This window comes from Micromonospora sp. DT47, assembly GCF_049844475.1.
In the GTDB taxonomy this organism is placed as follows: domain Bacteria; phylum Actinomycetota; class Actinomycetes; order Mycobacteriales; family Micromonosporaceae; genus Micromonospora.
In genome coordinates this window covers 1-56,538 of sequence record NZ_JBNCLC010000028.1, presented here as the reverse complement: position 1 = coordinate 56,538, position 56,538 = coordinate 1, and the positions used below count along the sequence as shown (strand labels likewise).

The following is a 56,538-nucleotide window of genomic DNA, read 5'->3' as shown; positions in this document are numbered from 1 at the left end:
CTCGCCGGCTACGCGCTGGCGCAGCTCAGCTTCCGGGGCCGGGGCGCGCTCTTCGGCCTGGTGCTGCTGGTCCAGGTGGTGCCGTTCCAGCTCCTGCTGATCCCGCTCTACGTGCTGATCGTGCGCGGCTACGGGCTGGCCGACTCCTACCTCGGCATGATCCTGCCGTACGCGATCAACACCACGGCGGTCTTCGTCTTCCGGCAGTTCTTCCTGCAACTGCCGGCCGACCTCTTCGCCGCCGCCCGCGTGGACGGCGCGAGCGAACTTCGCATCCTCTGGTCGGTCGCGCTGCCCCTGGTCCGTCCGGCACTGCTCACCGTGGTGCTGCTGACCTTCATCGGCCCGTGGAACGAGTTCCTCTGGCCGTTCCTGATCACCAAACAGACCGACATGCAGCCGCTGGCTGTCTCGCTCGCCAACTACCTGAGCAACGTCGCCGCGCGCGCCGCCAACCCGTACGGCGCGATCCTCGCCGGCGCCTGTGTCCTCGCCGCCCCGGCCGTGGCGCTCTTCGTCGCCTTCCAAAGGCACTTCACCTCCACCAACATCGGATCTGGCGTAAAGGGTTGAACCGTTGACTGTCTCCACCGTCGTCCCGTACACCCTCACCCGACTCGGCGTAGTCATGGCGCCCGAAGCGGGGGAGCCGCTGGAGGCCGAGGGGGTGTTCAACCCGGCCAGCGGACGTACCCCGGACGGGAAGCTGCACCTGCTGCCCCGGCTGGTCGCCGAGGGGAACGTCTCCCGGGTCGGGCTCGCCGAGGTCGAGTTCCACGACGGGGTACCGGCCGGGGTGATTCGGCGCGGCGTCGTCCTCGCCCCCGACGAGGGGTGGGAGCGCGGGCTGAACAACGCCGGGGTAGAGGATCCGCGCACCACCTGGGTGCCGGGCCTCGGCACCCACCTGATGACGTACGTCGCCTACGGGCCACTCGGCCCGCGCCTGGCCCTGGCCGTCTCCACCGACCTGCGCACCTGGCGCCGGCTCGGCCCAGTGCAGTTCGCGTACCAACCGGACCTGGACACCGACCTGAACCTCTTCCCGAACAAGGACGCGGTCTTCTTCCCCGAGCCGGTGCCCGGCCCGGACGGCCGCCCCTGCTACGCCATGCTGCACCGGCCGATGTGGGACCTGGGCTGGTTCCGTCCCGGTGAGGGGGTGCACCTGCCGGCCGGGATCACCGACGAGCGGCCCGGCATCTGGATCTCCTACGTCCCCGCGGAAGAGGTGCACTCCGACATCACCGCCCTGGTCCGGCTCCGCGACCACCGCTGCGTCGCCCTGTCCGAGTTCCCCTACGAGGAGTTGAAGATCGGCGCCGGCCCGCCACCGGTCCGGGTGGAGGAGGGCTGGCTGCTCATCCACCACGGGGTGACCGGCCACATTCCCGACGCCTTCGACCCCAGCACTCAGAAGGTCGAGTACGCGGCCGGGGCGATACTGCTCGACCCTTCCAACCCGGGCCGGGTGCTGGCCCGCACCGCCGAGCCGATCCTGATGCCCGAGACCGAGGACGAGCGCTTCGGCGCCGTGCCGAACGTGGTCTTCCCGACCGCGATCGAGGAGATCGACGGGATCCGGTACGTCTTCTACGGGATGGCCGACGCCAAGATCGGCGTCGCCCGGCTGGACCGTGTCCGGTGAGCGGCGCGGCCGGGCCCGGCCGGCCATCGTGACCGGGCCGGTGCCCACGACCAAGGCGGCTGCCGCGACGGGGCGGGCCCGGTGACCGGCCCGGCCGCGCTGCGCCTCGGCGTCGTCGGGGCCGGCGGCTTCGCCACCTTCCTCACCGGCGCCCTGCGTGACCTGCCGGACGTGACGGTGACCATGGTCGCCGACCCGGACACCGACCGGGCCGGGCAGCTGGCCAGGACGCTGGCCGCCCGGGCGGTGCCGGACTGGCAGGCGCTGGTCGCCGCCGACGACGTGGACGTCGTGGTGGTCGCCACCCCGCCGGCCGGCCACGCGGAGACCACCCTCGCGGCGCTGCGCGCCGGCCGGCATGTCTTCTCCGAGAAACCCCTGGCCACCGGCGAGGACGACGCCATCGCCGTCCGGGACGCGGTCGCCGCCACCGGTCGTGTCCTGGTGGTCGACCACGTGCTGCGCTACAACCCCGTGCTACGGGCGCTGGCCCGGCTGCGTGACCCGAGGTTCGGCACGCCGCCCGGTTCCCCGTCCGGCCCGCCGCCCGACCCGCTGCTCGGCCCGGTCCGGCGGCTCGCCTTCGAGAACGACGCCAGCGACGAGGACCTCGGCCCGGAGCACTGGTTCTGGGACGAGCGGGTCAGCGGCGGGATCTTCGTCGAGCACGGCGTGCACTTCTTCGACGCGGCCGACGCCCTGGTCGGCTCGACCCCCGAGTCGGTGCAGGGCATGCTCGGCCATCGCCCCGGCAGCGACCTGGTCGACCTGGCGGTCGCCACCACCCGATACCCGGACGGCGCGGTGGCGACCTTTGCGCACGGCTTCAGCCACGCCCACCGCTGTGAGCGGCAACTGATGCGGATCGACTTCGGCACCGCCGAGGCCCGGGTGACCGGCTGGATCCCGGTGCACGCCACCGTCGACCTCTGGACCGACGACGCCGGAGCCGCGCTAGTCGAGAGCCTGCCGGCCCGGGTCGGGGAGCTGCTCGCCGTCGATGGCCACAGGTTGAGTGACCGAGCCGCCGTCAAGGTGGCGGCACGCCGGCACGCCGGCCCGGCACACGCCCGGGAGCGGGGCCACGAGCGCCGGCTGCCGCATCGCTGCCGGATCATCGTCGACCTCGGCGGCGAGGCCGCCAAACCCTACGTCTACGCCGAGAGCGTGCGGGCCGCCATGCACGACCTGGTGCGCTGCGTCCGTACCGGCGACCGGCCCGTCGCCGGTGTCACCGAGGGCGCGACGGCGGTGACCGTCGCCGCCGCGGCCCGCCGCTCCGCCCGCGAGGAACACACCGTCCACCTCGGACGACGGTCGTCGGAACACCCGACGGCTTCCCCCACCACCGCTCACCCGTCCTGACCGAGGAGACCCCCGTGAAACGCCGATCACTGCTGCTGGGCGGCCTCGCCCTCACCACCCCGCTGCTGACCCCCACCCCGGCCGGAGCCGCCGCCCCCGCCTCCGCCCCGCCGAGCACGGCCGGGCTGGATGGCCCGCTGACCAACCTCGCCCACCTGGACTTCCTCCGGCAGGACGTCACGCCGCCGGATCAGCACGGGCACTCCACCTACCGGCTCGCCGACACCCCCGCGATTGGGATGCTCTGGACCTACGCCGAACCCGGGCCGGACGGCGAGTTCCGCCGGGTCGGCGGCGGAGCATACGACCCGGAAACCGACACCTGGGGGCAGGGCGCCTACAACGCCGACGACATCTCCCGGGCCGCGGTGGTCTACCTGCGGCACTGGCGGCAGACCGGGGCCACCACCAGCCGGGACGCGGCGTATCAACTCCTGCGCGGCCTGACCTACCTGCAGACCGCCGACGGTCCGCACGCCGGCAACGTGGTGCTCTGGGTGCAGCCAGACGGCACGCTCAACCCGAGCGCCGAGCCGAAGGAACTGCCGGACCCGTCCGACAGCGACGCGTCGTACTGGCTGGCCCGGACCATCTGGGCTCTCGGCGAAGGGTACGCCGCGTTCCGCGCCACCGACCCGGACTTCGCCGGCTTCCTACGGAACCGCCTCGACCTGGCGATCGCCGCCGTGCAGCGCCAGGTGCTCGTCCGCTACAACCAGTGGCAGATCATCGACGGGGAACGTACCCCGGCCTGGCTGATCGTGGACGGCGCGGACGCCACCGCCGAAGCGGTCCTCGGTCTCGGCGCCTACGTCGAAGCCGGCGGCGGCACCACCGCCCGCCGGGCGCTGCGCCAACTCGCCCGGGGCATCACCGCCCTCGCCGACGGCGACGTGCGGGAATGGCCGTTCGGCGCGGTACGCCCCTGGGCGCTCTCCCGCTCGGTCTGGCACGGCTGGGGCGCCCAGATGCCGGCCGCGCTCGCCCGGGCCGCGCAGGCACTCGGCGACCGGACCCTGCTCGGCCCGGCCGTCACCGACTCGGCCGTCTTCACCCCCTGGCTGCTCACCTCCGGAGGCCCGGACAACGGCCGGCTGCCCACCCGCACCGACCGGACCCAGATCGCCTACGGCGTCGACTCCCGGGTGCAGTCGCTGCTCGCCGTCGCCGACGCCAGCGGACGCTCCGGATTCGCGCAGCTCGCCGCCGTCACCGCCGCCTGGTACTTCGGCGCGAACCCGGCCGGGACGCCCGGCTACGACCCGAACACCGGCCGGGCCATCGACGGCATCAACGGAGACGGGCACGTCAACCGGAACTCCGGTGCCGAGTCCACCATCCACGCGCTGCTCAGCATGCTCGCCCTGGACGCCCGGCCTGAACTGGCCGCACTCGCCCGCCGGACCGAGATCGTCGAACGGATCGGCGCAGTGACCCTCGAAGCCGAGAATGCCTCCCGCCTGGGCGGCGCGACCGTGGTCACCCCACCGTCCGCGTGGACCGGCGAATCGCTGATCAGCGGGGCGTACGTCGACCTGCCCGCCGGGGCCGGGCTGCGCTGGCAGTTCCCGCCAGCCGACCAACCCCGGCTGGTGCTGCCCGTGGTGAACCTGCGCCCCGGCGTACCCGCCCGGACCGTCTGGCGCAGCGACGCCGGACCGCTCGGCGAGGTCGACCACGCCCGGGTCGGCACCCAGGGCAACTCCCCGGCGCCGGGCGCGCTGCTCCCGGTCACCCTGCCCCGCGAACTCGCCGCCCACGCCACCGAACTTGCCGCCCAGGCGACGGCCGGGGAGCCTGCGACCGTCGACGCGGTCGTGCTGGAGCCGCTGGTCTCCCGGCTCACCCTGGCCGGCGACGGGCGGAGCACGACGCTGCTGCGCAGCGCCGCCCGGACCGCCCGGACGGCGGAGGTCACCCCCGGCGGCACCGGACCGGCCACCGTCGAGGTGTACGACGCGGCGGGTGTGCTCCGCGCGCAACGCACCGGCACCGCCACCACGCTGCGGGTCACCGTGCTGCCCGGCGGCTTCACCCTGGTCCGCCGGTGACCCCGGTCCGCGCCGGGGGAGCCGTGGTGGCGCGGCGGGGTCTGCTACCAGGTGTACGTCCGCAGCTTCGCCGACTCGGACGGGGACGGGACCGGTGACTTGCCCGGGGTGACCGCCCGCCTGCCCCACCTGGTCTCCCTCGGCGTGGACGCCGCCTGGCTGACCCCGTTCTACCCGTCACCGATGGCCGACGGCGGATCCAACGTCGCCGATCATCGCGACGTCGACCCGGTCCTCGGCACCCTCGCCGACTTCGACGCGCTCGTCGCCGAGGCGCACCGGCTCGGCCTGCGGATCGTCTGCGACCTTGGTGCCCAACCACACCTCGGACCGGCGCCCATGGTTCCGGGCGGCGCTCGCCGCACCGCCGGGCAGTGCCGGCCGCCGCCGGTACGTCTTACGCCCGGTCGATGACGACCACCCGGACCGGCCACCCAACGGCTGGCGGTCGGCGTTCGGCGGGAGCGCCTGGCGGCGGGCCCGACGAGTGGTACCTGCACCTGTTCAGCCCCGAGCAGCCCGACCTGAACTGGGACAACCCGGAGGTGCCGGCGGAGTTCCGGGAGATCATCCGGTGGTGGCTCGACCGGGGTGTGGACGGGCTGCGCCGCGACATGGCGCACGCCGCTGTTCAAGCACCCCGACCTGGTCGACGCCGGCCCCGGAGACCAGATGTGGATCACCGTGAAGTACAGCTGGGGCCTGACCCTGCAGTCGTCGGAGAAGTCCGTGCCGCAGACCATGCTCAACAGCTGCAGCTCCTGACCGCGCAGTTCCGGCCGGCGGCGCCGCCGTCTCGGATGCGACCGCCGGCCGGCCCTGAGCCGTCACTGGGGCGGGGACGAGACGGCGTCGCCGGCTTGCACCCTGCCGCCGCTGTTACGTCTCGCGTCCGATTACCGATCCCTAGATGAAGCGCTGTCGCATCCTGAGGAGAGGTCTCATGTCGATCGCCCGGTTACTCGCCGGCACCGCGGTGGCCACCGCCCTCGTGGCCGCCGCCGCCACGCCCGCAGAGGCGGCTGTCAACGATCCGTTGTACGACAAGCAGTGGGGCCTGCGGCAGATCCATGCCGCACAGGCCTGGGCGACCACCACGGGAACCGGTGTGGTGATCGCCGTCGTGGACACCGGCGTCGACCTCAGCCACCCGGACCTGAAGTCCAAGCTCGTGCCCGGCGCCACCTTCGTCGACTGCGGCCCGACCTCCTGCGGCAACGGCGACTGGCGGGGGCCCAACGGCAAGCCTGACGCCAGCGATGAGCACGGCAGCCACGTAGCGGGCATCGCGGCCGCGGCGACCGGCAACGGTGTCGGTGTCGCGGGAGTCGCCCCCGACGCGCAGATCATGCCGATCAAGGTGCTGGAGGCGGGCAGTGGCAGCTTCGCCGACATCGCCGCGGGCATCCGCTACGCGGCCGACCACGGTGCGAAGGTGGTCAACCTCAGCCTCGGCGCGCTGCCGGGCTCCCAGGCCCTCACCCTCACCGGGCTCGAGTCCGACGCGACCGAGGCGATCGCGTACGCGCAGGCGAGAGGCGTCGCCGTCATCGCCGCCGCCGGCAACGAGACCGCACCTCTGTGCGGCACCCCGGCCTGGGAATCCGGCGCCCTCTGCGTCGCCGCGACCGACCGGAACGAGGTGAAGGCGTGGTACTCCAACCTGGGCGTGAAAGCTGACCTGAAGGCGGTCGCCGCTCCCGGTGGGGCTGGTCTCGTCAACTGCGACGACGACGTGTGGTCCAGCGTCCCGGTGGGCACCGGCTCGGCCACCTGCGGGCAGGGCGACCACGACGCCTACGCCGGTACGTCGATGGCGACGCCCTACGTGTCGGGAGTCGCGGCCCTGCTCTTCGCCCAGGGGCGCAGCCTTGACAACGTGTACTCGGTGCTGATGTCGACGGCCCGCACCCCGGTCGTCGGCCTGCGAGGGGTCTACTCGCCGACGTACGGCTGGGGCATCGTCGACGCCCAGGCCGCCGTGGCCGCGCCCCGCACCTGACGCCAACCGGGACGTTCCGGCTGCGGAGCCGACAACGTGTGAAGCCCCAGCTCGGGAAGACATCCTGAACTGGGGCTCCTCGCTGGAGGGGACGGTAGTCGAACCCGCACTGTCGGCATGGGAATCGGGTTATCTGGATCGCGCGTACTGGCTGACCCTTTCTCCTGAAGTTGTCCCTGCCGCCGGTCGGGTGGTTGGCTGCTGGATGCCCGGTATCCGGCCGCCCGTGATGACCAGGTCGGGGCGGGGATGCCGCCTCACTCTTCGCCCCGGCCCGGTCCTGCGCCGAAACCGAATGGCTACCCCACTTTCAGGAGCAGTCCCGATGACGACACCTACGCCGTCCCACGGCCGCCCGCACGAGGTACCGCTGGACGACACCGCAGTCCTGCCGATGTATCCCGCGCCTCCGGCTCCGACCAAGAGGAGGGCATTGCCATGGCTGATCGCCGCCGCCGCCCTCGTCGGGCTGTCTTGCTGCGGCGCAGTGATCAACGCAGCGAACGATGACTCCGACACGGCGCAGCCCTCTGCCGGTAACACGATGCCCGGCAACCGCTTCGTTGACGTCGATGCCAGTCCGACCCCGTCCCTGGTGGAACCGACCGCGCCGGATCCCCTCACGGGGGGAAGCACCGCCAAACCCATGACCGCGGGGCCGAAGGTCTCCGCCAAGCCGACGGCCACGCGCACCAGCAGTCCACGACCGGCCCCGACCACCACCAGGCCGAAGCCGCCACCGATGCCGGTGACCGACCCTCGCTTCGGCACCTGCAAGGAGGCGAACGCAGCCGGCTACGGCCCGTACCGCAGGGGCATCGATCCGGAGTATGCCTGGTACCGCGACCGGAACGGCGACGGCCTGGTGTGCGAACGGGGGTAACGCCTACATGATCAGCGCGTCGATGGGAGATGAGCCGCTCCATGTCAAGCCGTCGCCTGTTGGGGCCCGTTGAAGGCGGCCTTGAGGCCCGGGGGAGGCGCACAGGGCGGAGGTGGTCGGCATCGGCGTGCTCGACGTCGGCATGGAGCTGACCGAGTACACCGACCGGGACAACGCCTACATGCTCACCCTGCCCGACGGCATCCCGGCATGGAGCGGCATGTTCCTGTGGGAGCCGATCAACGACACCTTCGAGGGGCCGTACTCGGACGGCAACTTCGACGCGTCCGTCATCGAGCACGAGTACGCGCACGGGCTGTCCAACCGGGCCCACCAGCACGCCGCCGGGCACAGAAAAAGGGGAACTGCAGAAGGAACCGCCCGGCGGTGTTGCCACCGAGCCGGACGACCACGGCCTTCCCGTAGGTTCGGTCCGTCTGGGTCGCGTCAAGACCCGCCCGATCTGCGCTCGTTGGCCGACCCCGTCATTGAGCTGGCGACAACCGCAATTGGCCCGTTACGCTCAGTCGTGCCGATGGCAGATGACCCACAGGAGACTCGGATGGCGCCCTTCTCGGCGAACCAGGACCTGCTCCGCGGAACTGGGGGCGGCATTCCAGCGGCTGACGTCGACAGTGGCATGCGCTGGCTCCGCGACGGTGGGCCGCCGCCGAGCCCTCTCTCGGTCCACCTCGACGTCACCTTTCGCTGCACGGCGCGCTGCGCGCACTGCGCACAGTGGACCTGGAAAGAGAGGCCCGACCTTGAAGTCGCACGGATCGACACGCTGGTCGAGACGCTCGGCAGGTGGCGGGTCCGCACGGTGACGCTCGGCGGGGGCAACCCGCTGCTGCATCCGCACCTCGGCCGGATCGCATACCGCCTGCGCGCGGCCGGCATCCGCGTGGGCCTCATCAGCGAGGGTGGTGTGGAAATCGCGCCGGAGACGGTTCGCATGGTCGACGAATGCTTGTCCTGGATCCGCTTTTCGATCGACGGCGCTTCGCGGGAAATCCACGACCGCATCCGCGGCACTGACGGGCTGTTCGACACGACCACCGCCGGGATTCGCAGGCTGCGGGAAGCCGGGATCAACGCCCCCGTCGGCATCAACTTCGTCGTGCAACGTCGCAACATGCATCAGATCGGCCCGATGGTGGCGCTCGCGCAGCAGCTCGACGTCGACGTGCTCCTGTTCAAGCTGCCGCACGGCTCGGATCCGCGCAACCGCTACGTGCCGACGGCCGCGGAGTGGGCCGGGATACGTGACCAGGTGACCGAGCTGGACCGGGCGTCGCCCGGTCGGATGCGCACCAATCTGTCGCAGTTCGCCGCAATGCTCGACGAGCTGGACCCGACCGATGTCGCCGCGGGGCGACCGGTGCGCGGACACTACGCCGGTCGCGGAGCCCGCTGCTTCGTGCCGCTGTTCTTTCTAGTCATTGATGCCGCGGGCGATGTCTATCCCTGCGACTACCTCCAGGCCGACACGCGCACCGAGGCGGACGCATCGTGGCGTTCACGGTCGGCCTACTGCGCCGGCAACGTGTTCGACGACGGCGACGCAGTGCTCGACCGGCTCAGCGATCTCTTCCGCACGACGGTCCATGAGCTGCCGGGCTCCGGCCACCACGAGTGCGGCAGCTGCACCCGCTTCTTCCAGATGAACACCGCATTGACCGCCGGCCATACAGACGGCCGCGCTCTCGGCAACGGCGTAGCGCCGTTCCTATAGCGTGATCGCACGAGAACTCCGTGCGTGCCAGGAAGGGGCTATCCATGGCAGCCAGCGATGGGCTGGTGTTCATCAGTTACGCGCGCGTCGACGAGGACCTTGCCCGTTCGCTCCGGGACCGGCTCGCGCACGCCAACGTCAACTCGTTCCTCGACACCGGCGAGATCCGCGTCGGTGACGAGTGGCGTCGCGTGATCACGGGGGCGCTGGATAAGGCATCACTCGCAGTCGTTGTCTGCACCGGCCGGTCGGTCGCGTCGGTGGAGGTAACGTTCGAGTGGGCATACGCGCTGGCCCTCGGGGTGCCGGTGGTACCCGTCCTCTACGAGTCGGGGCTGGCCCTCCCGGGAGCACTGGCTCCTCTCGACCGGCTGAGCTTCGTGGATCCGGCCCACCGGCCGTGGGACCGGCTGATCACACGGGCGGTCGAGGCCAGCCGGATGGACCAGATAACCCTCGGCCGTCTGCGACGGCTCGGAGTCGAGCGGATCTTCACCGGGCGCACGAGCATCGCCCGTCAGAGCGTCCGCGACCTGCTCGACCGCGTCCTTCCGCAGACCGACCTGCTGGTCGTCGGGCGCAGTCTCGAAAGCTGGGCCCGCGAGTTCCAGGCGATCCAGGACTGCGTGACCGCCAAGGGCGTGCGGGCCCGGTTCGCGCTGGTCGACCCCAGTGTCACACCCGCCGAGTGGATGGTACCCGCCGACTACGCCCACCTCGATGTCGGCGCGGCGATCGAGAAGTTCCGTAAGGTCGCCCCCGCGCCCAACTCCGCAGGCTCGTTCGAGGTCTATTTCTTACCTAACGCACCGACATTCTCGTTCGTGCACCTGCACGACGCCACCGGCGCATACGGCTTTCTCGAGTTCGGAGCCAGTTTGAGCTTCGACGAGCGTTTCGCCATCGAGCTGCGTGCCGGAGACGGTGACGGCCTGCTGGGAAGCGTGCTCAAGGTTCATGACGCGATGCTGCGCACACGTCAGCCCGTGATTTCGTCCGCCGAGCCGAAGTGAGGAACGATGGGGTCCATGCAGCAAGCGGCCGACGAGATCGACCTCGCGGTCGGCAACGCCGCCGAGGCGGGTCGGGCCGGATGGTTCGTCGGACCTTTCCTGCCGGACGGCACCGGCATCCGGCGCACCGACCGGGTCGAGCTCAAATGGGGCGTGCACCGCGCCGGCGAGCGACGGGAGGAGGTTAGCGACTGCGCTGGGTTCGGCAGCGCCGCCGTCCTGGTCACCGGCTCGTTCGTAATGGAGTTTCCGACGAAGAGTCGACATGTGCTGCTGAGCCGCACCGGCGACTACGTGATATACGGCCCGGGAGTCTCGCACAGCTGGCACGCCCTCACCGGCTCCACGGTGCTGACCGTCAGGTGGCCGGCAGACGGATGACGTCCGGCCGTAGACATGGTGCCCCCGTCCCTAGTGCTCTGAGCAGGAACGTTCGCGGGGTTGGTCAGGCCGCTCGTGCGGTGGTCGGGAGCCCCGTCGGCGTTGACGTTCGCTGCGGATGCGGGCCCGTTCGCGTCGTTGGGCGGCCAGGACGTCGGGGTGGCCCCGCTGCCCGCTCACCCTCCGCCCGGACGCGGTCAGGGCCTCGACACCCGTACGCGAGACGTCCGCGGCCTGACGACGGCGGCTCAACCGGTGTGGCTCCGAGCAGCCGGATTCCCGTGCCCGGTTTGTGGCCGATGCGGCGCGTCCGTCCGTGCGCCATGAAGTTCACCCTCCGCGGGTGATGCCGGTACCTACCGGTCCGAGCGAGGCTGCACCTCGAGTGGGGGTGGTCAGGACGGATCCGGTAGCAGAGTTCTTCGACGGGCTCGGCCGGCGCGGGCACGAACGTCTGCTGGAGAAGCTCACCGGCACCCTGCGTTTCGACCTCGTGTGCGGCGAGCACGTCGATCACTGGTTGCTGGCGATCGACGGCGGGGACCTGAGCGTGTCCCGGGAGGAGCGCGAGGCCGACTGCGTCCTCTACGCCGATCGCGCCTTCTTCGCCCGGGTCGTGGCCGGCGAGGCCAAGCCGTTGACGGCGATGGTACGCAACGACATCAGGGTCGAGGGACGGCTCCAGTTGTTCATCGAGTTTGAGCGGCTGCTACCCGGGCCGCCGGGGGCGCGTGATCCGCGGGCGGTAGCCCGCGAACGGAGGCGTGAGCCATGAAAGGCGGCCTCATCAAGATCCTGGACGGGAACATCTTCCTGGTCAGCGACGACCGGGGCGACCTGGACTCCTCGATCTCGGCGCTACACGGGCTGTTTTCCTTCGACACCCGATTCCTGTCCAGATGGCAGTTGAGCGTCAACGGTGAACGGCTGCAGGCGCTGGCGGTCGACGACAGCAAGTACTTCGAGGCACGCCTCCTGCTGGTGCCCGGCGCCCCGACGCACTACGTAGAGGCGAAGGTTTCGGTCATCCGTGAGCGCTCCGTGGGGCGCAGCATGGACGAGCGGTTGACCGTTCTCAACTACGACCACAAGGCGATCGACCTCAGCATCCGGTTTGAGGTCGGCAGCGACTTCGCGGACGCGGTCGAGATCATCGATCTGCATGAGCGCGGCGACGGGGCACGGAAGGGACAGCACTACGCGCGGGTCGAAGAGGGGAGCCTGCGGCTCGGCTACAGGCGGGAGAACTTCCGCCGCGAGACGGTCGTCTCGACGAGCGTGCCGGCTCGGATCGACGAGCACGGACTGACGTACTGCGTCCGCATCGAACCCCAGGGGCAGTGGGTCGCCGACCTGCATGTCGACGCGGTGGTGATCGGGCCGCACCAGCGTGACTTCCGACAGAGTGTCCAGGGCTACCATCCGCGGGACAAGGCGCAGATCCAGCAGGACCTCGACCAGTGGCTTGCCCGGATGCCCCGCCTGACCTGCGACTGGGCACCGATGTCGACGACGTACCGGCGCAGCCTGGTGGACCTCGCCGCGCTACGACATTCACCCATGACGTTCCCTACGGGATTTCTGCCCGCGGGTGGCGTGCCCTGGTCCATGACGATCGTCGGCCGCGAGAGCCTTCTCACGAGTCTGCAGGCGCTGCCGTTCGCACCAGAGCTCGCCGCCACGACGCTGCGCATGCTCGGGGCGCTGCAGGGCACCCGGCTGGACGACTTCCGTGACGAGGAGCCGGGCAAGATCATGCGCGAGTTCCGCTACGGCGAGACAGCCGCGTTCGAGGAGCGACCCCATTCGCCGTACTACGGCAGCGCCGACACCACGCCCCTGTACGTGATCCTGCTCGACGAGTACGAGCGCTGGACCGGCGACGCCACCCTGGTGCGCCTGCTCGAGCGCGAGGCGCGGGCGGCCCTGGACTGGATCGACGGGTACGGCAACGTGCTGGACGACGGCTATCTGTGGTACCTCAGCCGGAACGAGACGACCGGCCTGGCCAACCAGTCGTGGAAGCAATCCCGGGAGGCGATCTCCTATCGTGACGGGCGACTGCCCGGCCTGCCTCGCGCGACCTGCGAGCTGCAGGGCTACGCGTACGACGCGAAGCTGCGGGGCGCCCGCCTCGCTCGTCACTTCTGGGGTGACCCGGAGTTCGCCGACCGGTTGGAGCGGGACGCGGCCGAATTCAAGCGGCGTTTCAACCGTGACTACTGGATAGCGGACGGGGAATATTACGCGCTCGCGCTCGATGCCGACGGCGGGCGGGTCGACGCCCTGTCGTCCAACATGGGCCACCTGCTGTGGAGCGGCATCATCGACGAAGACCGGGCCGGAAAGGTGGCGCAGCACTTACTGGGACCGCGCCTGTACTCCGGCTGGGGCGTGCGCACGCTGGCCGTGGGCGAGGCACGGTACAACCCGATCGGGTACCAGGTGGGCACGATCTGGCCGTTCGACAACTCGTTCATCGCCTGGGGACTCATGCGGTACAACCTGCAGACGGAGGCGGCGCGGATCGCCGAGGGCATCCTCGACGCCGCACAGTTCTTCGACGGTCGGCTGCCAGAGGCCTTCGGCGGCTACGAACGGCGGCTGACCAAGTACCCCGTCCCGTACCCGGCGTCGTCCAGCCCACAGGCCTACTCCACCGGCGCCCCGCTGCTGCTGCTGCGGACGATGCTCGGCCTGGAGCCGCACGGTGACCGGCTGACGGTCAGTCCGGTGCTACCGCCCAAGATCGGTTGGCTCGGACTGCTGGACATCCCGGGGCGTTGGGGCCGAACCGACGTCTGCGGACACGGGCAGACGTCCGTGTCGCCACCTGGCGAACGCATCGCCTAGCACAGTCGCCCCGCCGCGATCACCCTCGTCGGACCATCATCACCGCCACCAAACCCACGCCTGCAGATCCCGGCATAGCCCGAGCTGTGGCCGGCGGCAGCGTTCCGTATATCGCTGGCGGAGGATCGACCCGACCTCAGCCGGATGGCCGAAGCGCATCATGATCCGGTAATCGGCCGCCCTCACTGAGGCCGAGGCCGGTTGGCCAGGCCCGGCCACCCGACCACGTCGCCGACGCCGACGTGGTCGTGACCGGTTGGGGCTGCGCGCCGCTGGAAGCTGCAGCCCCCGGTGGCGGGCGGTGGTCGACAGGCGCCATCAGGAGAAGTGCGTCTTCGGCCGGGTGAGCCGCTCCCCGTCGATGATCAGGTCGACCTTCTCGTTGTAGAAGGCGATCAGCCCGGCGATCGGCAGGAGCGGGCCCGTGGGGAAGTCGTACGACCAGGCCAAGTCCGAGTGGACCCTGCCGTCGATACGCACGGACCAGTAGCGGCCGGTCCGGCCCTTGTACGGGCAGGAGGTCGTCGTCTCTGACGGCACGAGGTGCCCGAAGTCCACCTCAGTCCGGTTGAGGTAGTAGCGAGTCGGCAGACCGGTCTCGAAGACCAGCACCGGCGACGCCGACTCGGCCAGCACGACCCCGTCGAGTTCCACCCGCACGCGGCGGGTGGACCGCAGTGCGTCCACCCGCGCATACGGATTCCGGGGGTGCACGAAGACCTCTTCGTCCTCTTCAAACCAGCTGTCCATGGCGGCCCAGTCGAACCGGACGGTGTCCGCCAACCCGGGCAGCGCGTCGTCTCCGTACCACCGGGCGGACGAAGGATGGGAAGCCTCGCCGACGCGCAGCCCGTGCACCCGCCCGGTCCCACACCGGATCCGCTCTGTGCGGTGCTCATCGATTAGGAGGCTGCGGTTCACGTCGGCGACCGGGATGTAGTACTGGGGGTAGAAGGGCCACTCCCACACGTACTGCGCCCGCCTGGTGTCCAGCACCAGTTCGCCGGCGAGGTAGGCGCGGATCCGGCGGGGCACCGGCTCAACGCGGTCGTCCGGGGCGATCGCCTTCGGATAGTCCGGCACCTTGTCCTCCAGTTCAGCAGCAGCCTCGGTTCGGGGGTATTGGCTCAACGATCAGGAGGGCCTGGGTGTCTCGCCGGTTCGGTGAGGCGCCGACCTGCACGAGTTCGTACAGCGTCAGCGTCTACCCATGAGAACGCTCGGCCGGAGGCTCACTGGAGGAGCGTTCTCATGAGTAAGATCCGGCCCACGAGAAAGGTCCCTGCGGGGGCCTTTCGTCGTTTCCACGAACCGGCGCCGTCTACACGGCGCGGAAGGAGTTGAGCGATGGGCTTCCACCTGATGCTCCGGACCGACACCGCCAGGGGTGAGCCCTCAGCAGCCGGTACGCCTCCGCCCCGGGGCGCCCGGCGAAGGCGGGCACCGCCAAGGCCAAGGCCCCGGCCGCCGCGATCCATGCGGATGCACACCGATCGGTTTGGCCAGCGCGAACCCCGCGAGGGTGCCGCCCAAGACGGCGAACACGTACCGCGGCGGGCGGGAAGGGGGTGCCAATGGCGGTGCCTGCGCCGGGGTGGCCAAGGTCGACCGCGAACACCCGCCGGAAGATCGCATACTCGGTGGCGATCACCGCCAGCCACGGCAGGGCCATCAGCGCTGCGAACCGGGTGAAGCTCAACCCTCTGACGGCGAAGGCGCGCAGGCTGCTCAGATTGGAGATCGGCAGCAGCAGCGACGCGGAGTTGTCCAGGCGCCCGCAGGCGTACAGGTGCGGTTTCGGCCGCACCCCCACCCGAAGGGCGGTGGCCAGCACCGCCGGGGTCAGCAGCACCACCGTGGCGTCGAGGCTCAACACGGCGGTCCCGATCGAGGCGAGTACGAAGAGCAGCCGCAGCAGCCGCCGTGGTGAGCCCCGGCTGGCACGGCTGACGACCGCTCCGGCGTAGCCGACACCGTGCTCGTCGGCGAGGTGCCCAGGACCAGTACGGCGGCCAGGAACCCCACCGTCGGCCCAAGCGCCACCAGTTCGCCGTGCACCTGTGGCCGGGAGACCAGCCCCAACGCGACCAGCAGCCCGGCGCCGGGCACCGCGGACACCGCCTCCGGCAGCCCGCGCGGCCGGGCTACCGCGAAACCGAGCACCGCGGCCAACACCAGCAGACCGACGGCGGCGTTCACCACGCCAACCCGAACCGGTCGCCGGCCCACTCGAGCCGATCAGGACGCTACCCCGCCCGTCCGGGTCAGCCGTCCCGCTGCGATGGGATCGGACGGAACATCTCACTCGGCGGCGGGAGTTGTCTGGCGGTGCGTCACACCGGAGTGACCGCAGGCCGCCGTCACCGCGGACAAGCTCAAGCCGTACGGCCGAAGACGATCTCGGAGGGTTTCCTCCGCTGCGGGGACGGCACGCGGTGTATGGCCCTCGTAGTCACCATTGGGGTGGAGGCTCCATAGCGCCGTTGCGAATATCCTGCGACTTTTCAAGGCGCACATGGCGGGTACCCGCGGGACAGAGAAGGGACAGTTGAAGGGAGCAGACGATGACCGCTAGCGCCACTGCAACTCATGACGTCCACTACAACATGATCAGCCTCTTGTACCACACCTTGCAGGAAGCCGACACGCTACAGCAGTACATCGACGACGCTCAACGTAGTGGTGATCCGACGGCTGCGCAGTTCTTCAAGGAGGTGCAGTCGCATGACCGGGACCGGGCGCAGCGAGCGAAGGAACTCCTGCGTTCGCAATTGGCAAGCTGACGCGAACGCCGGGCTGACGCCATCGGAAGGTTGAGGCGGCAGCCCCCGCGCCGTTTTCCTCGTTCCTCAGGCGCCCCGGAACGGGGAGTAACCCAGTGATTCGCCGGTCTACATCAGCTGAGGCCGCTGAGTACGAACATGCGTCGTGCCGGTGGAACCTCGACGGCGATCTCGTAGTGGCCGCGTCGCAGGTTCTGCACGAACGTGGTGCCATGCCTGCGGAATCAGGTGGTTTGCGGCGCTTGTCGAACTCGTTGGCGGTGCCGCCCTGGTTGCCGGTCTCGCGGTACCCCGTGTCTGGACTGCTCCTCGCGCTCGACATGCTCGGTGCCTTCCTCATCGTCCACGTCGGCAACGGGGTCTTCGTGAGCGCCAGCGGGTTCGAGCTCGTACTCGCGCTCGGCGCAGCCGCGCTCGTGCTCGCCGCGGTCGGCGCAGGACGTTTCAGCCTGGACCGGCTCATCGCGCCCCGGCTGTCCCGCGGCGCGGGCCGTCGGGCGTCCGAGCCCACCGCAGTCTGAGGCGATCATCGTGGCCCGGCTCAACGGCCCTAACGGCAGTACAGAACTCCGATGACAGCACCTGACCCTCGAACACCCCGAACTCGCGCTGCCCGTGGAATCGGGCTTGGACGTTGCGCGGAACCGGCCTCACCCAGCCGCCTACCCGGCCGGCTCCGACGCCGGGTGGGCCGGTTCCCATAGGCTGGCCGGACCGGATCGGCGGTCGGCGCCGTCCACCTGCCAAAGGAGTCCGCGATGACCGGGGGCGTCCGTCGGGCGGGCCCGGCCGGCACCCACTCCGACGACGCGTGGCTCGCCGCGGTCGCCCGCGCCGCCAGCGCCGACGCCGGTGGTGTGCCGGTGGAGCTGCTCGGCGACTACCTGCGGCTGCTCGCCGACGCGGCGGCGACCGGGCGCCGCCCGCGGCGCGGCGAACTCGACGCGGTGGGTGTGCTCGGCCGGCGTGCCGCCGAGCAGGGCGTGTCCGCGGGGAGGGCGGTCAGGCTCTACCTGTCCGCGGCCCGCCGCCTCTGGCAGCAGCTGCCGGAGCTGGTGCGGTCCACCGACAGCGAGGTGGTGCGCGCGGCGGCGGAGGCCGTGCTGCACGTCGTCGACGCCGCGGTGGCCACCCTCGCCGAGGGGTACGCCGTGGCGCGCCGGGAACTGGTCCGCCGGGAGGAAGCGCTGCGTCGGGAACTCGTCGACGACCTGTTGCGGGGCGACTCGGACCTGGGTGGGCTGGTGGAACGCGCGGAGCCGTTCGGACTGGACCTGGCGCGGGTGCACCAGGTGGCGCTGGCGTCGCCGAGCCGGCGCCTGCCGGACACCGACGCCGCGATCAGTGCCCTGGAGGCGGTCATCTTCGACCGGCTGGGCGACCGCGACGTGCTGGTGGCCACGAAGGAGGGGCTCCTCGTGGTAATCGCCCCGGCGGACACGGTGACGCCCGACCGGGGCTCCGGCGAGGGCGCGTCGCTGGGCGACCTCGGCCGGCTGATGCACGCGGAGCTGGACCGGCTGCCGCGTGGCCGACCGTGGCAGGTGGCGGTCGGCCGCCCGCACCCCGGCCTGTACGGCATCGCCCGCTCCTACGAGGAGGCCCGCGAGGCGCTGACCATGGCACAGCGGCTGCACGCCGACACCGCCGTCATCGACGCCCACGACCTGCTCATCTACCGTGTCCTGCTGCGTGACCAGCCGGCCATGGTCGACCTCGTGCAGGCGGTCCTCAGCCCGCTGCGCCGTTCCCGCGGCGGGGCCGAGCCGCTCCTGGACACCCTGGACGCGTACTTCGCCAGCGGCGGGGTCGCCACCGAGGCGGCCCGCCGGCTGCACGTGTCGGTCCGTACGGTCACCTACCGGCTGGACCGGATCAGGACGCTGAGCGGCTACGACCCCGCTGACCCACGCGACCGGTTCACCCTGCACGCCGCCGTCCTCGGCGCGCGAGCGTTGGACTGGCCGCACCAGCCGCGACCCGGGCCGATGTCGTAGGCCCTCAACCCGATTCGGCCATCGTGGCCGTGGCCACCAGGTCGGGGAAGCCCAACAGGTTGGCGAGCGCGATCGCCTCGGCACGGGTGAGTCGGAGGCTGACCACCCAGTCCGGATCGTCCGGGTCGTCATGGATGACGTCCCGGCGGTCGCCCGCGCGGTACTCGACGATGCCGATCCGGCGGCCCTGTTCGGTGGTGAAGGTGTGCCGTACGCCGATGCCGGGCAGGGGCGTGCGTTCGATGTTCATGCGTGCTCCATCCGGAAGCAGCTGTTCCCGTCGACGCGCCGGTCTGCTGCCGGCGGACCGGGAGCCTGTCGTCGGTCCGGGCAGCGGTGGGTGGTCGGGCGACGGCCGTCAGGTGAGGGACGGCGTGCCCGGCGGCGCCCGGTCGGCGGACCAGGCGGGAACACAGCCCGGGATGGCGCCGGCCAGCCGGACCACGATGCACATCCCCAGCGCGCGACCGGCACGGACAGCCGCGACGAGCACCGCCAGCACGACGAATATCGACAGCGCGAGATGCTGGTCGATGTCACCCGGGTGCTGCCGGTTCCGCATCGGCCCACCATAGCCGTACGGCGGACGCTCGTGCCGGATCGCGGTCGACGCCGCCGGGCGACGGGCGCGAGGCAGCCGGCGCGGCAGGCCGGGTCGTTACCCGAGGGTCACGATCACCGGACAAGGAGCAGCCGAGATGTCCGACGGCCGGCAACCAGGCCGGCGGTTGTTGGCCGACCGCGTGCAATGTCAGGCCGAGGTTTCCGGCCCACGCTGGAGGTCCGACGCGTACCCGACCAGCGAGGAGGCGGTGATGACGACCCGCACGCCGGTGGCTTCGCCACCCCTGCCGGCAGCTTGTCCGCCGACCCCGCGGTCGGCGTCCGCCGGCCCGGTCGCGAGGTCACCCCGCGGCTCCGCGACCTGACGGTCCACCAGCGCCCAGCCGGCCGGCTCAAGCGAATCGATCTCCCGCGTCGCCCCGACGTACGGCGGCGCCATCGTCGTATCCACCCGTGAAAGAGGTTGGTATGCCCGTCCACGTCACTTCCGGTCACGCATCGGGCAGCGCCGAGGCTGTCCCCAGCCCTTCCCGCGCCCCGCGCCCGACGGGCACCGCCGAACCCGACCCGATAGCCGTGGACCTCGGCAGCGCCCAGCTGCGGATCTGGCTCCGCGCGCGGGGCATGTTGAGCGCCCCCGTCGGTAGCGGGTCGCGGACGCCGGTGATGCGGCGCGGTCGGATCGTGGACGGCCCCGCCTGCGTCGCCGAGTTGGCGCGGCTGCTGCACGATCACCGCACCGAGGTGCCGGCGGGAGCGCTCGTCGTCGCCTGCCGTCCGGTACTGGCCACCACGGCCGACCAGGATGCGATGCGTTGCGTGCTCACCGCCGTGCTCGCGCCCGCGCGGCTGCTCTTCGTCGATACCATACGCGCGGGTGCCATCGGTGCCGGCGCCGCTGCCGGCACGCTGCTGCTCGCCGACATCGGCGCCCAGCTCAGCGAGGTGGCCGTGCTACAGGACGGTCGGGTCGTCGCCGCCCGGCGCGCCGAACTCGGCACCCGTGACCTGAACCATGGGGCCACCCCGGCCATGCTCGCCGACACCGTCACCCGACTGGTGCGCGAGTTGAGGCGACCGCCGGCCGTGCGGCCGTTGGTCGCCGCGGCCCTGGCCCGCGGCATGGTTGTGGTCGGGGACGGTGCCACCCGACCCGACCTGACCGCCCGGCTGGTCGCCGCCCTGGGAGCTCCCGTACACCGCGCCGCGGCCCCACGTACCGCCGCATTGACCGGTGCCAGCCTGGCCGCCGTGGCGGCGAGCCAGCACCCGGCCGGGAGCTGAGACCGCCCCCGGCCCCACGCAGACATCCCCCAAAGCCTCTCCGGAAGGATTCACGAGACCATGACGCACACCGTGAACGACCGTGCCGAAGCACTGCGCGACCTCCTGGAACGCCAGTTCCAGGAGCACACCGACCAGCTCACCGAGCTGACGGTGCACAGCCGACAGCCCGACCGTGACGGCTACGACCCGGACACCCTGCGCCGGCTGATGGACGCCGCCCGGCAGGGCGTCGCGGACACCGCCCAGGCGCTGCGGCGGATGTCCGAAGGCAGCTACGGCAGCTGCGAGGGCTGCGGTGGCGATATTCCGCTGGCCCGCCTCGAAGTCCTGCCCTGGGCCCAGTACTGCGTCCCGTGCCAGCAACGCCGCTGACGTCGACGAACGCCGACGCCGCCGGTCCGTTGTCTCCCGGGCCCGGCCGCGTCGGCATGGTTCGCCGGCCCGCGGTAGGTCGAGGGCCGACGCTGAATCATCGCCATGCGGGAAGCCATCACCGCGCGGATGGCCACGATGCCCGACCAGCTACGGCGTTCGTTGACCTGGGATCGCGGCAAGGAGTTCGCCCAGCACGCCCAGCTGAAGATCGAAACCGGCATCGCGGTCTACTTCGCCGACCCCCACAGCCCCTGGCAGCGCGGCACGAACGAGAACACGAACGGGCTGCTGCGCCAGTACTTTCCCAAGGGCACCGACCTGTCCCGGTGGAGCGCCGAGGACATCGAGGCCGTCGCAGCCACGCTGAACGCTCGGCCCCGCAAGACACTCGGATGGAAGACGCCCGCCGAGGCGTTCAACGAGCAGCTAACCTCGATCGAACAAGCCGGTGTTGCATCCACCGGTTGAGTCCGGTCTAGTTCCGGTCCCGGAAGTTCGTGAAAGCGTTACGGCACAACGGTTTGATCGGATCCATGGGGCGGGTCGGGGCCTGCGGCGACAACGCGGCGATGGAGTCGTTCTTCGCGCTGCTGCAAAAGAACGTCCTGGACCGGCAACGCTGGGCGACCCGGCAGGAACTGCGCCTGGCGATCGTGACCTGGATCGAACGGACCTACCACCGCCGACGACGCCAACGACGCCTCGGACGGCTCACACCCATCGAGTTTGAGACAATTAACAGGCCCGCACACGCGGCCTGAACCACTTCAACCGCGCGAGTCAACCAAACCCGGGCAGTCCCGGGTCAGCGTGGGCGGACCTGATTGAGTATCGGGGAATCCGAATCTGCCTCAGTGTGCCGCGAGGACAAAGGGTAGGGCCTTCGGGTACGGCTGTGGTTGTCGACTCCAAGCCATCCCGAAGGCCCTACATTGCGTTTCCACCTGGTCCGCGGCCAGGCCGATGCCGCGCCCCCGACTCCCGCGTCCGAGCACCTGCCCACCGCCCGTCCGCGCCGCTACCCATCAGACACCAGCGACATCGAATGGCAACTGATCGCCGCGTACCTGCCCGCCGGCGGCACCGGTCAACAGGGCGGCCGCCCGGTGACCTACCCGCGCCGCGACGTCGTCGACGCCATCCGCTACCTCGACCACAACAGCTGCGTGGGGCGGGCAATGCCCGCCGACTTCCCGCCCTGGCCGATCGTTTACCACTACTTCCGCACCTGGACCCGCGACGGCACCCTCACCCGCCTGCACGCCGGGCTGCGGGAACAAGTCCGCCTCGCCGAAGGCCGCAATGCCGAACCGACGGCGGCGATCGTGGATTCCCGGTCAGTGCGCGGCCGAGACCGTCGCCAAAGCCAGCCGAACCGCACCATGGCCGGGTCAGCCGGTCAGCCGGTCAGCCGGTCAGCCGGTGCGGCGGGAGCGGGCCAGGGCCAGCCCACCGAGGACCATGGCGATCAGCCCCACCACCAGGGCTACGTAGGCCCCGCCTCGCCCGTTGCCGGTGCCGATGCCGCTGTCGGAGGTGGCCACAACCAGCCCGCCGAGGGCCATGCCGATCAGCCCCACCGCCAGGGCCATGGTGGCTCCGCCTCGCCCGTTGCCGGTGCCGATACGACTGGTGGGGCGGCCCAGAGCCAGCCCGCCGATGATCACGCCGGTCAGCCCCAGCACGGCGGCCACGGTTGCCCCGAGTCGCCCGGCGCTCATGGTGTAAACACTGGCGGCGGCCGGCTGGGCCGAGACGTGCGCGGCCGCCGGTGCGGCAAGCCCGAACCCCCCGAGCAGGGCGGCTGCGGCGGCGGCAAGCACCAGTCGGACTGACTTCAGGGTTCCTGATGAGCTCATGTCCCTCTCCTCTTTCGTGCGTCTCGTTTCCGAGGTTTGGATGTCGCCTGATCATGTCGCCGGGCGCACCGCCGGTCGTCCTGCAGGCGGATGCAATTCGCGCTGCCGCAGGTGGCGCATCCGGCTGCTGCGGACGCCGCATGCGCCGGGAAGGTACTGCGTGTGCGGTAGGCGGCCGCTCGTCTGCGAGGAGGAGTCGTCCGCGGCAAGATCCGGCTAGGGTGCGCGTATGCGCACAGGACGGTCCGGCGTTCCGGCCGGTGTCAGAGATTGGGCGATCGCCGTTGGCGTGGCAGCGACGCTGCTGGTCGCCGGGCTGTCCGGGAACCACTCCGCCACGGATATTGACCTACTCGGCTACGCGCTGTTGGTGGCCGGTGGCCTGGCGCTGGCCGCGCGCCGCCGGGCTCCGGTTTCCGTCCTGGCCGTCACCGGGCTGTGCGCGGTGGGTTACCAGGCGGTCGGTTTTGACGTGCCCGCCGTCGCGTTCCTGTTCGCCGTGTACGCCGCCGTGCGTGCGGGCCACCGCATCATCACGGTCGTGGTGGCTGTGATGATGCTGGCCGCTCTCCCGCTCGCGGCCCTCGCCCTGCCACAAGACATGTCCGTGGGCGAGGCGCTCGCACGGGCCCGGGGCGCCCTTGAGCTGGCTTGGCTGGTCGCTGCCGGTGCCGCGGGTGAAGCGCTGCGGCAGGCCGAGCGGAGGGCGGACGAAGCCGAGCGCACCAGGGAGGAGACCGCGTTGCGCCGCGCCAACGAGGAGCGGCTGCACATCGCGCGAGAGTTGCACGATTCCCTCACCCACCAGATCTCGGTCATCAAGGTGCAGGCCGGAGTCGCCGTCCACCTGGCCCGCAAGCGTGGTGAACAGGTGCCGGAGGCCCTGCTGGCGATCCAGGAGGCCGGTCGTGAGGCGACCCGGGAGCTGCGAGCGACCCTGGAGGCGCTGCGCGATGACGGCAGGACCCCGCCGCATGGGCTCGCCCACGTCCCGGAACTGGTGGAACGGGCCCGTATGATCGGCCTGGACGCGACGCTGACGATCGAAGGACAACGACACGACGTGCCGGCCGCGGTGGACCGCACCGCCTACCGGATCGTTCAGGAGTCGCTCACCAACATCGCCCGTCACGCCGCCGCCGCTACGGCGTCGGTCCGGATCGACGTCCGTCCGGACGCCCTCGCCATCCGAGTCGATGACGACGGCAAGGCCACGCCGGCCACCGCCGCGATGCCCGGCGTCGGGCTGCTCGGGATGCGCGAACGAGTCACCGCCCTCGGCGGTCGCCTGCGCGCGGAACCACGCAACGAGGGCGGCTTCACCGTCCATGCTGAACTCCCCGTGGACCGGACGTCATGATCCGCGTCCTGCTGGTCGACGACCAGCCGCTCCTTCGCAGCGGATTCCGCGCGCTCCTCGACGTCGAAGACGACATCGAGGTGGTGGCCGAGGCCGCCGACGGGAAGGAGGGTCTGGCGCTCGCCAAGGAACACCTGCCCGACATCGCGCTCATCGACATCCAGATGCCGGTCATGGACGGTATCGAGGCGACCCGGCGCATCGCCGCAGACCCGACCCTGGCCCGGGTGCACGTCGTCATCCTGACCAACTACGGCCTCGATGAACACGTGTTCAACGCGCTGCGCGCCGGCGCGGCCGGTTTTCTCGTCAAGGACATCGAGCCGGAAGACTTTTTGCACGCCGTACGGGTCGCCGCGCGCGGCGACGCGCTGCTCGCACCGTCGATCACCCGCAAGTTGATCGACCGGTACGTCACCGAGCCGCTCCACATGGGTGCCGACACGGGCCTGAAAGGGCTGACAAACCGCGAACGCGAGGCTGTCGTCCTGGTTGCGCAGGGCCTGTCCAACGACGACATCGCCGAGCGCATGGTGATCAGCCCACTGACCGCGAAGACCCACGTCAACCGGGCCATGGCCAAGCTCCATGCCCGTGACCGCGCCCAACTCGTGGTCCTCGCCTACGAATCCGGCCTGGTAGCCCCACGCAACCGCTGACATCGACGGCCCGCAGGAGGCCAAGGCGCTTGCTCGTGCCGGCGATGCACGACGCGTCACCGATGCGCTCGACACCGGCCGGCGCCTGCTAGCTCGCTTCTCGGTCCCAGTCGACCGGACCACCATAGGAACGCGATGGCCCTGATGGCGGCCGGGAGGCAACCTTCGACGGGCCAGTCCCATGCCGGTCAATCCGGCTCGAAAGTCATATCCGAGCCGGATTCGCAGTCTGGTGTAACGATCGTCCCCGTCGGCGGTGCGATTTCAGGGCAACCGCAGGTCGGTTGCCGTCGTGACGCAATGGCTGCCTTCGTCGCGGCAATGTCAGCTCCCGACCTCAAGTACACGATCTTCTATGCGGCTTCAGCGAACGAACGGGGATGGTGGGACCATGAGCCCGGCCGCGTCCTCGGCTACCACCCGAGCGGCAGCGCCGAGCGCCACCTGCCTGGGTCGACCTGGGAGCCGGCCACCGACGGCGTCCAAGGCGGCGTCCTCGCGACGGCGGCCTACACCCTCGACAGACAGCACCCCATCCGCACTAGGTCCACGCGATCGTGAGGATTTCGGACAGTACGAGGGGCGGTGGGGCTGCGGACCCGCCCCTCTGACACGGCCCATAGGCCCACGGTGCGCGCTGAGATCAGCTTCAGCGTGCACCGTTTGCGTTTCCGGTGGTAGGTCAGCCGCAGGCCGAGCTGGCGGTAGACCTCGGCCTTGTCCGCGGGGTCGGCGTCGCGGAGCACAGTGAGGATTTCCCCGAGCGCCCGGACCAGGACCCGGTCGTTGCGCGGACGTCGACGTTGTCGACCGTCCATGAAGCCGTGTCTTCGATGGCCTGGTCAAGTTGCTTGTCCGGTGCCGCGGCCGTTGCCGGGTCGGCTGCGTCGCTGATGTTGGTGATTGGGCGAAAGCGTCATGCGGCTCCGTCCGGCGGTTGGCTCGGGCAAGACAGGCGTCGGTCTGCTTGCATCGTCCGCCTGTCGGCTTCTCCTACCCCCGCAGAAAAGGAGGCGGACCGGAGGGCGGCGCCGGCATGGGCGTTGTGGGCGGGCTGGGTGGTGGCGCGATAGCTCCGTGCGTCGGGCCGGTAAACCGGGGGAGGCTCACCTCGGCTATCTCGTCGACGTCCAGCCCGGCCTCGTTCTGCTCCCAGCTTGCCTCGGTGCTGATTCCTTTGATCGAAAGCCGGCATAACCCCTTGTCCACATCCCGGGGGGCACCTCACAGGTCGCGCGGTCTCCCGCCGAGTCATTCGCCCCGATGCTGGTTGGCTGCAACAGCGAAGCCGCCGGTAGCTGTGTAACAACACCATCGGATGAGCGACGGAAGCGGCCTACGTTGTCTGCCAAGCAGCCACGAGTAAAAGGGGTCGCCGCATGAAGGTCAGCGCCGCAGTCCTGACGACGACGGGGAGGCCCGCGCCATACCGCAGCAGTCGCCCGCTGGTCGTCGAGGAGTTGGAACTCGACCCGCCCGGGCCGGGGGAGGCCCTCGTCCGGATCGGCGCTGCGGGGTTGTGTCACTCGGACTTGTCGGTGATCAACGGTGTGCGACCGCGACCGACTCCGATGGTACTTGGCCACGAGGCTGCCGGCGTGGTCGAGGAGGTAGGTCCTGAAGTTACCACGGTTCGCCCTGGCGACCACGTCGTCTTCTCGTTCGTGCCGGTCTGCGGGACCTGCGTGTCCTGCCAGTCTGGCCGACCGGCGCTGTGTGAGCAGGGCGCCGCGGCAAACGGGGCGGGGACGCTGCTGTCCGGAGCGCGGCCATTCCGTCGCAGCAATGGACAACCGATCCACCACCACCTCGGGGTGTCGGGCTTCGCCGAGCGGACCGTGTCCTCAGCCGCCTCGTTGGTCCTGGTGCCGGACGACGTCCCGTTCGAGACGGCGGCGCTGTTCGGCTGCGCGCTGGTCACCGGTGTCGGAGCCGTGATCAATACGGCCCGCGCCGAGCCGGGCTCCTCGGCGGTGGTGTTCGGCCTTGGTGGCGTCGGCCTCAGCGTTGTGATGGGCGCGCGGCTCGCCGGTTGCCATCCCATCATCGCTGTCGACACGGCGCCGACCAAGTTCGAGGTGGCGAAACGACTCGGCGCGACGGAGGTGATCCGGGCCGGCGATCAAGCGGTCGAGGCGATCCGGGATATCACCCGGGGCGGCGCTCATTACGCGTTCGAGGCGGTCGGCGATGCCGACGTTCTCGCTGCGGCCTATGCGGCCACCCGTCGCGGCGGCACGACAGTCTCGATCGGGCTGCCGCATCCGGACCAGCGGCTGACCCTTCCGGCTTTGGGCATTGTGGCCGAGGAGCGTCGTCTGATCGGCTCGTATATGGGCTCGGCGGTGCCCCGCCGTGACGTGCCGCGCTACCTCGCGCTGTACCAGGCGGGTCTGTTGCCCGTGGACGAGCTGCATAGCCGCGACGTCCGGCTCGCGGAGCTGAACGCCGCCTTTGACGCGCTGGCGAGCGGGGACGTCGTTCGTCAGACCCTCCTCTTCGAGCGATCGACCACGATCCGCCCTTAACCCCCGAATTACCCCCAACCCCCAGAGCCCGTACGGAGGACACGTCATGTCTAGTACCGCAAGCGTCGAGCGTTCATCCATCCGGAAGGTGGTGGCAGCGAGCCTGGTCGGCACCACGATCGAGTGGTACGACTTCTTCGTCTTCGGATCCGCCGCCGCGCTCGTCTTCAATACCCTGTTCTTTCCGAAGTTCGACCCGCTCGTCGGGACGATCCTGGCATTCGCCACCTACGCCGTGGGCTTTGTCGCCCGGCCAATCGGTGGCATTGTGTTCGGTCACTTCGGTGACCGGGTCGGGCGCAAGCGCATGCTCGTGCTGAGCCTGCTGATCATGGGCGTGGCGACGTTCGCGATCGGGCTGCTGCCGACCTACGCCTCCATCGGCGTGTGGGCGCCGATCCTCTTGGTCATCTGCCGCCTGCTGCAGGGATTCGCCGTCGGCGGTGAGTGGGGCGGCGCGGTACTGATGGTCGCCGAGCACGGCGACCCGGCGCGGCGCGGATTCTGGGCCAGCTGGCCACAGGCCGGCGTGCCCGCGGGTAACCTGCTCGCCGTCGCTGTGCTGGCCATCATGACCGCCACGACCTCCGAGGCCGCCTTCGCCTCTTGGGGCTGGCGGGTGCCGTTCCTGCTCAGTGCCGCTCTGGTCGCCATCGGCCTCTATGTCCGCGTGTCGTTGAGCGAGTCACCGGTCTTCCAGCGGGCCCAAGCGGAGATGGAGCGCGCGCAGGAACGCCGTAGGGCGCCGATGCTGGAGGTCGTACAGCGGTACCGGCGCCCGGTCCTCGTGGCGATGGGCGCCCGGGTCGTGGAGAATGTCTCGTACTACATCTTCACCGTGTTCGTCCTGACATATGTCACGACCGAACTCGGCATGCGCAGGGCGATGGCCCTGAATGCGGTACTGATCGCTTCGGCCGTTCATTTCGCCGCCATCCCGCTCTGGGGCGCCCTCTCCGACCGGGTCGGTCGGCGGCCGATCTACCTGCTCGGCGCGGGCGGGGTCCTCGTCTGGGCGTTCCTGTTCTTCGTGCTGGTGGACACCAGGTCGTTCGGCGCCATCACCGCCGCCATCACTGGCGGTCTGATCTTCCACGCCGCGATGTACGGTCCTCAGGCGGCGTTCTTCTCCGAGCTGTTCGGCACGGGCGTGCGCTACAGCGGCGCCTCCATCGGCTACCAGCTCGCCTCGGTGTTCGCCGGCAGCCTCGCCCCGATCATCGCGGTGGCCCTGCTCGCCGAGTTCAACTCGACTGTGCCGATCTCGCTCTATGTCGCGGCCATGGCGGTGATCACCATCGCCGCTCTGATCGCTTCGCGGGAGACCGTGCGGGCTGACCTTGCGGACGAGCCCGGTTTCGCACCCGCCGCGGCCGTTCCCGCCCGCGCCGCCGTCGACGAGACCGCATGACAGACCGTCACGCCGTGCTGGATCGCCGGGCAGCCGCAGCTGGGTGACACACCGCCCTGCGCGTCATCCACCCCTACGACGGCAGGCATGTGGGTACCGTGTCGATCCCCACGGCACATCAGGTCGAGGCGGCGGTCGCCGCCGCGTACGCCATCTAGTACGCGGCGGCGGCGCTGCCGGCGCACACGCGGGCCGGCGCGCTGGCGCACGTGTCGGCGCGGCTCGCCGAGCGCGCCGACGAGGTGTCCACCTTCCGGTTCGCCGCTGAGGAGGCGCGCCGGTGGTCAGGGGAGCTGCAACGGCTCGACACCGAAGTGCCTGGTGCCGGCCGCGTCGCGGTGACCCGTCGTTACCCCAGAGGGAACGGTGCTGGCGATCACGCCGTTCAACTTCCCGCTGAATCTCGTGGCCCACAAGGTTGCGCCCGCGATCGCCGTTGGTGCGCCGGTCATCATCAAGCCGGCGCCGAGAGCCCCGCTGTCCGCCCTGCTCCTCGGCGAACTCCTCGCGGAGACGGAGCTGCCGCTCGGCGTGTTCTCCGTGCTTCCCGTCGGCGACGACATCGCCATGGGGCTGGTCCACGACGCCAGGCTGCCAGCGGTGTTGTTCACCGGCTCAGCCGCTATGGGCTGGTCCATCGAAGACGCGGTCCCGGGCAAGCACGTCGACCTCGAACTCGGTGGCAACGCTGCGGCGCTGGTTTGCGGCGACTGGTCGAGTGCGGCGGATCTGGACTGGGCGGCCCGACGGATCGCGACGTTCACCACCTACCAGGCCAGTCAGTCCTGCATCTCGATGCAGCGGGTCATCGCTGACCGGCTGGTGTACGACAAGCTCTGCGGGCGGATTGTCGCCGCGACGAAGGCGCTGCACACCGGGGATCCGTGGGATAAGCGCCGTCGGCCCGCTCATCAACGACGAGGCTGCGCAGCGGGTCGCTGCCTGGGTCGACGAAGCCGTCGCGGTGGGCGCCAAGGTCCTCACCGGCGGGTTCCGGGACCGAACCAGCTACGCGCCCACCATTTTGGAAGGTGTGCCGCGGGACGCGAAGGTCTGGAGTGAGGAGCTGTTCGATCCCGTGGTCAGCGTGGCGGCCGCCGCCGGCCTCGAAGCCCTCCGGATGGCCGATGAGTCGCGGTACGGGCTCCAGGCCGGCATCTTCATCCACGATATCCAGACCGCATTCCGGGCCCATGCAAGACTGAACGTCGGCGGTGTCTTCATCGGAGACGTCCCCTCCTTCCGCGCCGACCATATGCCGAACGGCGGGATGAGGGCCTCGGGCGCCGGGCGGGAAGGGATCCGCGCGGCCATGGAGGACTACACCGACGTACGGGTCCTGGTATTCACCGGAGTGGACCTATAGCCCGGCGGCCAAGAGCTTGAGCGGCTGCCTGCGGTTCGTACCCACGCATGGAAGACATAACCTCTTGTCATGGCGCGTTCGTTCGTTAAGCTCCTCAACGAGGAGGCCCCACCCGAAGCATTCGAGGAGCAGCTCCGTCTCGCATGCGAAGAAGGCGCGAGCGAGACGGAGCTCGAGCGGCTGCGGGGGGAGATCGAGGTCTCGCTGCGGGTGCGTACCAAGATGACGCAGCAACGCCGGCGCGAGGCGGAGCTGCGTGCCCTGTACGAGACGGCGACCGACCTGGCCGCCATCCGCGACGTCGATGCCGTGCTACGCGCCATCGTCCGCCGCGCCCGCAACCTCCTCGGCGTCGACCTCGCCTACCTCAGCCTCATCGACGACGAACGGCGCGACGTCTACATCCGGGTCACCGACGGGTCGGTGTCGGCCCGGTTCCGGGCGATCCAGTTGCCGCTCGGAGTGGGTCTCGGCGGGCTCGTGGTGCATACCGCCACCCCATACGCCACCGGCGACTACCAGTCGGACCACCGTTTCGTGCACATCGCCGCAGTCGACGTCGCCGTCAGGGACGAGGGGATCCACGCCCTGCTCGGTGTGCCGCTGCTGCTTGCCGGCAGAGTCATCGGCGCGTTGCTCGCCGGAAACCGTTCACCCCGCCCATTCCCCCCCGAGGAGGTGGCGTTAGCCACCAGCCTCGCAGCGCACGCCGTCGTCGCGCTCGAGAACGCCCGACTGTTCTCCGAGACTCAGGCTGCGTTGCGTGAGCTAGATCAGGCGACCGCCTTGGTACGGCGCCATGCACACGAAGTCGAACTCGCCGCCGACGCGCACGACCGACTTACCGAGGTGCTGCTCCACGGCGGTGGCGCCGTCGACGTCGCCACGGTACTCGCCGAGGTCCTCGGCGGCAGCGTAGCGGTGCTTGATCCCGACGGCATCGTGCTTGCCGCCGTCGGGGGAGGGCCACCACTGGTCGACGAACCGCTGCTCGCCGCCGTACACGACGCCCGGCGGACCGGAGGCACCATCGAACTGGACCTGGCGACCGGCCGCTGCTGGCTGGCGGCCGCGGTGGCCGGCACCGACCACCTGGGCACCCTCGTTTTGTCCGACCCCGACCAGCTGGCCCAGCCAGCTCGGCGGATCTTCGAACGCGCGGCGGTTGTCACAGCCCTGCTGCTGCTGTTTCAACGGTCGGTCGCCGAGGCCGAGCACCGCGTACGAGGCGAACTTCTCAACGACGTACTGCTGCATTCGGACCGAGACTCCGCGACGCTGCGCGAGCGGGCCCGCCACCACCGCACCAACCTCGACGTCCAACACGCGGTCGTCGTCGCCACAACGGACTACGGCGACCGGGACCGGGCGGTGGCCGTGGCCGCCCGGCTGGCGGCGGAGCACCGAGGCCTCGCGGGACACCACGACGGGCGCGTCGTCGTGATCCTTCCAGGTCAGGTGCCGGCCGAGGCGGCACAGCTCGTCTCGGCTCGGCTACGCGAGGCACTCGGCTGCGTCGTCACGGCGGGCGCCGACGGACCCGCCGCCGGACCCGCGGCGATCCGCGACGCCTATCACGAAGCTCGCCGCTGCTTGTCCGCCCTGCTCGCGCTCGGCCGCCACGGAAATTGTTGCGACGTCGCCGAGCTCGGGTTCGCCGGGATGATCCTCGGCTCTCCCGGGCCCGACGACGTCGACGATTTCGTACGGACGAACTTGGCACCGCTGCTCGACTACGACGCACGTCGGGGCACTGATCTCGTCGGCACGCTGGAGGCATACTTCGCCGCCGGGGGAAACCTCAAGGCCACCCGTTCGATACTGAAGGTACACACCAACACCGTCGCGCTGCGACTCGAACGCATAGCGACCCTGCTCGGCGTCGGCTGGAAGCAGCCACAACAAGCGCTGGAACTGCAACTCGCGTTGCACCTGCGCCGGCTTCGGCCCACCATGACCGACTCGGCAAAATCGCATCCGTCTTGACCCAGCGGCGCTACCGGCGATACCGCCTCGATTCGGGCGGCGGAATCGAGGGCGTTGGCTTCGTGTACGACGGTGATCAGGTCGTCGATGATGTCGGTGAGGTCGAAATCCTTCGGGGTGTAGATCCGGGCCACCCCCGGCCGAGCGCAGCTCGTCAGCGCCGACCTTGACGCCCAACGACTCCGGGCCGTGTTCGGCGAGATCGCCAAGACCACGAACCGCAAGGGTCTGCCGCAATCCGCCTCGGCGATGCAGCACCTGCGCACCACCCTGCGAGCGGCGCTGAACCTCGCCGTCCGAGGGTCTGATCGAGTCGAACCCCGGCCCGGCACATCGAGGTCACCGGCTACCGCAAACCGCAGGCCCAGGTTTGGACCGACGCCCGGGTCCAGGAGTGGCCACCGGTCAGCGTCCGGCGGTGGCCGTCTGGATCGCCGAGCACCTCGCCGGGCTCCTCGCCGTCACCGCCGACGACTCCCTGTTCGCCCTGTGGTGGCTCATCGGCTTGCGCGGGCTACGCCGCGGTGAGGCGTACGGGCGGCGCTGGAGCGAGGTCGACCGCGACCACGGGCTGCTGTTCATCTGCCGCAACCGCACCACCGCCGGCTACCAGGTCATCGAAGGCGAATTTCAAGACCCCGGCCGACGCCCGCGCCGTCGCCCTCGACAAGCACACCGTGACGATCCCTCGCCAGCACCGCCGCCGCCAGACCCAACAACGCGAGCGGCGGCTTGGCCTACCAGATGTCATTCCCCTCGAAATCGAAGGGACCAGCGTCCAGTCTCAGGGTGTCCACGTCTCAGGCGGGAGCCCAATCTCAGGAGGAAAGCCACTCGGCCGAATTCTCGGCACCCACAGTCCTCGTGTGGCAAGGCACGGCCCTCCGCTCGCACCTGCTCGCGGTCTCCGTGTTCGTGTGATGGCGGCCGTGGCGTCGTTGCCTCCGCCAGCTGGTTCGGGTGGCAGACCCGATAGTCGAGCCGGAAGGGCGGTCGGCTGTCAACTCACTAACCGGAGCCTCCTTGCCGAGGTCGTGGCAAACGCCCGTCACCCTCGCGTCCGTAGTCGACAACGGTAGTGGGTAGCACGATCCGGCGCGGCGGAAGGCCATCCGTAGAGTTGCCGGCCGCGTCGATTCTGCTCAGCAGCAGGCTGGCCGACTCTCGTCCGATGGCAGCCGGATCGTAGGCCACGACGCTCAGGGACAGTCCGAGCATGTCCGCGAGTTCGAAGTTGTCAAAGCAGGACAACGCTATGTCCTTGTTGGTGCCTCTGGCTGCTCGGTATGCCCCGATGGCGTTGCGGCTGTTGGCGCAGAAGAATGCGCTCGGCGCTTGTGGCAGGGCGAGGAGTTCCTGCGCTGCCCGCTCGGCCGCGGTGACGTCGCGCTGCTCACAACGAACGAATCGCTCATCGAGGTCGATCCCGGCGGTCTCCATCACAGACCGGAACCCGCGGAGACGCTCGGCGCTGTTCCACACGGCGGGGGGGCTGAGGAAGCCGATCCGCCGGTGCCCGGACGCCAGCAGACGGGCGGTCGCCTCTTTTGCCCCGCCGTAGTCGTCGAGGAGGACACAGTCCACGGCGATGTCCGCAGGCGGACGGGCTGCCAGAACGATTGGGATGCCGTTGAGTCGTGCCGGGTCCAGGTGGGACTGCTCCTCGCCCGCCGGGACCACGATCATGCCTTCGACTCGCCACGCTGCCAGGTCACTGACGATCTGGCGCTCGCGCTCCACATCGTCGCCAGTGTTGCTCAGGACGACCTTCATCCCTCGCGCAGCCGCCAAGGTTTCCACACCGAGTGCCAGTTGGGAGTAGAAGGGGTTGGCGAGGTTGGTGACGACCAGCCCTAGCATGCCGCTCGGGCGGCCGAGTCGCAGGCTCCGGGCCAGCTCATTGCGCCGATACCTCAGCTCCTCTGCGGCGGTGAGTACACGCGCCCGGGTCTGTGCCGAGACCCTCGGGTCGCCGTGCAGGGCGCGCGAAACGGTCATCACGCTGACCCCGGCGTGGGCGGCGACCTCCCGCATTGTGGGCGGCGAGCTCTCGGAGGCTGACATCGCATCGTCTCCTTGGATTTGATTAGTACGAGCGCTGCGGATGCACCATGCCGTCGTCAACCCCGGCCCGTCGTGTCTGACCTTGCCTGAGGGCGGCGTGTCGGACCAGTCGTGTTCCGATCAATGTGGGGATCAGAGTGGGCGTCTGGTGGTGAGCGCTTGCGCGGGCGACGCGGTCAAGTCCAATTCTGACAGGTCACCAGCGGCGTACCAGGCCGCTCCGAGTAGTGCCGCGTCCTCGGGCTGCCGGGCCTGGGTGAGGACTAGCCGCGAGAGCAGCTCCGTTTCCATTCGCAACAGCCCCTCTTGCATCGGTCGGGCGATCAAGTCCCAGGAGGCAGCCATCGAGCCACCGACGACCAGGACGGTGGCGTGGAAGCGCGTCAACCACGGTCCGACGGTCCGTCCGAGCGCTGAGAAGGCGTCGTCCATGACTCGACGGGCGACAAGGTCGCCGGTCCGGGCCCTGCCGGCGATCTCCCGGACGTCCAGGATCACGTCCGCCGGTGCAGGCTTCGCGATATCGGCGTATCGGTTCATGATGGCCCGCCGAGAGATGCTGTGTTCCAGCGGGTGCCCGGCGAACTTCAGCAGGTGCACCCAGCCCTGCGGCGGGACGTCCGGGCCATCGTCCACCAGTGAGCCCTGGCTTAGGAAGGCGGAGCCTACGCCGGTGCCGAGGGTGATGCCGACGGCGCGGTCGTGGCCCCTGGCGGCGCCCGCCGCCCACTCGCCGAGCGCAAAAGCGCTCGCATCGTTGAGGAAGCTGACCTTCGACGGCCGCCCCGGGAGTCGCTCGATCAGGATCTTGCCGAGGTCGACGCCGTAGAGGGCATCGAACTTCGCGACGCCCTCGAAGAGGGCGATGCCGCGGGCATAGTCGAACGGGCCCGGGATTGCGATGCCCCATCGTGATTTGGGGGGGGCTTCGAGCCGGCTGGCACACCCAAGGACTCGGTCGACTATTTCCTCGGCCGAGGCGCCGGCGCGCATGGGCTGGCGGCACTTGGTGCCGGGTAGAACGCGGCGAGCGCGGACGTCGACCAACGCGGCGGTTACGTGTGTGCCACCGATCTCCAGCACGGGCGCGGGCTGCCGCGTTCGGCGAATCTCGACGGAGTCGGTCATGGGACCAGGGACTTGACCAGAAGGACGCGGGCCGAGCCGAGCCGATGCAGGGTGTAGGTCCCCACCGCGGCTGGGACGACGAGCGTCTCTGCGTAGGCCAAGCTGTGCCGATGGCCGCTGGCGGTCTCAACCAGCACGCCGTCGCCTTCCACTACGTTGAGAATGTGGAATCGGCCGGCCGTGTCGTCCTCTGCCGGTTCGTCGCAGTCGATGACCACCCGACGCACTTCGAAGAACATTTCCGGCAACGCCCCCAGCAGTTCCTCACGCCAGCCGCGGCGGTCCTCCCGCACGATGCGCGGCGGCTGCACCAGGTCAGTCCTGACCTTGTCGCCGGTCCGATCCGTCCCGAGGTTGTTAAAGGCATGGTCGACGTGAACCGGCCGCTGGCCGTTTTGAGGATCGCGACGCAGCCAGTCGTAGAAGCGCAGCGAGTAGAGGTACGGGGTCGCACTGACCTCCAGCACCACGTTCCCTTCGCCGCTGCCATGCGGCGTACCGGCCGGGATGACGAAGAGTTGGTGCGCAACGGCGGGAAACGTCTGCACGTACTGTTCGATGTCGAAGGGAAGGCCGTGCCGGTCGGCGGCGCGCGCCTCCTGAGCGAACGCATCGACGTCGACACCGTCGCGCAAACCCAGATAGACCTTGCGGCCCTCGCCGCCAACCATCATGTAGTAGGTCTCATGCTGCGTGTATGGCCAGCCGAACACCTCCCGCATATATTCCGGTCGGGGATGACAGTGCACGGACAGGTTTCCGCCGTCGACGGTGTCCAGATAGTCGAACCGGATGGGGAACAAAGTGCCGAAGGTGGCATGGACCTGCTCGCCAAGCACCTGCTGCGGATGCAGGGCGACGACGAGCTGGAAGGGGACCTCGACCTGGACGCCGGGCCTGCCGATGAGCACGCCGCTCTCTGGTGCGATGAGTTCGTAGCCGAGCGCGGTGTTTGAAGCCTCTCGATTGATGCCGAGCTCGCGCTGGGCCCAATGCCCGCCCCAGGAGGTCGTGTTGAACGTCGGCCGCGTGCGGAACGGCCGTTGCGCCAGGTGCGCGATCGTACGGCGCAGGGTGAGCCCGTCGACGGATACGGGGCCGGTGGCGTCCTGCACATCGATCCAGCGATCGATGTGAGGCGCGACGGCGTCCCGGTGGCGGTCTAGCAGCGGCCAGTCGATGTAGAACAGCCGCTTTGTCGTGGGTCTCCCGTCGCCCTCCCGCTGTCCCAGGTTGCGGCCGTCGCCGGAGACGATGGCGGCCTCGGCGTAGCGCTTGGGTAGGTCGACGTACCAGAGAACGTCGTGCTCGACGAGAGCGGCACCTGGACCGAAGACGATGACGACGCCCTCGGACTGCGAGGGCGGCTCTGGAACCGCGTCGAAGAGGTCGGCGAGACTGCCCGCTGCCAGCCTTTCAAAGTCTGGATCCTGAGACAGCCCGGCGGAGGCGGTGCGTTCGACGATGCCAGGCCATGGTGCCAGCTGTGCGCTCAGGTCGAGGTGCTCGACGGGGGTCCCGCGTTCGGCAAGAGCCTTGGAGAGATTGCCCACGACGGCGGCCCAGTCCATGGTGGCCGGCCCATCGACCGCGAGCACCGTCGGTCCGGCAGGAAGTGTCGTCACCGCCGGGTCCCATCCGGACACTGCCTCACCGCCGACCGTGCGGTACCAGGGCTGGGCGCCGTAGGGGCGGGGGTAGCGGGTTGAGCGCAAATCTGTTCCCTTCCAACTGTTGACCGAATGTTATCGTCACCATAGCCTCCTTGACACATGCGTGGCCTCCTCGATGCGCCAGTGCATACGCCGCCACCCGTTACCCAGGAGGACCCTCAATGGACATCCCGCGCTCACCCGCGTTTGCTCAGTTATCCCGTCGCGACCTGCTGCGATGGGGACTCGCCCTCGGCGCCACAGCGCCTCTGCTTTCCGCCTGCGGTGGCGTCTCCACCTCTGGCGGTGGCGGCGACGGTGCCCTGACCTTCCTCTCGACCCAGTTCACGCCGGTCGAGGAGGCGGAGCGGGTCCGCGCAATCCTGAAGAACGCGTACCCGGGGCACGTCAGCTATGTCGTGGGCGACTCGTCGCAGGCGGGCACCCAGGTGCGGTCGCAGGTCTCCAGCGGCGACGTGCGGATCAACCTGCTCGGGGGGCTGCATGGCGACTTCACGCCGCTGGCCGGCGACAATCTGGAAGACCTCAGCGACCTGATGCGCGAGCTCAGCGACAAGGGTTATTCCTCGAACCTCCTGGAGTTGGCCAAGGCCGGCACGGACCGGACCTGGTACATCCCGTGGGCGCAGGCGACCTATCTCCTCGCGGTGAAGAAATCCGCTCTCGAACACCTGCCCTCGGGCGCCAATGTCAGCGCCTTGACCTACGACCAATACCTCGACTGGGCAATTGCCGCGCGCCGAGCCAACGCCGGGAAAGCACAGTTCGGTCTCCCTGCCGGGCCGAAGGGCTTGCTACACCGCTTCCTCCAGGGACACCTGTACCCCTCCTACACGGGTGCGCTCGTGACGACGTTCCGCAGTGACGATGCCGTGACGATGTGGAATTACCTCAAGGAGTTGTGGGCTAACACGACTCCCGCGAGCACCAACTTCGACTTCATGCAGGAGCCGCTCGCCGCGGGCCAGGTGACGGTCGCGTGGGATCACGCCGCGCGGCTGGTGGACGCTCCGCGCGCGGCGCCCGACGACTGGGTGATGGTGCCGGCTCCGGCCGGCCCCAAGGGGCGCGGATACATGACAGTGCTGCTTGGTCTCGGGATTCCCAAGGGCGCCCCGCAGGTCGACAAGGCCAAGGACGTAATCAGGGCACTGTCCCAGTCCAAGGTGCAGATCGAGCTACTGCGGCAGAACGCCTTCTTCCCAACGGTGAAGGCCGAGATTCCCGACGACCTCCCACCGGCGATCCGCCTCGAGGCCGACGCGGTGCGAGCTCAGCAACAGGCGCCCAACGGGATCCTGTCCCTGCCTCCGGTCGGACTAGGAAAACGCGACGGCGAAATGTCCAAGATATTCCGCGACGCCTTCACGGCAATCGTCCTCGAGGGTGCCGACGTTCGCAGGACGCTCGACAGTCAGGCCAAGAACATGAAGACCATTCTGGACGAGGTCAAGGTCCCCTGCTGGGCGCCGGACCCCGTAGAGCCTGGTCAACCCTGCGCCGTCGGATGATGAGCGCGACCGCAGCATCAGTACGGCGTGGGAAGCGGCTGCCCACGCCGTACCTGCTCATCCTGCCGTCGGTCATCCTCATGGCCATGCTGTTCGGCTGGCCGGTCGCGACCGGCATCATCGAGGCGTTCCGCGGACCCGACGGATTCACGCTCGCAAACTGGGAGCGGATGACCGGCGAGCCGAACTTCTGGGACTCGATCCGCAACACTCTGCTGCTCATCGTCGTCGTGATACCGGTCCAGTTCGTCCTCGCCTTCGCGATGGCCCTACTCCTGCAGGCCAAGCTTCGATTCTCCGGGCTCTACTTCTACCTCTGGGCGGTTCCGCTGGCGGTGAGCGACCTGGCTGCTGGCTTGGTGTGGCTGGCCGTCTTTTCCGACCGCGGATACCTGAACTCCGTCCTGGTCACGCTGGGCCTCGGCGACGGATTCGCGTGGCTGTCCTACCAGAACGAGTCCACGATGCTGCTGGCCGTCTTCATGGCAGAGCTTTGGCGTTCCACGTCGCTGGTCCTGCTCATCGTCGTCGCCGGGCTGCAGGTCGTTCCGAAGGAGTACGACGAGGCGGCACAAATCTTCGGTGCCACCTCCTGGCAGCGTCTTCGTCATGTAACCCTGCCGCTGGTCAAGCCGAGCATGCAGGTTGCGCTGATCCTGCGGACCATCCTCGCCTTCCAGGCTTTCGCCGTCGCCCAGGCCCTGACGGGTCGCGACTTCCCGCTGCTCGTCGGCGAAACGTACGAATGGTTCGTCGCACTCCAGAATCCGGCCGTGGCCAGCGCTGTGGCGCTTGTCGTCCTCGGAATGTCGCTGCTCACGTCCGTGATCTACCTTCGGGCGCTACGACAGCCTGAGGCTGCGAGGGGGCTTCGATGACGGCACCGGCACGCACCGCACCGCCCTCGACCCCGGCAGCGCCGGTCGGGGACTTGCCGCCGATCGACCGGGCGCCGCTGCGCCGCCTGCGTCGACGCCGAGCGCTCCAGCACCTGGCTGCCGTGGTGATCACGCTTTTCATGGGCGTGCCGATCTACCTCATCGCGCTGGCCGCATTCTCATCCCGGGAGTCGCTGAACGACTTTCCCAAGTCGTTGCTGCCCACGGATGTGTCGGCGGAGACCATCACCGCATTCCTGGGCTCCGCCGGAGTGCTGCCCGCCACGCTGAACTCGCTGCTCGTCGGTCTCTTCACCGTGCTGCTCGCCCTCCTCGTCGGAGCGCCCGGAGGTTATGCACTGGCGCGCCACGGCTTCCGTGGACGCGATACATATCAGCTGTTCCTGTTGTTGACCAGGGCGTTGCCCATCGTCGTGCTGTCCATCCCGTTGGCGCAGCTGTTCCTCACCGCGGGTGTCTACGACAGCGTCTTGGCGGTCGTGGTTGTCCACACCGCACTGGCGTTGCCGACGACCATCCTCATCACCGCGAGCATCTTCGTCTCGGTGCCCCGCGACGTCGAGGAGGCCGCCCTGCTGTTTGGCTGCAGCCGGATCGGCGCCTTCCTGCGCGTCGTCATGCCGCTCGCACTGCCCGGCATCGCCGCATCCAGCATCTTCACCTTCGTCCTGTCGTGGAACGAGGTGCTGGCTGCCTCGGTGCTCACGCTGGACAACCGCACCCTGCCGGCACAGGTGCTCACGTCTCTGCGCGAGTCACCGCTCGCCTACCGGTTCGCCGGCGGCTTCGCGCTTGTTGTCCCTGCGTTGGTGTTCATTTTCCTGATGCGCCGATACCTGCTGAACATGTGGGGATCTGCCCTGCGTTGACCACCCGATCCGGGTGCCGCCTGAACCGATGGGGATCCGATGTCCGAAGTGAACCTCCGCAACCTAGTAAAGACATATCCCGGCGGCACCGCGCGGGCTACTGACGACATCTCCCTCGACATCGCCGACGGCGAGTTCATGGTGCTCCTCGGGCCATCCGGCTGCGGCAAGACGACACTGCTCCGGATGCTGGCTGGTCTGGAACTGCCAGATGCTGGGCAGGTGGTCGTCGGCGGCCGCGACGTGACCTACCTACCGCCGCGCGAGCGGAATCTGTCAATGGTCTTCCAGTCTTACGCCGTCTTCCCGCATCGCAGAGTCCGAGACAACATCGGGTTCGGGCTGGCGATGCGGGGAGTCGCGTCGGAGGAGATCCGACGCAAGGTTGCCTGGGCGGCGGACCTGCTGCAGCTCACGCCGTATCTCGACCGGTACCCCTCGCAGCTGTCCGGCGGCCAACGCCAACGGGTCGCGGTTGCCCGCGCCATCGTGGTCGACGCCGACGTCCTGCTCATGGACGAGCCATTGTCGAACCTCGACGCCCTGCTGCGGCTGTCCTTCCGTTCCGAGCTGAAGAAGCTCGTCCAGGAACTCGGTACGACGACGCTCTACGTGACCCACGACCAAGCCGAGGCGCTCTCACTCGGTGATCGGGTGGCGGTCATGCGGGAGGGCGTCGTGGTCCAGTGTGACGACCCCATTGCCGTCTACGACCGTCCGGCGAGCCGGTTTGTCGGCGGCTTCCTCGGCAGCCCGCCGATGAACTTCCTCGTCGGCGGCGTGGACGGCGCTGATCGTGAGTCCGCCCACGTCACCGTCGACCTCGGCGGCCAGGTCCTCCGCGGCCCTGACGCATTGCGACCCCTCCACGGCGTCGAGGTGCATCTCGGCGTGCGGGCCGAGAGCATCGGCGTCTCCGATTGCGAACTGCCGGACGCGCTGCGCGCCACTGTCCAGGTCTTCGAGCCCCTCGGCTCGGCAGTGCTGATCACCGCAGATCTCGCCGGGCAGCAGATCAAGGTGCAGGCACCGAACACCTTCCGCGTCGGACCTGGAGACGCCGTGTGGTTGAGCTTTAGCTCGGAACACCTGCGCTGGTACGACTCGGAGACCCAACTATCGCTGGAGACCGTATGACGATGACGGACGCCGGACCGGTTGCGGCCCTCCGGGCTCAGGGGCGCCTGAGCGACGAGGCCCTGACCGCACGTGCCGCCTATATCCTGCGCAACAATGACCTCGGCACGATGACAGCGGCCGCACCGCAACTCTATCCGCACATGTGGAGCTGGGACGCGGCCTTCATCGCAATCGGTCTGGCGCAGGTCAGTGTGGACCGGGCCATCACGGAGATCGAGGCGCTCCTCGCCGCGCAGTGGCGCACGGGGATGATTCCACACATCGTCTTTTCGCCCGACGAGCCGGACTACTTCCCCGGCGCTGACCGGTGGGGTTGTGCCGCGCTCGCGGAGGCCGCGCCACGCACACCGGCGACGTCGGGAATCTGCCAGCCGCCAGTACACGCGATCGCCGTCCAGCGGATCCTTGAGGCCGCGCGCCGGGAGGGGCCACGCGAACGCAGAACGGCGGAGGCCTTCCTCGATCGGGCCTGGGACCCACTTATGCGATGGCACCGTTGGCTGATGCAGCAGCGCGACCCGGATCAGGTTGGCCGAATCACGGTGCACCATGGCTGGGAATCGGGTATGGACAACTCGCCGCGGTGGGACGGTCCGTACGCCCGTGTCGAGGTCGGCCCCGATCTGCCGCCGTACCGGCGTCGCGACACGCAGATCGTCCAGGACATGAGCCAGCGTCCCAGCGACCGCGAGTACGACCGCTACCTGTGGCTCGTCGAGGAGATGCGTCGGGCTCGTTATGATGACGCGGAAATCCGCCGCACAGTCAGCTTCGCCGTCGAAGACGTTTTTCTGAGCGCCATCCTCGCCGTAGCCTGCGACGTGCTCGCGGACCTTGGTGAGGACGCCCCGCGGCGTGCCGACGATGTCGCCGAGCTACGTAGGTGGGCCGGCCAGTTGCGCGCTGGTGTCGCGGCTTCGGTCGATGTCGATAGCGGCCTGGCTCGCGACCGCGATATCCGTACCGGGGAGTGGCTCACCACCGAGACCATCGCCGGCTTCGCGCCGCTGTTGTGCGGCGGTTTGGACCGGACCGCTGAGCGGCGGCTTCTCAATCTGCTCGAGTCCGAGCGATGGAGTGGGCACCCGTCCTTCATTGCCGCTGTGCCGCCGTCCACGTCGCCGCAATCAGCGGACTTCCGGCCCCGCGAGTACTGGCGGGGGCCGCAGTGGCCGGTCATGGCTTGGCTCTTCGGGTGGGCGTTCGGCTATCGCGGATGGCCCGAGCGGTCGGCGCTCATGCGCGAGGAGGGGTTGCGGCTGATCGGGGACGGGAGCTTCGCGGAGTACTACAACGCGTTCACCGGCGAGCCGCTCGGCAGTCTGCACCAGTCTTGGACCTCTGCCGTGGCGCTCGACTGGCTCTGCTGAACTCTAGCCGGCTGGGTCAGGCGGCCGCCGCGTGGAGCGGTCGTCCGCAATCCGTACCCCCGTCGCGAATAGAAAGGCGTACCTGGTGGAAGAAGGCGCGTCCATCGACGATCTGCGGGCGGAGGCGCGACAGCTGCTCGAGCGTCACTGGGACGAAGAACGTGGCTATTGCGTCCCTAATCCAACGGTATACCCGCACCTGTGGCTGTGGGATTCCTGCTTCCACGCGATCACTTGGGCTCGCCTCGGTGACGTGCGCGCGGCGCGGGAGTTTGACGCCGTCCTGCTCGGCCAGCTTCCCGGCGGGCTCGTTCCCCACATGCGGTACGGGGGGGCGCCGCCCGATGCCTGGTTGGGACCGCTCCCCGCGACGTCCTCACTGGCGCAACCTCCCATGTTCGGCCACGCGGCGAAGGTGCTCATCGAAGAGGGCCTGCACCCGTCCCCGGAGGCGCTCGCCCGAGCAAGGCGGGGTGTCAACTGGCTCTGGGACAACCGCCGGACCGACCTCGATCTCATCTACGTCGTTCATCCCTGGGAGGCCGGCAACGACCACTCTCCGCGGTGGGATGACTGGGGCGCGCCCGGCCGCACTGCGCAGGACTACGACCGGGGCCTCCGGTCAGCATGGAACAAGCAGCGCATGGACGAGGTCAGCTACCACCCAGACGGCGCTGCGGCCTGGTCGTCGAGCTTCGTTGCGTGTCCCGCGGGTTTCAACGCCTACGTCGCGTTCAACATGGCCGAGCTCGCAGAGGTGCTCGATGACCCGGTGCTGGCCGAGCGAGCTGGACGCGTCAGCACCGCGATGGACACTCACCTGTGGGATCCCACGCAGCGACTCTGGCGGGACCTCGCGGTTGTCGGCGGTGGCCCGTCGGTCACCGTTCCGATCAGCGACGGGGTGATGGGTGCTTTGGTCACCGCGGACCGTTCCCGCGCGATCCCGGCTTTGCAGCAACTTATCGACCCCGATCGCTTTGAGGCCATCTGGGGACCGACGAACGTCGCTCGCACCCATCCGGCATACGACCCTCAGATGTACTGGCGCGGAGCCGCGTGGCCGCACCTGAACTATCTCCTGTGGCTGGCCCTGAACAGGTGGGACCTCGCTGATGAGGCCGGGCAACTTGCGGCAAGATCGCAAGACGCGGCGAGGGCCAGCGGGTGGGCCGAGTACTGGAATCCCGAGACGGGCCAGGGCCTCGGCGCCATCCCGCAGTCGTGGACAACGTTGGTCGCGACGATGACAGCACGAGGAATGACCGAGGCCTAGCGCTCTCTGCAAATCCCCGGGCGTGATCGCTGGTGGTCTTAGCGACTGGGGAGCACGCCCGCGGCGTGGCAGACCGCGTCCGCTATCGCGCGGTGTCCCAGGTCGTTCGGATGGACGGTGTCGGCGGCAACCATCAGCGTCTTGTCCCATGCCCCAACCGGTGTCAGGGCAACACGTGGGTATTGTGCGGCGACCTCGCGGAGCCGCTGGTTATAGACGTCGACGAGCGCGTCGGAGCCCTTGTCGTAGGGAGCGTGCTGCGAGTAGTCGGAGAGGCTAGGTTGTTCAACAGCGATCACCCGGGCTAGGGGATTCGCTTCGCCGAAGGCGTCGAAGATGGTCTCCAGCGCGGAAGTGTATTGGGCCAGAGCCTCCATTCGCCAACCATGCAGCCTCGCGTCGTTGACCCCGGTCATGAGGACGTAGATGTCCGCCACCGCTGGTGGGTTCACGCGAACCAAAGCGGCGGTTTGGGTGCTGAAGGATCCGCCGACACCGTTGTTCTTGAGCACGCAGCCCAATTTTGCGGCGGCCAGATCGACGAACCGCCGGGACGCAGCAGATGCGCCGTCCCCCTGCACGTACGAATGGCCGTATGCGATGAGGGTCGACACGTGGACATCCTCTCGAGGATGGGCAGGGCGAAAGCGGACTGCCCCGTGAAGGGGCAGACTATCGCGCCAGGTTGTGTCGTCAATGCTGGTCCCGCTACCAGGACAGGAACTGCGCGAGCGCGCTGAGGTCGTGCTGGCCCAGGCCGGCGGCGATCGCCGCGTAGCACTCGGCGTTGGTGTAGGTCTGCCGGAGCCGGGCGCCCACCCGATCGCCCACCCAACACGGCGTCCGCCTCGGACCGAACGACGCCGCCCGCTTCTGCCGGCACTCACCAGGCGACAGGTGGCACGTTGATGAGACGTACATCAAGGTCAACGGGATGTGGCGGTACGTGTACCGGGCGGTCGACCAGTACGGGCAGGTCATCGACGTCCGTACGCCCGACCCGGCGGCTGGTCGATCCAGCGCCGGACCGTGGGGGCACGGCGTCTGGGACCGTGGGGCTCAGCCCCCCGACGGGTGGTCCGCGTCGACTGCCCGGCCCATGCGGGTGACGGCGTCGGTGAGGATCGCGGGTGAGGTGGCGAAGTTGAGTCGTACGAAGCCTGCACCGCCGGTGCCGAAGACGTGCCCGGAGCTGAGGGCGACCCGCGCGCGGTCCAGGAACATCTTCGCGGGACCGGCAACATCGCTGACCACGCCGGGTTCGCCGTCCGACTGTCCCGTGTCGATGCCCAGCGCCGTGCAGTCCAGCCAGGCGAGGTAGGTGCCCTCGGGCCGGCGGTACCGGACGGACGGCATGTGCTTCGCCAGCAGCGTTTCCAGCAGCGTGCGGTTGGTGTCGAGGCCGTCGAGGACGAGGTCGAGCCACGGTCCGCCGGCGCGGAACGCGGCGGTGTGCGCGATGACGCCCAGGTGGCTGGGCCCGTGGCTGACCTCTTCCGGCATGCGGTTGAGGTCGGCGGCGGCCTGCGGCCCGGCGACCGCGAGCGCCGCCTTGAGCCCGGCGAGGTTCCACGCCTTCGAGGCGGAGATCAGGGCGAACGCGTTCTCGGCGCCGGCCACCGTGAGGTACGGGGTGAAGTGCGTCCCGGGGAGCACCAGGGGGGCGTGGATCTCGTCGGAGATCACGCGCAGGCCGTGCCGGCCGGCCAGTTCGGCGACGGCCTCGAGCTCGTCGCGGCGGTGGACGACGCCGGTCGGGTTGTGCGGGTTGCAGATCAGGAACGCCGGCCGCCGGCCATACTCCCGCGCGCGGCGGAAGGCCTCGTCGAGAGCGGCGAGGTCAATGCGCTGGTCGGGTCCGAGCGGGGCCTCGATCACCTGCCGGTCGGCGTGGCTGACGAAGGCGTAGAAGGGCGGGTAGACGGGGGAGCAGACCACCACCGCGTCTCCGGGGTCGGTCACGAGCCGAAGCACCTCGACGATGCCCATCATCACGTCGGGTACGACCGTGGTGCGGTCGACGCGGAAGTCGTTCCAGCCCCAGCGCCGGGCGGCGAAGTCGCCGAGCGCCTCGGCGTACGCCGTCCCGTACGCGTATCCGGTGTCACCGAGGTCGATCGCGCTGCGGAGCGCGTCGGTCACGGCGGGAGCGAGGAATACGTCCATCTCCGCCACCCAGAGGGGAAGCACGTCCGGCGCGTACCTGCGCCACTTCACGCTGGTGCGCTGCCGGAGTTCGGGCAGAGTCAGCCGGGTGAGCGGATTCTGCGCCGTGAAGCCGTTGGCGGAGGGGACAGGGCCTGCCATGCCGCCCACCCTAGGCCGTACGTCGACGTCGTCGCCCGGTCGGGCGCCGACGAGCGAGAGGCCCGGTGCTGTTCCGCTATCGCTGCGACCGCCACTGACCCTCCGGTCAGCGGTGCCGGAACGGTAGGAGACGTAGCCGGCGCGCTGATCGTTAAGCTGCGTCCGTACCGGCGGCCGTCATGTTGACCGCGCTCCCGGCTGTAGGCCCGGACGAGGTGGCCAGCGCGCCAGGCAGCCATGACGACCTCCACGGCGAGGCGGGAAGGAACCGGGCGAGCGCGGCGGCGACCGGTCGCCGCGTTTGCTCCGAGGAGGGGTGCATTCGATGGCCGATGCGCCGATCTTGGTGTTGGGGCGATCGGCGGTCAGGGCGGCGCCGCCACCGAGGCGTGCGGCCATGAAAGCCTGCGATCAGCTCGGCGGGGTCGGGCAGGAGCGCGGTCGGAGCGGCAGGGCGGTTTGCACCTACCATGAACCGGCGGTAGAGCACCGCCATCTGCTGCTGTGCGTCGCGGTTGCCAGGCTCAGGCCGGCCGGTTGCGCGCCGGCGCACGTCCCGCTTGATCCGGGAGGCGACGTCGGCGCGCTGCAGGTACTTGTGGTTGCGCCGGTTGTACCGCTCGATCGCCGCGATCCCGCTCGGGCCGCCCGTCGTTCTCATTTTGCCAAGTTCGGTCCACCTCCGAGGCCGTGCTCCATCAGGAACATGGCGGGCGGGCAGTGCCCTGTCTGGCACCGCCCGCTCCTCAAGGCAAGGCCTTCTACAGGTCTTCGGGCACCGGCATTCCGCAAGCCGTGTACGCATCCGGAATCGCAGCGTCGAGCGCCTCGAAGTTCAGGTGAGAGATCGACGGGGTCCCGGCGTCCGCACCCTTCCGCAGAGTGCCTCCAGCCATCGTGCCGTGCGTGTTGATCAGCGTGTCGGTCGTGACCCCACCGGCCCTGGCGAGCAGCTGGATTCCCTCCTCGCAGAGACCGGGCAGGAACGACTCCGCCACGTCACCGAAAGACACCCAGTTGGCCGATCCGGCCATGCCCTTCGCCGCCATCTCGTTCAGATTGGTCTTGAAACAGAAGTGCGCGGAGGCCGGGCTGGCGGCGAAGACGAGACTTGCAGCCGTAGCGACGGCAACGATGGTCCCCCGTCGCAGTCCCTTTCTCATAAGATTCCCCCTCACATCGCAGGCGCGGACCGCCCGTACGCACGGACGGTACCAACGGCGGGACATCGTGGACCTTTCCAGAGTCGTTCTTCGGACAGTCGCCGTTTGTTTAGACGGAGCCCTTCGGTCAACAGCTAAGTGCTTGCTTATCGGGCAGAGCGTTGCGACTGAGGACTGGGTCGAGCCGGCACTTGTGCCAGAGAATGAGGTCGGAACATGCGTCGAAGATTGATCGACGTAGGCGTTTCGCGGACCGTGTTGCAGGGGTCGATTGATGGCATGGCCGGGGTGTGAAGGCTGTATACGTGCCTGTGTGCCCTTTCTGGCACCCACAACCCAGGACGAGGGCCGCCGAGTTCCCCGCGAAACGATGGCCATGGCCCGCCCGGTGCGTCCGGGCTCGGCGAGCGCCGCGGCGTATCCGGCAACGATCGACCAGAACACCCCGTGCGCGGTGCCGCACAGGAAACGTGCCACGACCAACATTGGGTAGTTCACCGCGAGCCCGGACAGCACCGCACCCAGGGTGAACACCGCGCACACCACGACGAAGAGCCGCTTGCGCGGCCACCCCGATGTCCGCGCCGTGAGCGGAGCCGCCGTCAGTCCCACGGTGAAGGCGCAGACCGTGACCAGCAGGCCGACCCGCGACTGCTCGACACGCAGGGCGTCGCTAATCAGGGTCAGCATCCCGACCGGCAGCATCGCCGTCGTCACGACGACGAACGTGGTGATCGCGAGCACCGCCAAGCCGGAGCGCCGCCGCGCGGAAGACGCGACAGGCGCGCCGGCCTGCTCGGTGTGGCGAAGAGCCGTCACGCCGGCTGTGGGGGGGATGGTGCTGAGGAACTTGCTTTCGAGCCGCAGCCAGACCGCCCGATCAGCCTCGCCCAGGATGTGTGCAGCGCCGGGAAGCTCGACGAGCTTGGCTCCCGCGATACCCGCGGCCAGGCCGTAGCGACCAGCGGCGATACCGTTCAGAAACCCTCTCCAGAAAATCAGCCATCGCGCCCGCTACCAGGGCACCGGGCCGTCCTCGCTGAAGAACCCGGCGGTCGGTCCGTCCGCGCCGAGCGTGGCCAGGCGCACCACGACCGCGGCGCCCTGCGCGACCGTAAGGAACCCGGTGTGGTTGTTGCTGTCGGTGTCGACGTAGCCGGGGGCGACGGCATTGATGAGGATGCCGTCCTTCCGCAGTTCATTGGCATACTGCACGGTCAGCGCGGTGAGCGCGGTCTTGGACGGCGAGTACGCTGCCGACGGCAGCAGTGTTGCGAAGGGGCCGTCCGGGTTGCTCATGAGGGTCTGCGACGCGGCGTGACTGCTGACGTTGACGATGCGCGGCGCCGGTGACCGCCGCAGCAGCGGCAGCATGGCGTTGGTCACCGCGATCACCCCGAAGACGTTGGTCTCGAACACCGCCCGGACCATGTCCAGGTCGACGGTGCTGGGGACCTGATCGTGGGCGTCTTCGGGCGAGACCTGTCCGGAACCGGTGATGCCGGCGTTGTTGATCAGCACGTCGAGGTGGCCGAAGCGCTCCTCGACCTGCTTCGCGGCCTCCTGGATGGTGGCCGGGTCGGTGACGTCCAGGGTGACCGCGTGCGCGTCGCCGCCTGCCGCGCGCAGCGCCGCAGCGGCCTCCTCGCCGCGCCGCGGGTCTCTGGCGCCGATCAGGACCGTCATGCCCAGCGCGGCGAGTTGCTCGGCAGCCCCACGGCCGATCCCCTTGTTCGCCCCGGTAATCAGCGCGATCTTCTGGTGTGTGGTGTGCTCGTTCATGACCAAGCTCCTGTCCAAGAAAGTCTGTCTCCCTTACGACGAGACAGCCGGGCCGTCTGTGAGATGGGAGTAAAGACAGTTGAGCCGGAGCCGGCCGGCGGCCACCTGACGGCGGCGATCGAGGAGCTGCGCTCCATCGATGCCGCGCTCGCCGCCGACCTGGAGGAGGCGCTGGCGGCCAGTCGGCGCCTGGAGGACCGGCTCGGCGTTCGGTCAGCTCCGTGCGAGGAGTTCGTCGACCTCGCCCGTGCCGACGCCGCCACCGCCACCAGCTGCTGCACCTCCTCACCCTTACCTGGCGGTGCCGCAGCGTGGCGGAGTTCGAGACCGAACGCCAGCTCCTGATCGACCTCGGCGTCCCCGCGGCACTACTGCCCGACGCGCGCGGGCTCAGGCGGTTCGACCTGCTGGCGCGGCCAGGCTGAACGGTCAGCCGCCGGGGTCTCGGCCCCGGCCAGGACGCGGTAGAGAGTGGACCGGCCCGACGACGATCAGACCCAAACCCCAGGTAGACCACAGGATCAACGCCTACTTTGCCCCTGGCCGTAGCTGTAGGAGTTCCAGGCCGCAATGAGTCCATCTGCACGAGAGGTACGGCAACTGGCGGGGCGTCTACAACCGGCGGCGGATGTGGGCCGTGGATGGCACCTGGGAGCGGTGTTCACCGCGCTGATGGCCCAGGCCGACGCCGGCGAAGACCTGAATTGGGCCGTCTCGGTGGACTCCACCATCGTACGGGCCCATCAGCACGCGGCCGGGGCCCGAAAAAGGGGGCCCCGGCCGACGAACGTTGCGACCACGCCCTCGGCGGGCCTGGGGATATGGGAAGCCGTCTCGATCTCGGGATCGCCGCCTAGGCGCGGAGAGCCGGCCGGTCCAATCCCTCCTCGGGGCCCGCCGAGGCTGGTCCGCAGGTGTCTGGGGTTGGGGTGGGGCGGACCGGGGGCGCGATGCTGTGATTGCTCACGGTGGGTTTCCTCGGCCCGCCCGCCGCACCCCAGGTCTGGAGCGCAGTCGGCTCTTCGGCCAATCCGTGGGCCGGCGAGCCTGGTTCGCCTCGCGGATGACCGCCCAGGCGTCCGCCACCGGACCCACATGCCCGAGCTTGTCGGGGTTGAGTACCGTGCGGATCGTCTGGATCCGTCCGTCGAGGATGTCGAGTGTCCAGGTGTCGAGGACCTTGCCGTCTCGGTCGCGGAAGACCGCGCCCGGCTGGCCGTTCACCTGGTGCGGCTCCACGATGCCGACGATCTGGGCGAACGGTGGGACGATCGCGGCGAGCACCCGGGCCACGTTCTCGGCGCCGAGGATGGGCTTCGAAGCGAGGACGTACGGCGTGGGGCCAGAATTCGTCGGAACTCCAGCCTCCGGAGATCGACAAGCGGCACCCAAACCTCGCCGACGGTGAGGCCGCTTCCCGCTGTGGAAACAACCATCAGCGGCCCGGTCTTGGGCCAGCGGGCGGCGAGCTCGTCTCGGGTTTGCCCCAGGTGGCGCCAACAATCTCTCCCGACTTCTTGCCCTCCGATCTCACAAACGGCTGGGCTGTCTCGTCTTGGGTGGCAGAGACAGGCTCTGATCGGGAGGGTGATGGTTGTGCGGGTGTTCGTGGCAGGCGGGGCCGGGGTTCTGGGGCGGCGGTTGGTGCCGCAGCTCGTGGCCCGCGGCCACCAGGTGACGGCGACGACGACGAGCGCGGCCAAGCTGGGTTTGCTGGCGCGGCTGGGCGCCGATGGCGTGGTGATGGACGGGCTGGATGCGGTGTCGGTCGGTGAGGCGGTGGCCAAGGTCCGGCCGGACGTGATCGTGCACCAGATGACCGGAATCAGTCTTACTCACGCCGGTAAGCCCGATCTGAAGCACTTTGACCGGTGGGCTGTCCCCACCATCCGGCTGCGCACCGAGGGGACGGATCACCTGCTGGCCGCGGCCGAGGCGACCGACGTGTCCCATTTCGTCGCGCAGGGCTACGCCAACTGGAACGGAGTCCGCCAGGGCGGATGGGTGAAGACCGAGGAAGACCCGCTGGACCTGCACGAGGGGACGGCGGCGCACACGTCGATGGCGGCGCTCCGCCACGTCGAGGACGTGGTCGGCAAGGCTGGTGGCGCGGTCATGCGGTACGGCGCGTTCTACGGGCCGAGCGCCACCGACGACCAGGTCGAGCTCGTGCGCAAGCGGCAATTCCCGCTCGTCGGGGGCGGCACCGGCTACGCCTCGTGGGTGCATCTCGACGACGCGGCGAGCGCTACCGTGCTGGCTGTGGAGCAGCAGGCGCGGGGTGTGTTCAACATCGTCGACGACGAACCGGCCCCGGCGAGTGAGTGGCTGCCGTATCTGGCTGCGTGCGCGGGGGCGAAGCGGCCGGTGCGGGTCCCCAAGTGGCTGGCCCGGCTGCTGGCCGGGGAGGTGGCGGTGACGATGATGACCGAGGGGCGCGGCTTCTCCAACGCCAAGGCCAAGCGGGAGCTCGGCTGGGAGCTGCGCTACCCGTCGTGGCGCCAGGGCTTCAAGGAAGGGTTGGCGTGAGGCGGGTCGAGGAGTTTCAGGAGCTGCGGCCGCTGCTGTTCGCGATCGCCTACCGGATCCTGGGCAGTGTGAGCGAGGCCGAGGACGCGGTCCAGGAGACCTGGCTGCGCTTGGAGGCCTCCCCGACACAACCCACCTCGACCAAGGCGTTCCTCTCGGCCGTGGTCACCCGGATCTCGATCGACGTGCTGCGCTCGGCCCGCGTCCGGCGCGAGGAGTACGTCGGGCAGTGGTTCCCCGAGCCGCTACTTACCGACCCCTACCAGGACCCGGAGCGGTCGGCGGAGCTGGCCGACTCGGTGTCGATGGCGGCGCTGCTGCTGCTGGAGCGGCTCTCCCCGCTCGAGCGCGCGGTCTTCGTGCTGCGGGAGGTGTTCGGGTTCAGCTTCCGGGAGGTCGCATCGGCGGTGGAAAGATCGGAGGCGGCGTGCCGCCAGCTCGCGATGCGGGCCCGCCGCCACATGGAGGCGGGCCGGCCCCGGTTCGAGGCCGACCGCAAAGAGCGCGACGAACTCGCTGGACGATTCTTCGACGCCTTCAAGGAAGGCGACGTCGACGCCCTGCGGGAGCTCCTGGCCGCCGACGTTCACATGGTCGGCGACGGCGGCGGCAAGGCCCCGCAATGGAAGCCCATCCTCGGCGCCGAGAACGTGGCCCGGGTGCTCGCCGGGATCGTCCCGCCGTTCGTCCGGATCGGCGGCGTCGTGGAGCCGCACGAGGTGAACGGCCAGCCGGGCGCGATCTTCCGCGACCGGGACGGCAAGGTCCTCAACACCTTGGCGCTCGACATCCTCGACGGGCGGATCCAGACGATCCGCTCGGTGATCAACCCCGACAAGCTCGGGCACGTGGGTCCGGTGGCGGACGCCTGGGCGGTCATCCGCGAGGCGAACCAGGCTCGCCGGCCCACAGATTGGCCGAAGAGCTGACCGCGCTCCAGACCTGGGGTGCCGGGTACGGCGGACGGGCTGGGGAAACCCACCGTGAGCAATCACGGCAGGGCGCCCCGGTCCGCCCCAGCCCGACACCCGCCGACGAGCCCTGCCGGTCTCGAGGAGGCCTACCCCGACCAGCCCCCGCGACCAGCAACTCGCCAACATTCGCCTGCGGCGACGTCGGCCGCGGCTGCGGGCGTGGTCGACATCGCGTTCGGCCTCGACTACGGCGACGCCTCTATCCCGAGGAGCCGGGACGTGGCCCTGGTCGGGCTTCGCTCTGAGCGGTTTCGGATCGCGATCGCTTCCAGCCGGAAGGCGAAGCACCAGACGGTGTCACTGGCGGACCTGGCGGATGAGGGCTGGGGCCTGCCGCCGGCGGCCACCCAGTACGGCCTGGCAATTCGGATGGCGTGCCGGCGGGTCGGCTTCGAACCAGCCAGGTGAAACACCGTTTGAGACCGATGCGCGGGCTACGAACGGAGAAGACAGCACAGGTGATCATCGCCGGACACGCGTTCATGCAGAACCTGCGCCGCGGACACTACGAACTCGCCGTCGATGCCCCGCCGACCACGCGGGTCGCCGCTGCGTTCACCGAACTCGCCCAGGCGATCTGACCGCGGACCCGACCCGGGTTCAACACGTCCGCCGATCCGACAACGCAACTGTGCCGTCTAGGGCGTGCCGCGCCGCGGTGGCGACCGGGCCGTCGAGAAAATCGCAATGTGGGGGACCAGCAACCCCGCGCGGCCCGCGTGCTACCGAGGACTAGGCTATGGACATGGTCGTCTGACCATACTCAGGGTGGCCAACCGACCAGGCAGCGCCTGTTGTCCACGTGTTCCGTCCGGCAGATCGCGCATGGCACGGACATCGAAGGCGCCGCCGGCCTGCGGCCGAACCACCATCCTGACGTTGCGAGGGAAGGGTAGCCATGTCGGACAAGTCTCACCAGAAGAGCAATGTGAAGAAGCAGGGCAAGACTTTGAAGGAGAAGCGGGCGGCGAAGAAGGCCAAGCACGCGGACAAACCTTCGTCGATCCCGCCGACTGGCCACTGAACGAACGGCACGGCCGTCGGGCGCGCGAACTGCATGGCAAGACAATTGTTGCTGTCTATCGCATTTGCGCCCCCGCCATGCAGGCTTGTTCACTGAAGGGCAAGTCGCCATCCAGTCGTCGTGGGGGAGGAGACGGTCGGCCCACCAGCGGATGACGCAGTGAGCCGACCGTCGCTTGAGGCGCCCCTACGCCGGCGGCGACGCGGGAGAGCGTTTGGCGGCGAGGCGCTGGGGGCTGGGCTCGCGCACGTCGCGTGCCCAGCGGAATTTCTCGAACAGCCAGATCAGTCAGGCGGTGTCGTCAGGTGCGGCTGCAGGAACCTGGGCAGCCGCCACCGCGGCCGGGAGCTGTCGAAGCTCCGGACGGCACCGAAACGAGCGGTCAGAGGACGCGCACCGCGGTCGCCTGCGGACCCTTGGCGCCCTGCGTGATGTCGAACTCGACGCGCTGATCCTCGTCAAGGCTACGGAAGCCGTCGTTGCGGATCTCGGAGAAGTGAACGAAGACGTCCTTACCGCCGCCGTCGAGGGCGATGAAGCCGAATCCCTTGTCGTCGTTGAACCACTTCACAGTTCCCTGTGCCATAACTACCAGTGCCAACAGCCACGCCAGCGTTATATTCCCGTCCCCCACCCCGCCGGTTCAGGACGGGCAACGTAGACGCCCGCGACAAGGCGATGCATATCGGCAGCGAACCCACATGGCCGCCCCGCTCGCGGCGACCGCCGTAGAAGCGGTGAGCGGCCCCCGTAAAGTGCGCCTCTTTGAGGGCGGAAGACGGAGATCGCCGAAGGGCCCGCACAGGCGCCCAGGTGACTCGCCGGCCGGCGCGGGTAGACTTCCGTACACGGCTCGCATCGTTCTGCCTCGGGCCGTGTTTGACGTCGACCACCACGCGCCGCGACCGCTCAGTCTGCGCCGGGCAGGACGACCCTTCCACGTTCGGAGATTTCATGGCGGCATGCCGCCCCCACATCACACCTTCGCCTACGTCCACCACGTTCACCGACCTCGGCGTACCCGCCGCGCTCACCGAGGCGCTTGCGGCCGGCGGTATCACCACGCCGTTCCCGATCCAGACGGCGACGCTGCCCGACACGCTCGCCGGACGCGACGTGCTCGGCCGGGGCCGAACAGGCTCGGGAAAGACCTACGCATTCGCGTTGCCCGTGCTGACCCGGCTGGCTGCCAGCACCTCGCCGCGGCGGCCGGGTCGTCCGCGTGCGCTGATCCTCGCTCCCACCCGCGAACTCGCTACCCAGATCGAGGCGACCATCGCCCCGCTGGCCAGGGCGCTGTCGCTACGTACCCTCACCGTCTTCGGCGGGGTGAGCCCGAACCCCCAGATCTCCGGCCTGCGCGCGGGCGTGGACATCCTTGTGGCCTGCCCGGGCCGGCTCGCCGACCATCTCAAGACGGGCCACGCACGTCTCGACGCGGTCGAGATCACCGTGCTCGACGAGGCCGACCACATGGCCGACCTCGGCTTCCTCCCCGTGGTTCGGCAACTACTGGACCAGACCCCGCGATCCGGCCAGCGGCTACTGTTCTCCGCGACGCTCGACGCCGGGGTCGAAGTCCTCGTGCGGCGGTTCCTCACCGACCCGGTCACCCACAGCGTCGATTCGTCGCTGTCACCGGTCGCGGCGATGTCGCACCACCTGTTGCATGTGAGCCATGACGACCGGCTTCCCGTCCTGGTCGATCTTGCGGCCGCGCCGGGTCGCACGCTGGTGTTCACCCGCACTAAACGCGGGGCGAAGACACTGACCCGCCGGCTCGTCGCCGCCGGGGTGCCGGCCGTGGAGCTACACGGCAACCTGGCCCAATCCGCGCGCGGCCGCAACCTGCTCGCCTTCTCAGATGGCAGCGCGAAGACGCTGGTCGCCACAGACATCGCGGCCCGCGGCATCCACGTCGACGGCGTCACCCTCGTCATCCACGCTGATCCGCCACTCGAGCACAAGGCGTATCTGCACCGTTCCGGCCGAACGGCCCGTGCCGGCGCGCACGGCACAGTGGTCACGCTCATGACCGACGACCAGGTCGGCGACGTGCGCGAGCTGGCCCGCAAGGCGGGCATCGCGCCGACGACCACCCGACTGCGGCCCGGCCATCCGCTGCTCACCCAACTTGCCCCCGGTCAACGTTCGTTCGTCACACCACCAGTCGACTATCCGGCCGTGACCGACACGTCACGGCACGACCGTTCACGTCGGAACGCGAAGCCACTTTCCTCCGCCATGCCTCACAGCGGATCCGTGTTACCGCATGGGACGTCATCGCCGCAGTCGGGTTCGGGACAAGGTGGCCGTACGGCGGCTGCGGCACCCGCCCGGTCCTCGGGCGCAGCAGCCTTTTCCGCTCGGACCCACGTGGGCGCGCACCGCAGCAGCCGCTGATGAGCAGGCCCGCTGTGACCACATCGAAGCGGAGGCGTTGTTGGCCCGGCCTCCAGCGTGCCATGACATGGCTACCGGCACAGCGCCTCCGCCTCTCGCATGTCGTACTTGCGGGGTCGGGCTCATCTGGGCATCGGCCGCGCTGCCCGGCGCTACCCACGACCTGAGCGCCGCCCGCGTTCACCGCATCATCGACGCGCTGCGCAGCGCCGACGTGATGACCTTCGTGGACAAGGGCTACCAGGGAGCCGGCGGAAGCGTGCGCACGCCGTTCAAGCGTCACCGGTACCGGCCGAAGCTGTCCCACCGCCAGAGGGCTG

The 56,538-nt window shown here is 69.4% G+C and carries 52 protein-coding genes and 8 pseudogenes (1 of these 60 only partly in view); 42 read left to right on the top strand and 18 right to left on the bottom strand.

Annotated elements, in window-relative coordinates; translation table 11 throughout:
- The 13 genes and pseudogenes from ACLQ2U_RS28815 to ACLQ2U_RS28755 form a co-directional block, all read left to right on the top strand.
- Positions 1-573, top strand: the 3' portion of a protein-coding gene (locus ACLQ2U_RS28815; protein ID WP_425754042.1) for a carbohydrate ABC transporter permease. The gene continues 240 nt to the left of window position 1, outside the view; the window shows 573 of its 813 coding nt (coding positions 241-813); the start codon falls outside the window, past its left edge; its stop codon occupies positions 571-573.
- Positions 574-577: 4 nt separating this feature from the next.
- A complete protein-coding gene (locus tag ACLQ2U_RS28810) occupies positions 578-1,648 on the top strand; it encodes a glycoside hydrolase family 130 protein (protein WP_425754041.1) in 1,071 nt (356 codons plus the stop codon).
- An 81-nt stretch (positions 1,649-1,729) separates the two neighbouring features.
- Positions 1,730-3,013, top strand: coding sequence for a Gfo/Idh/MocA family protein (locus ACLQ2U_RS28805; RefSeq protein ID WP_425754040.1), 1,284 nt, complete (start codon positions 1,730-1,732; stop codon positions 3,011-3,013).
- 14 nt (positions 3,014-3,027) lie between these two features.
- Positions 3,028-5,064 carry a hypothetical protein gene (locus tag ACLQ2U_RS28800; protein ID WP_425754039.1) on the top strand — a complete coding sequence of 679 codons (2,037 nt, stop codon included), beginning with the start codon at positions 3,028-3,030 and terminating at the stop codon, positions 5,062-5,064.
- A 51-nt stretch (positions 5,065-5,115) separates the two neighbouring features.
- Positions 5,116-5,702: pseudogene (locus ACLQ2U_RS28795) on the top strand (alpha-amylase family glycosyl hydrolase); the annotation flags it as partial.
- Entirely contained in the window at positions 5,656-5,829 is a 174-nt protein-coding gene (locus ACLQ2U_RS28790) for a hypothetical protein (RefSeq protein WP_425754054.1), read from the top strand. The pseudogene ACLQ2U_RS28795 and the gene ACLQ2U_RS28790, both read left to right, overlap by 47 nt.
- A gap of 178 nt (positions 5,830-6,007) precedes the next feature.
- On the top strand, positions 6,008-7,066 hold the full coding sequence (locus tag ACLQ2U_RS28785) for a S8 family serine peptidase (RefSeq protein ID WP_425754038.1): 1,059 nt from the start codon (positions 6,008-6,010) through the stop codon (positions 7,064-7,066).
- A 325-nt stretch (positions 7,067-7,391) separates the two neighbouring features.
- Positions 7,392-7,949, top strand: a complete 558-nt coding sequence (locus ACLQ2U_RS28780; RefSeq protein ID WP_425754037.1) for an excalibur calcium-binding domain-containing protein — start codon at positions 7,392-7,394, stop codon at positions 7,947-7,949.
- A gap of 112 nt (positions 7,950-8,061) precedes the next feature.
- Positions 8,062-9,684, top strand: a complete 1,623-nt coding sequence (locus tag ACLQ2U_RS28775; protein WP_425754036.1) for a radical SAM protein — start codon at positions 8,062-8,064, stop codon at positions 9,682-9,684.
- A gap of 44 nt (positions 9,685-9,728) precedes the next feature.
- Positions 9,729-10,697, top strand: a complete 969-nt coding sequence (locus tag ACLQ2U_RS28770) for a toll/interleukin-1 receptor domain-containing protein (RefSeq protein ID WP_425754035.1) — start codon at positions 9,729-9,731, stop codon at positions 10,695-10,697.
- Positions 10,698-10,712: 15 nt separating this feature from the next.
- Positions 10,713-11,078: a signal peptidase I gene (locus ACLQ2U_RS28765; protein WP_425754034.1), complete on the top strand. Its 366-nt coding sequence runs from the start codon at positions 10,713-10,715 to the stop codon at positions 11,076-11,078.
- Positions 11,079-11,463: 385 nt separating this feature from the next.
- Positions 11,464-11,853: an SCP2 sterol-binding domain-containing protein gene (locus ACLQ2U_RS28760; protein WP_425754033.1), complete on the top strand. Its 390-nt coding sequence runs from the start codon at positions 11,464-11,466 to the stop codon at positions 11,851-11,853.
- On the top strand, positions 11,850-13,931 hold the full coding sequence (locus ACLQ2U_RS28755; protein WP_425754032.1) for a glycogen debranching N-terminal domain-containing protein: 2,082 nt from the start codon (positions 11,850-11,852) through the stop codon (positions 13,929-13,931). The genes ACLQ2U_RS28760 and ACLQ2U_RS28755 overlap by 4 nt, the downstream gene beginning before the upstream one ends.
- 318 nt (positions 13,932-14,249) lie before the next feature.
- Here ACLQ2U_RS28755 and ACLQ2U_RS28750 read toward each other — a convergent pair whose 3' ends face one another.
- From ACLQ2U_RS28750 to ACLQ2U_RS28740, 3 genes are all read right to left on the bottom strand, one after another.
- Positions 14,250-15,014, bottom strand: coding sequence for a DUF427 domain-containing protein (locus ACLQ2U_RS28750; protein WP_425754031.1), 765 nt, complete (start codon positions 15,012-15,014; stop codon positions 14,250-14,252).
- Between the two features lie 238 nt (positions 15,015-15,252).
- Positions 15,253-15,846, bottom strand: coding sequence for a hypothetical protein (locus ACLQ2U_RS28745; RefSeq protein ID WP_425754052.1), 594 nt, complete (start codon positions 15,844-15,846; stop codon positions 15,253-15,255).
- Positions 15,801-16,130, bottom strand: coding sequence for a hypothetical protein (locus ACLQ2U_RS28740; RefSeq protein ID WP_425754053.1), 330 nt, complete (start codon positions 16,128-16,130; stop codon positions 15,801-15,803). Before ACLQ2U_RS28740 ends, ACLQ2U_RS28745 begins: the two co-directional genes overlap by 46 nt.
- A 365-nt stretch (positions 16,131-16,495) precedes the next feature.
- Here ACLQ2U_RS28740 and ACLQ2U_RS28735 point away from each other — a divergent pair, with 365 nt between their 5' ends.
- From ACLQ2U_RS28735 to ACLQ2U_RS28725, 3 genes are all read left to right on the top strand, one after another.
- Complete coding sequence (locus tag ACLQ2U_RS28735; protein ID WP_425754030.1) at positions 16,496-16,714, top strand: hypothetical protein; 219 nt, start codon at positions 16,496-16,498, stop codon at positions 16,712-16,714.
- 293 nt (positions 16,715-17,007) lie between these two features.
- Positions 17,008-17,235, top strand: a complete 228-nt coding sequence (locus ACLQ2U_RS28730) for a hypothetical protein (protein ID WP_425754029.1) — start codon at positions 17,008-17,010, stop codon at positions 17,233-17,235.
- 237 nt (positions 17,236-17,472) lie between these two features.
- Entirely contained in the window at positions 17,473-18,711 is a 1,239-nt protein-coding gene (locus ACLQ2U_RS28725; protein ID WP_425754028.1) for a PucR family transcriptional regulator, read from the top strand.
- 4 nt (positions 18,712-18,715) lie between these two features.
- Here the strand turns inward: ACLQ2U_RS28725 and ACLQ2U_RS28720 are convergent, their stop codons facing one another.
- From ACLQ2U_RS28720 to ACLQ2U_RS28710, 3 genes are all read right to left on the bottom strand, one after another.
- The gene (locus ACLQ2U_RS28720) at positions 18,716-18,961 is read right to left on the bottom strand and encodes a potassium transporter TrkA (protein WP_425754027.1); all 246 of its coding nucleotides are present in this window, start codon (positions 18,959-18,961) and stop codon (positions 18,716-18,718) included.
- 108 nt (positions 18,962-19,069) lie between these two features.
- Complete coding sequence (locus ACLQ2U_RS28715; protein WP_425754026.1) at positions 19,070-19,273, bottom strand: hypothetical protein; 204 nt, start codon at positions 19,271-19,273, stop codon at positions 19,070-19,072.
- Positions 19,274-19,462: 189 nt separating this feature from the next.
- Positions 19,463-19,726, bottom strand: coding sequence for a hypothetical protein (locus ACLQ2U_RS28710; RefSeq protein ID WP_425754025.1), 264 nt, complete (start codon positions 19,724-19,726; stop codon positions 19,463-19,465).
- A 17-nt stretch (positions 19,727-19,743) separates the two neighbouring features.
- Between ACLQ2U_RS28710 and ACLQ2U_RS28705 the strand changes: the two genes are divergently transcribed.
- The 5 genes and pseudogenes from ACLQ2U_RS28705 to ACLQ2U_RS28685 form a co-directional block, all read left to right on the top strand.
- Complete coding sequence (locus ACLQ2U_RS28705) at positions 19,744-20,559, top strand: cell shape-determining protein MreB (protein WP_425754024.1); 816 nt, start codon at positions 19,744-19,746, stop codon at positions 20,557-20,559.
- Positions 20,560-20,619: 60 nt separating this feature from the next.
- On the top strand, positions 20,620-20,934 hold the full coding sequence (locus tag ACLQ2U_RS28700; RefSeq protein WP_425754023.1) for a TraR/DksA family transcriptional regulator: 315 nt from the start codon (positions 20,620-20,622) through the stop codon (positions 20,932-20,934).
- Positions 20,935-21,036: 102 nt separating this feature from the next.
- A pseudogene (locus ACLQ2U_RS28695) lies at positions 21,037-21,405 on the top strand (IS30 family transposase); the annotation flags it as partial.
- A gap of 11 nt (positions 21,406-21,416) precedes the next feature.
- Positions 21,417-21,698: pseudogene (locus ACLQ2U_RS28690) on the top strand (IS3 family transposase); the annotation flags it as partial.
- Positions 21,699-21,836: 138 nt separating this feature from the next.
- Positions 21,837-22,187, top strand: a pseudogene (locus ACLQ2U_RS28685) (transposase); the annotation flags it as partial.
- Between the two features lie 165 nt (positions 22,188-22,352).
- On the opposite strand, the gene ACLQ2U_RS28680 reads toward ACLQ2U_RS28685, so the two are convergent.
- Entirely contained in the window at positions 22,353-22,796 is a 444-nt protein-coding gene (locus tag ACLQ2U_RS28680) for a DUF6223 family protein (RefSeq protein WP_425754022.1), read from the bottom strand.
- Between the two features lie 289 nt (positions 22,797-23,085).
- Here ACLQ2U_RS28680 and ACLQ2U_RS28675 point away from each other — a divergent pair, with 289 nt between their 5' ends.
- The 7 genes and pseudogenes from ACLQ2U_RS28675 to ACLQ2U_RS28645 all read left to right on the top strand — a co-directional run bounded on the left by ACLQ2U_RS28675 (position 23,086) and on the right by ACLQ2U_RS28645 (position 32,106).
- Positions 23,086-24,156 (top strand): sensor histidine kinase, encoded by a 1,071-nt coding sequence (locus ACLQ2U_RS28675; protein WP_425754021.1) that lies wholly within the window; start codon positions 23,086-23,088, stop codon positions 24,154-24,156.
- On the top strand, positions 24,153-24,815 hold the full coding sequence (locus ACLQ2U_RS28670; RefSeq protein ID WP_425754020.1) for a response regulator: 663 nt from the start codon (positions 24,153-24,155) through the stop codon (positions 24,813-24,815). Before ACLQ2U_RS28675 ends, ACLQ2U_RS28670 begins: the two co-directional genes overlap by 4 nt.
- Before the next feature lie 135 nt (positions 24,816-24,950).
- Positions 24,951-25,376, top strand: coding sequence for a hypothetical protein (locus tag ACLQ2U_RS28665; protein ID WP_425754019.1), 426 nt, complete (start codon positions 24,951-24,953; stop codon positions 25,374-25,376).
- Between the two features lie 818 nt (positions 25,377-26,194).
- Positions 26,195-27,343 carry a zinc-dependent alcohol dehydrogenase family protein gene (locus ACLQ2U_RS28660; RefSeq protein WP_425754018.1) on the top strand — a complete coding sequence of 383 codons (1,149 nt, stop codon included), beginning with the start codon at positions 26,195-26,197 and terminating at the stop codon, positions 27,341-27,343.
- Between the two features lie 91 nt (positions 27,344-27,434).
- Positions 27,435-28,754 carry an MFS transporter gene (locus ACLQ2U_RS28655; protein ID WP_425754017.1) on the top strand — a complete coding sequence of 440 codons (1,320 nt, stop codon included), beginning with the start codon at positions 27,435-27,437 and terminating at the stop codon, positions 28,752-28,754.
- Positions 28,755-28,810: 56 nt separating this feature from the next.
- Positions 28,811-30,120 (top strand): annotated as a pseudogene (locus ACLQ2U_RS28650) (aldehyde dehydrogenase family protein).
- A 69-nt stretch (positions 30,121-30,189) separates the two neighbouring features.
- Positions 30,190-32,106 carry a helix-turn-helix domain-containing protein gene (locus ACLQ2U_RS28645; protein ID WP_425754016.1) on the top strand — a complete coding sequence of 639 codons (1,917 nt, stop codon included), beginning with the start codon at positions 30,190-30,192 and terminating at the stop codon, positions 32,104-32,106.
- A 1,008-nt stretch (positions 32,107-33,114) separates the two neighbouring features.
- Here the strand turns inward: ACLQ2U_RS28645 and ACLQ2U_RS28640 are convergent.
- From ACLQ2U_RS28640 to ACLQ2U_RS28630, 3 genes are all read right to left on the bottom strand, one after another.
- On the bottom strand, positions 33,115-34,170 hold the full coding sequence (locus ACLQ2U_RS28640; RefSeq protein WP_425754015.1) for a LacI family DNA-binding transcriptional regulator: 1,056 nt from the start codon (positions 34,168-34,170) through the stop codon (positions 33,115-33,117).
- A 132-nt stretch (positions 34,171-34,302) separates the two neighbouring features.
- Positions 34,303-35,298, bottom strand: a complete 996-nt coding sequence (locus tag ACLQ2U_RS28635) for an ROK family protein (RefSeq protein ID WP_425754014.1) — start codon at positions 35,296-35,298, stop codon at positions 34,303-34,305.
- Positions 35,295-36,944: a class I mannose-6-phosphate isomerase gene (locus tag ACLQ2U_RS28630; RefSeq protein ID WP_425754013.1), complete on the bottom strand. Its 1,650-nt coding sequence runs from the start codon at positions 36,942-36,944 to the stop codon at positions 35,295-35,297. Before ACLQ2U_RS28630 ends, ACLQ2U_RS28635 begins: the two co-directional genes overlap by 4 nt.
- 188 nt (positions 36,945-37,132) lie before the next feature.
- Between ACLQ2U_RS28630 and ACLQ2U_RS28625 the strand changes: the two genes are divergently transcribed.
- From ACLQ2U_RS28625 to ACLQ2U_RS28600, 6 genes are all read left to right on the top strand, one after another.
- Complete coding sequence (locus ACLQ2U_RS28625) at positions 37,133-38,482, top strand: ABC transporter substrate-binding protein (RefSeq protein WP_425754012.1); 1,350 nt, start codon at positions 37,133-37,135, stop codon at positions 38,480-38,482.
- The gene (locus tag ACLQ2U_RS28620) at positions 38,482-39,360 is read left to right on the top strand and encodes a carbohydrate ABC transporter permease (protein ID WP_425754011.1); all 879 of its coding nucleotides are present in this window, start codon (positions 38,482-38,484) and stop codon (positions 39,358-39,360) included. The genes ACLQ2U_RS28625 and ACLQ2U_RS28620 overlap by 1 nt, the downstream gene beginning before the upstream one ends.
- Positions 39,357-40,250 carry a carbohydrate ABC transporter permease gene (locus tag ACLQ2U_RS28615; protein ID WP_425754010.1) on the top strand — a complete coding sequence of 298 codons (894 nt, stop codon included), beginning with the start codon at positions 39,357-39,359 and terminating at the stop codon, positions 40,248-40,250. The genes ACLQ2U_RS28620 and ACLQ2U_RS28615 overlap by 4 nt, the downstream gene beginning before the upstream one ends.
- A gap of 39 nt (positions 40,251-40,289) precedes the next feature.
- A complete protein-coding gene (locus ACLQ2U_RS28610) occupies positions 40,290-41,387 on the top strand; it encodes an ABC transporter ATP-binding protein (RefSeq protein ID WP_425754009.1) in 1,098 nt (365 codons plus the stop codon).
- A complete protein-coding gene (ggh, locus tag ACLQ2U_RS28605; protein ID WP_425754008.1) occupies positions 41,384-42,760 on the top strand; it encodes a glucosylglycerate hydrolase in 1,377 nt (458 codons plus the stop codon). The genes ACLQ2U_RS28610 and ggh overlap by 4 nt, the downstream gene beginning before the upstream one ends.
- Positions 42,761-42,845: 85 nt before the next feature.
- Positions 42,846-44,036 (top strand): MGH1-like glycoside hydrolase domain-containing protein, encoded by a 1,191-nt coding sequence (locus tag ACLQ2U_RS28600; protein WP_425754007.1) that lies wholly within the window; start codon positions 42,846-42,848, stop codon positions 44,034-44,036.
- A gap of 38 nt (positions 44,037-44,074) precedes the next feature.
- Here ACLQ2U_RS28600 and ACLQ2U_RS28595 read toward each other — a convergent pair whose 3' ends face one another.
- Together ACLQ2U_RS28595 and ACLQ2U_RS28590 are read right to left on the bottom strand one after the other, a co-directional pair.
- Positions 44,075-44,650, bottom strand: a complete 576-nt coding sequence (locus tag ACLQ2U_RS28595) for an SGNH/GDSL hydrolase family protein (protein ID WP_425754006.1) — start codon at positions 44,648-44,650, stop codon at positions 44,075-44,077.
- Between the two features lie 94 nt (positions 44,651-44,744).
- Positions 44,745-44,867, bottom strand: a complete 123-nt coding sequence (locus ACLQ2U_RS28590) for a hypothetical protein (RefSeq protein ID WP_425754005.1) — start codon at positions 44,865-44,867, stop codon at positions 44,745-44,747.
- Positions 44,868-44,922: 55 nt separating this feature from the next.
- Here ACLQ2U_RS28590 and ACLQ2U_RS28585 point away from each other — a divergent pair.
- Positions 44,923-45,021: pseudogene (locus ACLQ2U_RS28585) on the top strand (DDE-type integrase/transposase/recombinase); the annotation flags it as partial.
- 74 nt (positions 45,022-45,095) lie between these two features.
- Here the strand turns inward: ACLQ2U_RS28585 and ACLQ2U_RS28580 are convergent.
- The 3 genes from ACLQ2U_RS28580 to ACLQ2U_RS28570 all read right to left on the bottom strand — a co-directional run bounded on the left by ACLQ2U_RS28580 (position 45,096) and on the right by ACLQ2U_RS28570 (position 49,288).
- Positions 45,096-46,343, bottom strand: coding sequence for a MalY/PatB family protein (locus ACLQ2U_RS28580; RefSeq protein WP_425754004.1), 1,248 nt, complete (start codon positions 46,341-46,343; stop codon positions 45,096-45,098).
- A 761-nt stretch (positions 46,344-47,104) separates the two neighbouring features.
- Positions 47,105-48,250, bottom strand: a complete 1,146-nt coding sequence (locus tag ACLQ2U_RS28575) for an MFS transporter (RefSeq protein WP_425754003.1) — start codon at positions 48,248-48,250, stop codon at positions 47,105-47,107.
- A 270-nt stretch (positions 48,251-48,520) separates the two neighbouring features.
- Entirely contained in the window at positions 48,521-49,288 is a 768-nt protein-coding gene (locus ACLQ2U_RS28570) for an SDR family NAD(P)-dependent oxidoreductase (protein ID WP_425754002.1), read from the bottom strand.
- Between the two features lie 63 nt (positions 49,289-49,351).
- On the opposite strand from ACLQ2U_RS28570, the gene ACLQ2U_RS28565 reads away from it, so the two are divergent.
- Positions 49,352-49,633 (top strand): hypothetical protein, encoded by a 282-nt coding sequence (locus ACLQ2U_RS28565; RefSeq protein ID WP_425754001.1) that lies wholly within the window; start codon positions 49,352-49,354, stop codon positions 49,631-49,633.
- Positions 49,634-50,251: 618 nt separating this feature from the next.
- Here the strand turns inward: ACLQ2U_RS28565 and ACLQ2U_RS28560 are convergent.
- Entirely contained in the window at positions 50,252-50,572 is a 321-nt protein-coding gene (locus ACLQ2U_RS28560; RefSeq protein WP_425754000.1) for a hypothetical protein, read from the bottom strand.
- Between the two features lie 312 nt (positions 50,573-50,884).
- Between ACLQ2U_RS28560 and ACLQ2U_RS28555 the strand changes: the two genes are divergently transcribed.
- The 4 genes and pseudogenes from ACLQ2U_RS28555 to ACLQ2U_RS28540 all read left to right on the top strand — a co-directional run.
- Positions 50,885-51,817, top strand: a complete 933-nt coding sequence (locus ACLQ2U_RS28555; protein WP_425753999.1) for an NAD-dependent epimerase/dehydratase family protein — start codon at positions 50,885-50,887, stop codon at positions 51,815-51,817.
- Entirely contained in the window at positions 51,814-52,746 is a 933-nt protein-coding gene (locus tag ACLQ2U_RS28550; protein WP_425753998.1) for an RNA polymerase sigma-70 factor, read from the top strand. Before ACLQ2U_RS28555 ends, ACLQ2U_RS28550 begins: the two co-directional genes overlap by 4 nt.
- Positions 52,747-52,764: 18 nt before the next feature.
- A complete protein-coding gene (locus ACLQ2U_RS28545; RefSeq protein ID WP_425753997.1) occupies positions 52,765-53,199 on the top strand; it encodes a LysR substrate-binding domain-containing protein in 435 nt (144 codons plus the stop codon).
- A pseudogene (locus ACLQ2U_RS28540) lies at positions 53,193-53,372 on the top strand (DDE-type integrase/transposase/recombinase); the annotation flags it as partial. The gene ACLQ2U_RS28545 and the pseudogene ACLQ2U_RS28540, both read left to right, overlap by 7 nt.
- Before the next feature lie 331 nt (positions 53,373-53,703).
- Here ACLQ2U_RS28540 and ACLQ2U_RS28535 read toward each other — a convergent pair.
- Both ACLQ2U_RS28535 and ACLQ2U_RS28530 read right to left on the bottom strand, forming a co-directional pair.
- Positions 53,704-53,850 carry a hypothetical protein gene (locus ACLQ2U_RS28535; RefSeq protein ID WP_425753996.1) on the bottom strand — a complete coding sequence of 49 codons (147 nt, stop codon included), beginning with the start codon at positions 53,848-53,850 and terminating at the stop codon, positions 53,704-53,706.
- A 347-nt stretch (positions 53,851-54,197) separates the two neighbouring features.
- The gene (locus tag ACLQ2U_RS28530) at positions 54,198-54,401 is read right to left on the bottom strand and encodes a cold-shock protein (protein WP_425753995.1); all 204 of its coding nucleotides are present in this window, start codon (positions 54,399-54,401) and stop codon (positions 54,198-54,200) included.
- A gap of 368 nt (positions 54,402-54,769) precedes the next feature.
- Between ACLQ2U_RS28530 and ACLQ2U_RS28525 the strand changes: the two genes are divergently transcribed.
- Both ACLQ2U_RS28525 and ACLQ2U_RS28520 read left to right on the top strand, forming a co-directional pair.
- The gene (locus ACLQ2U_RS28525; RefSeq protein WP_425754051.1) at positions 54,770-56,218 is read left to right on the top strand and encodes a DEAD/DEAH box helicase; all 1,449 of its coding nucleotides are present in this window, start codon (positions 54,770-54,772) and stop codon (positions 56,216-56,218) included.
- 121 nt (positions 56,219-56,339) lie between these two features.
- A pseudogene (locus ACLQ2U_RS28520) lies at positions 56,340-56,538 on the top strand (transposase family protein); the annotation flags it as partial.

Excerpts from the sequence above, each read along its gene's own strand:
- ACLQ2U_RS28785 (WP_425754038.1), top strand. The coding sequence starts at position 6,008 with ATGTCGATCGCCCGGTTACTCGCCGGCACCGCGGTGGCCACCGCCCTC.
- ACLQ2U_RS28780 (WP_425754037.1), top strand. The coding sequence starts at position 7,392 with ATGACGACACCTACGCCGTCCCACGGCCGCCCGCACGAGGTACCGCTG.
- ACLQ2U_RS28770 (WP_425754035.1), top strand. The coding sequence starts at position 9,729 with ATGGCAGCCAGCGATGGGCTGGTGTTCATCAGTTACGCGCGCGTCGAC.
- ACLQ2U_RS28765 (WP_425754034.1), top strand. The coding sequence starts at position 10,713 with ATGCAGCAAGCGGCCGACGAGATCGACCTCGCGGTCGGCAACGCCGCC.
- ACLQ2U_RS28755 (WP_425754032.1), top strand. The coding sequence starts at position 11,850 with ATGAAAGGCGGCCTCATCAAGATCCTGGACGGGAACATCTTCCTGGTC.
- ACLQ2U_RS28735 (WP_425754030.1), top strand. The coding sequence starts at position 16,496 with ATGACCGCTAGCGCCACTGCAACTCATGACGTCCACTACAACATGATC.
- ACLQ2U_RS28725 (WP_425754028.1), top strand. The coding sequence starts at position 17,473 with ATGACCGGGGGCGTCCGTCGGGCGGGCCCGGCCGGCACCCACTCCGAC.
- ACLQ2U_RS28720 (WP_425754027.1), bottom strand. The coding sequence starts at position 18,961 with ATGAACATCGAACGCACGCCCCTGCCCGGCATCGGCGTACGGCACACC.
- ACLQ2U_RS28715 (WP_425754026.1), bottom strand. The coding sequence starts at position 19,273 with ATGCGGAACCGGCAGCACCCGGGTGACATCGACCAGCATCTCGCGCTG.
- ACLQ2U_RS28705 (WP_425754024.1), top strand. The coding sequence starts at position 19,744 with ATGCCCGTCCACGTCACTTCCGGTCACGCATCGGGCAGCGCCGAGGCT.
- ACLQ2U_RS28700 (WP_425754023.1), top strand. The coding sequence starts at position 20,620 with ATGACGCACACCGTGAACGACCGTGCCGAAGCACTGCGCGACCTCCTG.
- ACLQ2U_RS28680 (WP_425754022.1), bottom strand. The coding sequence starts at position 22,796 with ATGAGCTCATCAGGAACCCTGAAGTCAGTCCGACTGGTGCTTGCCGCC.
- ACLQ2U_RS28670 (WP_425754020.1), top strand. The coding sequence starts at position 24,153 with ATGATCCGCGTCCTGCTGGTCGACGACCAGCCGCTCCTTCGCAGCGGA.
- ACLQ2U_RS28665 (WP_425754019.1), top strand. The coding sequence starts at position 24,951 with ATGGCCCTGATGGCGGCCGGGAGGCAACCTTCGACGGGCCAGTCCCAT.
- ACLQ2U_RS28660 (WP_425754018.1), top strand. The coding sequence starts at position 26,195 with ATGAAGGTCAGCGCCGCAGTCCTGACGACGACGGGGAGGCCCGCGCCA.
- ACLQ2U_RS28645 (WP_425754016.1), top strand. The coding sequence starts at position 30,190 with ATGGCGCGTTCGTTCGTTAAGCTCCTCAACGAGGAGGCCCCACCCGAA.
- ACLQ2U_RS28640 (WP_425754015.1), bottom strand. The coding sequence starts at position 34,170 with ATGTCAGCCTCCGAGAGCTCGCCGCCCACAATGCGGGAGGTCGCCGCC.
- ACLQ2U_RS28635 (WP_425754014.1), bottom strand. The coding sequence starts at position 35,298 with ATGACCGACTCCGTCGAGATTCGCCGAACGCGGCAGCCCGCGCCCGTG.
- ACLQ2U_RS28625 (WP_425754012.1), top strand. The coding sequence starts at position 37,133 with ATGGACATCCCGCGCTCACCCGCGTTTGCTCAGTTATCCCGTCGCGAC.
- ACLQ2U_RS28620 (WP_425754011.1), top strand. The coding sequence starts at position 38,482 with ATGAGCGCGACCGCAGCATCAGTACGGCGTGGGAAGCGGCTGCCCACG.
- ACLQ2U_RS28615 (WP_425754010.1), top strand. The coding sequence starts at position 39,357 with ATGACGGCACCGGCACGCACCGCACCGCCCTCGACCCCGGCAGCGCCG.
- ACLQ2U_RS28610 (WP_425754009.1), top strand. The coding sequence starts at position 40,290 with ATGTCCGAAGTGAACCTCCGCAACCTAGTAAAGACATATCCCGGCGGC.
- ggh (WP_425754008.1), top strand. The coding sequence starts at position 41,384 with ATGACGATGACGGACGCCGGACCGGTTGCGGCCCTCCGGGCTCAGGGG.
- ACLQ2U_RS28580 (WP_425754004.1), bottom strand. The coding sequence starts at position 46,343 with ATGGCAGGCCCTGTCCCCTCCGCCAACGGCTTCACGGCGCAGAATCCG.
- ACLQ2U_RS28570 (WP_425754002.1), bottom strand. The coding sequence starts at position 49,288 with ATGAACGAGCACACCACACACCAGAAGATCGCGCTGATTACCGGGGCG.
- ACLQ2U_RS28565 (WP_425754001.1), top strand. The coding sequence starts at position 49,352 with ATGGGAGTAAAGACAGTTGAGCCGGAGCCGGCCGGCGGCCACCTGACG.
- ACLQ2U_RS28535 (WP_425753996.1), bottom strand. The coding sequence starts at position 53,850 with ATGCAGTTCGCGCGCCCGACGGCCGTGCCGTTCGTTCAGTGGCCAGTC.
- ACLQ2U_RS28530 (WP_425753995.1), bottom strand. The coding sequence starts at position 54,401 with ATGGCACAGGGAACTGTGAAGTGGTTCAACGACGACAAGGGATTCGGC.
- ACLQ2U_RS28525 (WP_425754051.1), top strand. The coding sequence starts at position 54,770 with ATGGCGGCATGCCGCCCCCACATCACACCTTCGCCTACGTCCACCACG.